Annotated in this window: 48 protein-coding genes and 1 pseudogene (1 of these 49 cut by a window edge); 26 read left to right on the top strand and 23 right to left on the bottom strand. The window is 72.4% G+C overall.

All coding sequences use genetic code 11. The features are described from left to right. Positions 1-501: 501 nt before the first annotated feature. Positions 502-1,374, bottom strand: coding sequence for an ABC transporter substrate-binding protein (locus ACFV1J_RS28625; RefSeq protein ID WP_385862804.1), 873 nt, complete (start codon positions 1,372-1,374; stop codon positions 502-504). Positions 1,375-1,675: 301 nt separating this feature from the next. Between ACFV1J_RS28625 and hydA the strand changes: the two genes are divergently transcribed. Then, a complete protein-coding gene (hydA, locus tag ACFV1J_RS28630; protein WP_385862805.1) occupies positions 1,676-3,085 on the top strand; it encodes a dihydropyrimidinase in 1,410 nt (469 codons plus the stop codon). An 11-nt stretch (positions 3,086-3,096) separates the two neighbouring features. Next, positions 3,097-4,104 (top strand): TIGR03842 family LLM class F420-dependent oxidoreductase, encoded by a 1,008-nt coding sequence (locus ACFV1J_RS28635; RefSeq protein WP_385862807.1) that lies wholly within the window; start codon positions 3,097-3,099, stop codon positions 4,102-4,104. A 35-nt stretch (positions 4,105-4,139) separates the two neighbouring features. On the opposite strand, the gene ACFV1J_RS28640 is transcribed toward ACFV1J_RS28635, so the two are convergent. Continuing rightward, the gene (locus ACFV1J_RS28640) at positions 4,140-4,907 is read right to left on the bottom strand and encodes an NAD-dependent deacetylase (RefSeq protein WP_385862809.1); all 768 of its coding nucleotides are present in this window, start codon (positions 4,905-4,907) and stop codon (positions 4,140-4,142) included. 184 nt (positions 4,908-5,091) lie between these two features. On the opposite strand from ACFV1J_RS28640, the gene ACFV1J_RS28645 reads away from it, so the two are divergent. The 8 genes from ACFV1J_RS28645 (at position 5,092) to ACFV1J_RS28680 (ending at position 14,564) form a co-directional block, all read left to right on the top strand. After that, positions 5,092-6,951: a gamma-glutamyltransferase family protein gene (locus ACFV1J_RS28645; RefSeq protein WP_385862810.1), complete on the top strand. Its 1,860-nt coding sequence runs from the start codon at positions 5,092-5,094 to the stop codon at positions 6,949-6,951. Positions 6,952-7,197: 246 nt separating this feature from the next. Next, the gene (locus ACFV1J_RS28650) at positions 7,198-8,031 is read left to right on the top strand and encodes an inositol monophosphatase family protein (protein WP_385862924.1); all 834 of its coding nucleotides are present in this window, start codon (positions 7,198-7,200) and stop codon (positions 8,029-8,031) included. Between the two features lie 40 nt (positions 8,032-8,071). Then, positions 8,072-9,493, top strand: coding sequence for a phytoene desaturase family protein (locus ACFV1J_RS28655; protein ID WP_385862811.1), 1,422 nt, complete (start codon positions 8,072-8,074; stop codon positions 9,491-9,493). A gap of 31 nt (positions 9,494-9,524) precedes the next feature. Beyond that, complete coding sequence (locus tag ACFV1J_RS28660; RefSeq protein ID WP_385862813.1) at positions 9,525-10,061, top strand: O-acetyl-ADP-ribose deacetylase; 537 nt, start codon at positions 9,525-9,527, stop codon at positions 10,059-10,061. 380 nt (positions 10,062-10,441) lie between these two features. Further along, a complete protein-coding gene (locus ACFV1J_RS28665) occupies positions 10,442-10,960 on the top strand; it encodes a hypothetical protein (RefSeq protein WP_385862815.1) in 519 nt (172 codons plus the stop codon). A gap of 289 nt (positions 10,961-11,249) precedes the next feature. Next, positions 11,250-12,254 carry a prolyl aminopeptidase gene (gene pip, locus ACFV1J_RS28670; RefSeq protein ID WP_385862816.1) on the top strand — a complete coding sequence of 335 codons (1,005 nt, stop codon included), beginning with the start codon at positions 11,250-11,252 and terminating at the stop codon, positions 12,252-12,254. A 176-nt stretch (positions 12,255-12,430) separates the two neighbouring features. Next, positions 12,431-13,903, top strand: a complete 1,473-nt coding sequence (locus ACFV1J_RS28675; RefSeq protein WP_385862818.1) for an AlkA N-terminal domain-containing protein — start codon at positions 12,431-12,433, stop codon at positions 13,901-13,903. A gap of 10 nt (positions 13,904-13,913) precedes the next feature. Further along, a complete protein-coding gene (locus ACFV1J_RS28680; protein ID WP_385862819.1) occupies positions 13,914-14,564 on the top strand; it encodes a methylated-DNA--[protein]-cysteine S-methyltransferase in 651 nt (216 codons plus the stop codon). Between the two features lie 381 nt (positions 14,565-14,945). Here the strand turns inward: ACFV1J_RS28680 and ACFV1J_RS28685 are convergent, their stop codons facing one another. Beyond that, the gene (locus ACFV1J_RS28685; RefSeq protein ID WP_385862821.1) at positions 14,946-15,605 is read right to left on the bottom strand and encodes a TetR/AcrR family transcriptional regulator; all 660 of its coding nucleotides are present in this window, start codon (positions 15,603-15,605) and stop codon (positions 14,946-14,948) included. A gap of 126 nt (positions 15,606-15,731) precedes the next feature. Between ACFV1J_RS28685 and ACFV1J_RS28690 the strand changes: the two genes are divergently transcribed. Further along, positions 15,732-16,367, top strand: coding sequence for an NAD(P)-dependent oxidoreductase (locus tag ACFV1J_RS28690; RefSeq protein ID WP_385862822.1), 636 nt, complete (start codon positions 15,732-15,734; stop codon positions 16,365-16,367). 251 nt (positions 16,368-16,618) lie between these two features. Here ACFV1J_RS28690 and ACFV1J_RS28695 read toward each other — a convergent pair whose 3' ends face one another. Then, entirely contained in the window at positions 16,619-17,449 is an 831-nt protein-coding gene (locus tag ACFV1J_RS28695) for a nucleotidyltransferase domain-containing protein (RefSeq protein ID WP_385862824.1), read from the bottom strand. Between the two features lie 38 nt (positions 17,450-17,487). After that, complete coding sequence (locus ACFV1J_RS28700; protein WP_385862826.1) at positions 17,488-18,000, bottom strand: NUDIX domain-containing protein; 513 nt, start codon at positions 17,998-18,000, stop codon at positions 17,488-17,490. Positions 18,001-18,184: 184 nt separating this feature from the next. Between ACFV1J_RS28700 and ACFV1J_RS28705 the strand changes: the two genes are divergently transcribed. Further along, complete coding sequence (locus ACFV1J_RS28705) at positions 18,185-19,309, top strand: glycerate kinase (RefSeq protein ID WP_385862827.1); 1,125 nt, start codon at positions 18,185-18,187, stop codon at positions 19,307-19,309. An 82-nt stretch (positions 19,310-19,391) separates the two neighbouring features. Here ACFV1J_RS28705 and pssA read toward each other — a convergent pair whose 3' ends face one another. The 10 genes from pssA to ACFV1J_RS28755 form a co-directional block, all read right to left on the bottom strand. Further along, positions 19,392-20,252 carry a CDP-diacylglycerol--serine O-phosphatidyltransferase gene (gene pssA, locus ACFV1J_RS28710; RefSeq protein ID WP_030412971.1) on the bottom strand — a complete coding sequence of 287 codons (861 nt, stop codon included), beginning with the start codon at positions 20,250-20,252 and terminating at the stop codon, positions 19,392-19,394. Further along, positions 20,239-20,886: a phosphatidylserine decarboxylase gene (locus ACFV1J_RS28715; RefSeq protein WP_030807016.1), complete on the bottom strand. Its 648-nt coding sequence runs from the start codon at positions 20,884-20,886 to the stop codon at positions 20,239-20,241. The genes pssA and ACFV1J_RS28715 overlap by 14 nt, the downstream gene beginning before the upstream one ends. A gap of 169 nt (positions 20,887-21,055) precedes the next feature. Next, positions 21,056-22,261, bottom strand: a complete 1,206-nt coding sequence (locus tag ACFV1J_RS28720) for an acyl-CoA dehydrogenase family protein (RefSeq protein WP_030412969.1) — start codon at positions 22,259-22,261, stop codon at positions 21,056-21,058. A gap of 5 nt (positions 22,262-22,266) precedes the next feature. Further along, entirely contained in the window at positions 22,267-22,791 is a 525-nt protein-coding gene (locus ACFV1J_RS28725) for a MaoC family dehydratase (RefSeq protein ID WP_201805227.1), read from the bottom strand. A gap of 5 nt (positions 22,792-22,796) precedes the next feature. Next, positions 22,797-23,759 (bottom strand): HpcH/HpaI aldolase/citrate lyase family protein, encoded by a 963-nt coding sequence (locus ACFV1J_RS28730; RefSeq protein ID WP_385862828.1) that lies wholly within the window; start codon positions 23,757-23,759, stop codon positions 22,797-22,799. Then, the gene (locus ACFV1J_RS28735) at positions 23,756-25,792 is read right to left on the bottom strand and encodes a protein meaA (protein WP_385862830.1); all 2,037 of its coding nucleotides are present in this window, start codon (positions 25,790-25,792) and stop codon (positions 23,756-23,758) included. The genes ACFV1J_RS28730 and ACFV1J_RS28735 overlap by 4 nt, the downstream gene beginning before the upstream one ends. 15 nt (positions 25,793-25,807) lie before the next feature. Further along, entirely contained in the window at positions 25,808-27,145 is a 1,338-nt protein-coding gene (ccrA, locus tag ACFV1J_RS28740; RefSeq protein WP_385862832.1) for a crotonyl-CoA carboxylase/reductase, read from the bottom strand. Positions 27,146-27,599: 454 nt separating this feature from the next. Further along, positions 27,600-30,122, bottom strand: coding sequence for an AAA family ATPase (locus ACFV1J_RS28745; protein ID WP_385862834.1), 2,523 nt, complete (start codon positions 30,120-30,122; stop codon positions 27,600-27,602). A gap of 49 nt (positions 30,123-30,171) precedes the next feature. Next, positions 30,172-30,975: a TetR family transcriptional regulator gene (locus ACFV1J_RS28750; RefSeq protein ID WP_385862836.1), complete on the bottom strand. Its 804-nt coding sequence runs from the start codon at positions 30,973-30,975 to the stop codon at positions 30,172-30,174. Positions 30,976-31,111: 136 nt separating this feature from the next. Continuing rightward, positions 31,112-32,932, bottom strand: a complete 1,821-nt coding sequence (locus ACFV1J_RS28755; RefSeq protein ID WP_385862838.1) for a 3-hydroxyacyl-CoA dehydrogenase family protein — start codon at positions 32,930-32,932, stop codon at positions 31,112-31,114. A 395-nt stretch (positions 32,933-33,327) separates the two neighbouring features. Here ACFV1J_RS28755 and ACFV1J_RS28760 point away from each other — a divergent pair, with 395 nt between their 5' ends. Beyond that, entirely contained in the window at positions 33,328-34,017 is a 690-nt protein-coding gene (locus ACFV1J_RS28760) for a HEAT repeat domain-containing protein (protein ID WP_385862840.1), read from the top strand. 237 nt (positions 34,018-34,254) lie between these two features. Here ACFV1J_RS28760 and ACFV1J_RS28765 read toward each other — a convergent pair whose 3' ends face one another. Continuing rightward, positions 34,255-34,857: a GNAT family N-acetyltransferase gene (locus ACFV1J_RS28765; RefSeq protein ID WP_385862841.1), complete on the bottom strand. Its 603-nt coding sequence runs from the start codon at positions 34,855-34,857 to the stop codon at positions 34,255-34,257. A gap of 372 nt (positions 34,858-35,229) precedes the next feature. Here ACFV1J_RS28765 and ACFV1J_RS28770 point away from each other — a divergent pair, with 372 nt between their 5' ends. Both ACFV1J_RS28770 and ACFV1J_RS28775 read left to right on the top strand, forming a co-directional pair. Further along, positions 35,230-36,006 (top strand): SDR family NAD(P)-dependent oxidoreductase, encoded by a 777-nt coding sequence (locus ACFV1J_RS28770; protein ID WP_385862927.1) that lies wholly within the window; start codon positions 35,230-35,232, stop codon positions 36,004-36,006. Positions 36,007-36,995: 989 nt separating this feature from the next. Beyond that, complete coding sequence (locus ACFV1J_RS28775; RefSeq protein WP_385862843.1) at positions 36,996-37,355, top strand: MerR family transcriptional regulator; 360 nt, start codon at positions 36,996-36,998, stop codon at positions 37,353-37,355. Between the two features lie 294 nt (positions 37,356-37,649). Here ACFV1J_RS28775 and ACFV1J_RS28780 read toward each other — a convergent pair whose 3' ends face one another. Next, entirely contained in the window at positions 37,650-38,759 is a 1,110-nt protein-coding gene (locus ACFV1J_RS28780) for an Rv2578c family radical SAM protein (RefSeq protein WP_385862845.1), read from the bottom strand. Between the two features lie 173 nt (positions 38,760-38,932). Between ACFV1J_RS28780 and ACFV1J_RS28785 the strand changes: the two genes are divergently transcribed. The 3 genes from ACFV1J_RS28785 to ACFV1J_RS28795 all read left to right on the top strand — a co-directional run bounded on the left by ACFV1J_RS28785 (position 38,933) and on the right by ACFV1J_RS28795 (position 43,558). Continuing rightward, complete coding sequence (locus ACFV1J_RS28785; protein WP_385862847.1) at positions 38,933-39,376, top strand: SRPBCC family protein; 444 nt, start codon at positions 38,933-38,935, stop codon at positions 39,374-39,376. Between the two features lie 543 nt (positions 39,377-39,919). After that, entirely contained in the window at positions 39,920-42,490 is a 2,571-nt protein-coding gene (locus ACFV1J_RS28790) for a DHA2 family efflux MFS transporter permease subunit (RefSeq protein ID WP_385862849.1), read from the top strand. A gap of 177 nt (positions 42,491-42,667) precedes the next feature. Beyond that, a complete protein-coding gene (locus tag ACFV1J_RS28795) occupies positions 42,668-43,558 on the top strand; it encodes a hypothetical protein (RefSeq protein WP_385862850.1) in 891 nt (296 codons plus the stop codon). A 66-nt stretch (positions 43,559-43,624) separates the two neighbouring features. Here ACFV1J_RS28795 and ACFV1J_RS28800 read toward each other — a convergent pair whose 3' ends face one another. Both ACFV1J_RS28800 and ACFV1J_RS28805 read right to left on the bottom strand, forming a co-directional pair. Next, entirely contained in the window at positions 43,625-44,515 is an 891-nt protein-coding gene (locus ACFV1J_RS28800; protein WP_385862853.1) for a serine hydrolase, read from the bottom strand. A gap of 389 nt (positions 44,516-44,904) precedes the next feature. Further along, positions 44,905-45,786, bottom strand: coding sequence for a helix-turn-helix domain-containing protein (locus tag ACFV1J_RS28805; protein ID WP_385862855.1), 882 nt, complete (start codon positions 45,784-45,786; stop codon positions 44,905-44,907). A gap of 349 nt (positions 45,787-46,135) precedes the next feature. Between ACFV1J_RS28805 and ACFV1J_RS28810 the strand changes: the two genes are divergently transcribed. The 4 genes from ACFV1J_RS28810 (at position 46,136) to ACFV1J_RS28825 (ending at position 52,391) form a co-directional block, all read left to right on the top strand. Next, the gene (locus ACFV1J_RS28810) at positions 46,136-46,969 is read left to right on the top strand and encodes a M55 family metallopeptidase (protein WP_385862928.1); all 834 of its coding nucleotides are present in this window, start codon (positions 46,136-46,138) and stop codon (positions 46,967-46,969) included. Then, positions 46,962-48,323, top strand: a complete 1,362-nt coding sequence (locus ACFV1J_RS28815; protein WP_385862858.1) for a M20/M25/M40 family metallo-hydrolase — start codon at positions 46,962-46,964, stop codon at positions 48,321-48,323. Before ACFV1J_RS28810 ends, ACFV1J_RS28815 begins: the two co-directional genes overlap by 8 nt. Before the next feature lie 44 nt (positions 48,324-48,367). Continuing rightward, on the top strand, positions 48,368-50,398 hold the full coding sequence (locus ACFV1J_RS28820; protein ID WP_385862859.1) for a S9 family peptidase: 2,031 nt from the start codon (positions 48,368-48,370) through the stop codon (positions 50,396-50,398). Between the two features lie 118 nt (positions 50,399-50,516). Continuing rightward, positions 50,517-52,391: a CocE/NonD family hydrolase gene (locus ACFV1J_RS28825; RefSeq protein ID WP_385862861.1), complete on the top strand. Its 1,875-nt coding sequence runs from the start codon at positions 50,517-50,519 to the stop codon at positions 52,389-52,391. Between the two features lie 119 nt (positions 52,392-52,510). Here the strand turns inward: ACFV1J_RS28825 and ACFV1J_RS28830 are convergent, their stop codons facing one another. The 3 genes from ACFV1J_RS28830 to ACFV1J_RS28840 form a co-directional block, all read right to left on the bottom strand. Next, complete coding sequence (locus tag ACFV1J_RS28830) at positions 52,511-52,705, bottom strand: ferredoxin (protein ID WP_385862863.1); 195 nt, start codon at positions 52,703-52,705, stop codon at positions 52,511-52,513. A gap of 35 nt (positions 52,706-52,740) precedes the next feature. Continuing rightward, positions 52,741-53,928, bottom strand: a complete 1,188-nt coding sequence (locus tag ACFV1J_RS28835; RefSeq protein ID WP_385862865.1) for a cytochrome P450 — start codon at positions 53,926-53,928, stop codon at positions 52,741-52,743. A 196-nt stretch (positions 53,929-54,124) separates the two neighbouring features. After that, positions 54,125-54,724: a TetR/AcrR family transcriptional regulator gene (locus tag ACFV1J_RS28840; RefSeq protein WP_385862867.1), complete on the bottom strand. Its 600-nt coding sequence runs from the start codon at positions 54,722-54,724 to the stop codon at positions 54,125-54,127. Between the two features lie 51 nt (positions 54,725-54,775). Between ACFV1J_RS28840 and ACFV1J_RS28845 the strand changes: the two genes are divergently transcribed. Beyond that, complete coding sequence (locus ACFV1J_RS28845) at positions 54,776-55,669, top strand: DUF2867 domain-containing protein (protein ID WP_385862868.1); 894 nt, start codon at positions 54,776-54,778, stop codon at positions 55,667-55,669. Positions 55,670-55,678: 9 nt separating this feature from the next. Here the strand turns inward: ACFV1J_RS28845 and ACFV1J_RS28850 are convergent, their stop codons facing one another. Further along, positions 55,679-55,816 (bottom strand): hypothetical protein, encoded by a 138-nt coding sequence (locus ACFV1J_RS28850; RefSeq protein ID WP_385862870.1) that lies wholly within the window; start codon positions 55,814-55,816, stop codon positions 55,679-55,681. Positions 55,817-55,945: 129 nt separating this feature from the next. On the opposite strand from ACFV1J_RS28850, the gene ACFV1J_RS28855 reads away from it, so the two are divergent. From ACFV1J_RS28855 to ACFV1J_RS28865, 3 genes and pseudogenes are all read left to right on the top strand, one after another. Further along, the gene (locus ACFV1J_RS28855; RefSeq protein WP_385862872.1) at positions 55,946-56,515 is read left to right on the top strand and encodes an RNA polymerase sigma factor; all 570 of its coding nucleotides are present in this window, start codon (positions 55,946-55,948) and stop codon (positions 56,513-56,515) included. A 158-nt stretch (positions 56,516-56,673) separates the two neighbouring features. Next, positions 56,674-56,913 (top strand): hypothetical protein, encoded by a 240-nt coding sequence (locus tag ACFV1J_RS28860; protein ID WP_385862874.1) that lies wholly within the window; start codon positions 56,674-56,676, stop codon positions 56,911-56,913. Positions 56,914-57,158: 245 nt separating this feature from the next. Continuing rightward, positions 57,159-57,403, top strand: a pseudogene (locus ACFV1J_RS28865) (GNAT family N-acetyltransferase) (its annotated part continues 286 nt past the right edge of the window); the annotation flags it as partial.

Genomic DNA, 57,403 nt, shown 5'->3' on the forward strand with positions numbered 1-57,403 from the left:
GTAGGGCTGTCACCGCACCCAAAAACACCACGCCCGCCGCCAGGCGCAACGGCGAACAACCCCGACGGCGGGAAGGACGGGTACGTGCGGGGGCGCCGCAAAGCGCATCGGCGAGCAAGCCCCGCGGCGGGACGGACAGGTACGTGGGAGGCGCCGAAAAGCGGCAACGGCGAACAAGTCCCGCGGCGGGAAAGACAGGTACGTACGCGGCGCCGCAAAGCGCAACGGCGAGCAAGCCCCGCGGCGGGACGGACAGGTACGTGGGAGGCGCCGAAAAGCGGCAACGGCGAACAAGTCCCGCGGCGGGAAAGACAGGTACGTACGCGGCGCCGCAAAGCGCAACGGCGAGCGAGCCCCGCGGCGGGACGGACAGGTACGTGGGAGGCGCCGAAAAGCGGCAACGGCGAGCGAGGCCCGCGGCGCCGCAGACAGGTACGTGCGGGGCGACGCAAAGCGGCAAGCGGTAAGCCCCGCGGCGCAGCAGACAGGTACGTGGGAGGGTCAAACGGCCCGGAGGGCCTCCGTCAGGTGGGAGAAGAAGCGCGTGTGCGCGAGTCGGCTGCAGGGTGCCTCCGGGTTCCACGGGAGGAGCCGTACGCGCGCCTCCAGCGCGCGCCAGTGCGCATCGACGCGCAGCGCCTCCGCGCGAGCGGCGTTCGCACGGACGTCGATGAGGATGACATCGGGAGCCAGTCCGGCTGCCTCCGCCCAGCCGACCGTGGACCAGTTGATGCCCGCACCGGCGGCCGGTTCCACCAGGTTCACGCCGTGTTCGGCGAGCGCCCGCAGGTCCGGCCAGGAGCTGGGCCGGGCCAGATGGACCCGCTCGGGGCCCGCGGGGGACAGGGCCAGGACCCGAGGGCGGGCCGGGCCGCCGGCCGCCTGCCGCAGGGCGTCCTCCGCGGCGTCCAACTCCCGTGCCAGGCCCTGCGGTTCACTCCGCCCGAGCGAGCCGGCCAGCGCCGCGAACCGCTCGCGGACCTCGGCCAGGCTCCGGCCCGGGCCCACCGCGACGGTGGCGACCGGTACGTGCGCCTCGAGTTCCAGTGCGGTCTTCTGCTCCAGGCCGTAGAGCTGCTCACCGTCGTAGGTCACCGCCACCACGAGGTCCGGCTCGGCCTCCAGCAGCGTGTCGGGGTGCAGCGCGGCACCCGCGCCCAGGTAGGGGATCTCCGCCAGCGGCAGTTCGCCGCCCTTGGCGGGATCGGGGGCGGCGCCGTCGTGCTGCGATCCGAACAGGCCCACCGGGCGTATGCCGTGGTCCCACAGGGTCGCCCCGGCCTGTATGTACGTCACGAGCCGTTCCGGCCGCTGTCCGGCCACCACCAGGCGCCCCCGGTCGTCGGAGAACTCCCACGGTGTGCGCTGCTCCATGACCTGCCGCCTTTCTGCGTCGTCCGCCATGACGTCGTGCCGCTCGCGAGGATTGCCCGCCGGCGTCGGCGGATATCTGCCCATCGCGCCACTCCCGCACCCCTCCGGCCCGCCCCGGCCCGTGGTGCACCACCCGGCTGATCGCCGCGCAACACGAATCCGGTGAGCTGATCGTGCGTCACGGTATTGCCACGGATGGTGACATGCTTCTACGGTGTCTCCTCCTCGAGCGGAATCTACGGGTGTAGACCAGTCATGACATGGCGTCAGTCAGGCACAGGTGGACAGGCAGGGAGCTGACATGGTGAGCCGTACGGTCGTCCGGGGCGGACTGGTGATCACCGCCGCCGATGAGATCCATGCCGATGTCCTGGTGGAGGACGGGCGGATCGCCGCCCTCGTGGCCCACGGCAGCCCGACCGCCGACAGTTGGGCGGCCGCCGCCGACCGCACCCTGGACGCCACCGGCAAATACGTCATCCCGGGCGGTGTCGACGCCCACACCCACCTGGACTTCCCGTTCGGCGGGACGGCCTCCTCCGACACCTTCGAGACCGGCACCCGCGCGGCCGCCTGGGGCGGCACCACCACCCTCGTCGACTTCGCCGTCCAGTCCCGCGGCGCCTCGCTCCGCGCCGGCCTGGACACCTGGCACGCCAAGTCCGACGCCCAGTGCGCGATCGACTACGCGTTCCACATGATCCTCTCGGACGTCAACGAGCACACCCTCAAGGAGATGGACCTCCTGGTGGGCGAGGGCGTCACCTCGTTCAAGCTCTTCACCGCCTACCCGGGCGTCTTCTACAGCGACGACGGGCAGATCCTGCGCGCCATGCAGCGCTGTGCCGACAACGGCGGGCTGGTGATGATGCACGCCGAGAACGGCATCGCCATCGACGTGCTGGCTGAACAGGCGCTGGCCGCCGGCCGGACCGACCCGCGCTACCACGGCGAGGTCCGGCACGTCCTGCTGGAGGCCGAGGCCACCCACCGCACCATCCAGCTCGCCCGGGTCGCCGGCGCCCCGCTCTACGTCGTCCACGTCTCCGCCGAGGAGGCCGTCGCCGAGATCGCCCAGGCCCGCGACAAGGGGCTGAACGTCTTCGGCGAGACCTGTCCGCAGTACCTCTTCCTGTCCACCGACAACCTCGCCGAGCCGGACTTCGAGGGCGCCAAATACGTCTGCTCCACGCCGCTGCGGCCGCGTGAGCACCAGGCGGCGCTCTGGCGGGGCTTGCGCACCAACGACCTCCAGGTGGTCTCCACCGACCACTGCCCGTTCTGCTTCAAGGGCCAGAAGGAGCTCGGCCGCGGCGACTTCACCAAGATCCCCAATGGAATGCCGGGCATCGAGAACCGGATGGACCTCCTCCACCAGGGCGTCGTCGAGGGCCGGATCAGCCGCCGCCGCTGGATCGAGATCGCCTGCGCCACCCCGGCCCGGATGTTCGGCCTCTACCCGAAGAAGGGCACCATCGCCCCCGGCGCCGACGCCGACCTCGTCATCTACGACCCCGCGGCCGAGCAGACGGTCTCCGCCCGGACCCACCACATGAACGTCGACTACTCGGCCTACGAGGGCAAACAGCTCACCGGACGGGTCGAGACGGTCCTCTCGCGCGGTGAACTCGTCATCGACCGCCGGGAGTTCACCGGACGCGCGGGGCACGGCCAGTACATCCCGCGTGGCACATGCCAGTACCTCATCTAAGGAGCCCCGCCGTGGACTTCGGAGTTGTCCTACAGGCCGACCCGCCCTCCTCCGCCGTCGTCTCCCTGATGCGGCGCGCCGAGCGCAACGGCTTCCGCTACGGCTGGACCTTCGACTCGGTCGTCCTGTGGCAGGAGCCGTTCGTCCTCTACAGCCGCATCCTGGAACACACCGACCGGCTGATCGTCGGCCCGATGGTCACCAACCCCTCGACCCGCGCCCCCGAGGTCACCGCCTCCACCTTCGCCACCCTCAACGAGATGTACGGCAACCGCACCGTCTGCGGCATCGGCCGCGGCGACTCCGCGATGAGGGTCGCCGGCCGGCGGCCCAACACGCTGGCCCGGCTGGGCGAATCGATCGGCATCATCCGCGACCTGGCCGAGGGCCGCGAGGCCGACCTGGGCGGCGGCCACCGCGTCCGCATCCCGTGGATCAAGGGCGGCCGCCTCCCGGTGTGGATGGCCGCGTACGGCCCGAAGGCCCTGGCCATGGCGGGCCGGCTGGCCGACGGCTTCATCCTCCAGCTCGCCGACCCCTTCCTCACCGAATGGATGATCAAGGCGGTGCGGCAGGCCGCGGTGGACGCCGGCCGGGACCCGGCCGCCGTGACGATCTGCGTGGCCGCCCCCGCCTACGTGGGCGAGGACCTCGACCACGCCCGCGAACAGTGCCGCTGGTTCGGCGGCATGGTCGGCAACCACGTCGCCGACCTCGTCGCCCGTTACGGCGAGCACTCCGGCATGGTCCCCGACGAGCTGACCGACTACATCAAGGCCCGCACCGGCTACGACTACGCCCACCACGGCCGCGCCGACAACCCCGACACCGCCTTCGTCCCCGACACCATCGTCGACCGCTTCTGCCTGCTCGGCCCGCCCGCCGCCCACCGCGACAAGCTCCGGGCGCTCCAGGCCCTGGGCGTCGACCAGTTCGCCGTCTACGCCATGCACGACGCCAAGGAAGCCACCCTGGACGCCTACGGGACCGACATCATCCCGGCGTTCACCGAGTCGTAGCGGGGCACCGCACGGCACCCGCGCCCGCCGCCGCGCTACTCAGCCGGCTCCGCCAGCCCCGCCAGCAACCTGGGCAGCGCCGTCCCGATCGGCTCCCGTACGACCTCGTCCGCGAGCGGGTCGTACGGCGTCGGCTCGGCGTTGACGATGATCAGCCGCGCCCCGTGCTCCGCCGCGACCCCGGCGAGCGAGGCCGCCGGCTGGACCTGGAGCGACGTCCCGACGGCGAGGAACACCTCGGCGGCCTTGGCCACGCCCAGCGCGGTCCCCAGCACCTGCGGATCCAGCCGTTCGCCGAACATCACCGTGGCCGACTTCAGGATCCCGCCGCACACCACACAGTCCGGATCGGGCTCACCGGCCGCCACCCGCGCCAGCGCGTCCGCCATCGAGGACCGCGCATGACACCGCGTACACGTCACCGCCCGCACCGTTCCGTGCAGTTCCAGCACCTTGCGTTCGGGCATCCCCGCGAGCTGGTGCAGTCCGTCCACGTTCTGGGTGATCACCCGTACCGGCGTCCCGGACCGCTCCAAGCGGGCCACCGCCTCGTGCGCCGCATTCGGCTTCGCCCGGAACGCCGGGCTCTCCCGCCGCATCTGCCACGACCGCCGCCGGATCTCCGGATCGCTCATGTACGCGTCATACGTCACGAGCTTCTCGGCCTCCGGATCCCGCCGCCAGAGCCCGTTCGGCCCCCGATAATCCGGAATCCCCGAGTCCGTGGAAATCCCCGCCCCACTCAGGATCCCCACCAACACCCGCCGGCCCCGGCCCCCGCCCCCTGCACCGCTGCTGCTCATGGGGCCGAGGGTACGCAGGAGGACCGGCCGTCGCGAGGGAATTGGGTGTGGGGCGGGGGTGTGCGGGCGCCGCATGAGGGGAGAGTGGGCGGGTACGGATCGGCGGCGTCGGTGCGGGTGGGCTCCGGCCGGGCAGCGGCGGAGCGGGTCCGCGGGACGTGGAGAGACGAGGAGTCGCGGCGACGTGTTCAGCACCCGGCCCACCCTTCAGGGCACCTTCGGGATGGTCTCCAGTACGCACTGGCTGGCGTCGCAGTCGGCGATGGCGGTGCTGGAGGACGGCGGGAACGCCTTCGACGCGGCGGTGGCGGCCGGGTTCGTGCTGCATGTCGTCGAACCGCATCTGAACGGGCCCGCGGGCGAGGTGCCGATCCTGCTGGCGCCCGCGGGCGGGCCGGTGCGGGTGCTGTGCGGGCAGGGACCGGCGCCGGCCGGGGCGAGCGTGGCGCACTACACCTCGCTGGGGCTGGCGCTCGTACCGGGCACCGGGCCGCTCGCCGCCGCCGTCCCCGGGGCCTTCGACGCCTGGATGCTGCTGCTCCGCGACCACGGCACCAAGCCGCTCGCCGAGGTGCTGCGGTACGCCATCGGCTACGCCGAGCACGGGCACCCCGCCGTCGAGCGGATCGGTCTGACCGTCGAGACCGTCCGGGAACTCTTCGAGACGGAGTGGACCTCCTCCGCCGAGCTCTACCTGCCGGACGGGAAGGCGCCCGCCCCGGGCGGTCTGCTCAGGAACCGGCCGCTGGCGGCCACCTGGCGGCGGCTCATCGCGGAGGCCGAGGCCGCCTCGGCCGGACGTGAGGCGCAGATCGACGCGGCCCGCCGTATCTGGCGCGAGGGCTTCATCGGCGCGGCACTCGCCGACTTCGCGGCCCGCCCCGCCATGGACACCTCCGGCGAACGGCACGCCGGCACCCTCACCGGCGACGACCTGGCCGCCTTCTCCGCCACGTACGAGGCGCCGGTCACCCATGACTGGAACGGCTGGACCGTGGCCAAAGCGGGCGGCTGGTCGCAGGGCCCCGCCTTCCTGCAACAACTCGCCCTGCTCCCGGCCGAGTTGCCCGCGTACGGCAGCCCCGAGTACGTCCATCTGCTCATCGAGGGCTGCAAACTGGCGATGGCGGACCGGGAGGCCTGGTACGGCGACGCGGACGAGGTGCCGCTCGGCACCCTGCTCGACGACGGGTACAACGCCGCCCGCCGGGCACTCATCGGCGCGCACGCCTCGTACGAGCTGCGGCCCGGCAGCCCGGACGGCCGCAGCCCGCGGCTCAGCAAGCACGCGACGGCGGTGGCGGCCGGTGCGGACGGCTACGGCGGGCCGGCGGCTCCCGGGACCGTGAGCGGCCTCTCCGTCAGCGGGGCGGGCGAGCCGACCGTAGGGGGCCGGGTGCCCGCGGACGTCGCGCCGGAGGTGGACCGCAGGGGCGCCACCCGGGGCGACACCTGCCATCTCGACATCGCCGACCGCTGGGGCAACCTCGTCTCCGCCACCCCCTCGGGCGGCTGGCTGCAGTCCAACCCCGTCGTCCCGGCCCTCGGCTTCCCGCTCGGCACCCGGTTGCAGATGGCCTGGCTGGAGGAGGGCCTGCCGAACTCGCTCACCGCCGGGCGCCGCCCCCGCACCACCCTCAGCCCCTCTCTGGCGCTGCGTGACGGCGTCCCGGTGATGGCCTTCGGCACACCGGGCGGCGATCAGCAGGACCAGTGGCAGCTGCACTTCTTCCTGGCGGTGGCGCTCCGCCCGGCGGTCCGCGGCGGCCTCGACCTGCAGGGCGCCATCGACGCCCCGAACTGGCACAACGACTCCTTCCCCGGGTCCTTCTTCCCGCGCGGGATGCGGCCGGGAAGCGTCACGGTGGAATCCCGGATCGGCACGGCGACGGTCGAGGCGCTGCGGCGGCGTGGCCATCTGGTCACGGTGGGCGACGCATGGTCCGAGGGGCGGCTGTGCGCGGTGGCGCGGGACCCGGAGACCGGGGTGCTGTCCGCGGCGGCGAACCCGCGCGGGATGCAGGGGTACGCGGTCGGGCGGTGAGCCGGGCGGGGCCGCTACGGCCCGGCCCGGTGGCCGTCCCGCCGCGCCCCGTGGCGCCGGCACCTGGTCGTACACCCCGCGGCACCCGGAGTTCATCTGGCAGCAGGCTGCTGTGTCAGTGGCTCATGGTTCGATGGACACATGATCGAAGCACTTCGTACCCAAGAACCGGGAGACACCACGAACATCACCGATGCCGCCGCCGTCACGAACGTCACCGATGTCGCCGAGGCGGCCGGCGCCCCCATGACGCTCTCACCGGACCTGTCCGGGCTGGACCTGGCGGCCGTCGACGCCGCCATCCGCCGTGCCGCGGCCGACGAGATCATGCCCCGCTTCCGGCAGCTCGCCGTCGAGGACATCGTCGAGAAGAACGGTCCGCACGACCTCGTCACCATTGCCGACCGGCGCGCCGAGGAGCATCTGACCGTCTCCCTGACCGCCCTGCTGCCCGGCTCCCGGGTGGTCGGCGAGGAGGCGGTGCACGCCGACCCGGGCGTACTCGACGCCCTGCACGGCGACGCCCCCGTCTGGATCGTCGACCCGGTCGACGGCACCCGCCAGTTCGTGCACGGCGACCCCGGCTTCGCCACCCTCGTCGCGCTCGCCCACCGTGGGGAACTGCTCGCCTCCTGGACGTACGCCCCCGCGCTCGGCCTGATGGCCGTCGCCCGCCGCGGCGCCGGCGCCGAGCTGAACGGCGTCCCGCTGCGCACCGGCAGCCCCGCACCGGACGCGATCCTGGACGTGGCGACGTCCCACTACGACTTCACCGACAACGACCAGAAGCGGGTGCTGGCCGCCCTCGACACCGGCGGGATCGCCCCCCGGCCCTGCGGTTCGGCCGGCCTGGAGTATCTCTACATAGCCCGCGGGGACCTCGACGCCACGGCCTTCAGCTGGGAGAACGCCTGGGACCACGCCGCCGGGCTGCTGCTGGTCCATGAGGCGGGCGGTGCCAGCGGTACGGTCACCGGCCAGCCGTTCCGGATCACCGGCGGCAACGCCCTGCCCTTCACCGCGGCCCGTGACGCCGAAACCGCGCGGCGTATCCTCGGACTGCTGGCAGCCGCCAACTGATCCTCACCGACGAGGGTCGGACGTGAGGGGAGTGGCGCAGGTGCCGAGGATGCTCGATGCCGTGGTGATCGGGGCAGGACCCAACGGCCTGACGGCGGCCGTCGAACTGGCCCGGCGGGGAATGTCCGTCGAGGTCTTCGAGGCCCGCGACACCATCGGCGGCGGCGCCCGTACGGAGGAGCTGACGCTCCCCGGTTTCCGCCACGACCCCTGCTCGGCGGTGCACCCGACCGGCGCCGGCTCGCCGGCCTTCACGAAGATGCCGCTGGACCGCTACGGCCTGGAGTGGGTGCACCCCGAGCTGCCGATGGCGCACCCGTTCCCGGACGGCACGGCCGCGGTGCTCGCGCACTCCGTCGGCGAGACCGCGATGTCGTTCGGTCCGCGCGACGCCGGTGCGTACCGCCGGCTGGTGGCGCCGTTCATCGGCAGGTGGGACGCCATGGCCCAGGACTTCCTGCGGACCCAGTGGCTCGGGGTCCCCTCCGACCCGCTGACCTACGCCCGCTTCGGCCTGGTCGCCGCGCAGCCGGTCACCCTCCTCAACCGCCGCTTCCAGGGCGAGAAGGCCCGCGCCCTGATGGCCGGTCTCGCGGCGCACGCCATCTCGCCGCTCGGCGGACTGGGGACCTCCGGCATCGCCCTGATGTTCGCGCTCGCCGCACACGCCAACGGCTGGCCGGTCGCCCGCGGCGGCTCGCAGGCCATCTCCGACGCGCTGGCCGGACTGCTGCGGGCGCACGGCGGCGAGGTGCACACCGACTTCGAGGTCAAGCGGCTGGACGACCTGCCGCCGGCCCGCGCGTACGTCTTCGACACCTCACCGACCGCGCTGGCCCGGATCGCCGGCCTGGGCAACGCCTACCGCGACGTCACCTACGGCCCCAGCGTCTTCAAGATCGACTACGCCATGGCGGAGCCCGTGCCGTGGACCGCCCCGGCCGCCCGCCGGGCCGGCACCGTCCACATCGGCCCCACCAGCACCGAGATCGGTGCCGCGCTGAGCGCCGCCGTCCACGGCCAGGACCCGTCCGTCCCGTTCCTGATCACCGCGCAGCCCAGCCTGTTCGACGACACCCGCGCCCCCGAGGGCAAGCACGTCTTCTGGGCGTACGGCCACGTCCCCAACGGCTGGGATGGCGACGCCACGGACCTCGTCGAGCGGCAGATCGAACGGTTCGCCCCCGGCTTCCGCGACCTCGTACTGGCCCGCGCGGTCGCCGGCCCGCCGCAGATCGCCGCCCGCAACGCCAATTACGTCGGCGGCGACACGGCCACCGGCTCCGCGGCCGGTCTGCGCCTGCTCATCCGCCCCAAGCTCGCCCGCGTCCCGTACGAGACCGCCCACCCCGCGGTCTTCCTGTGCTCCCAGGCCACCCCGCCCGGCCCCGGCGTCCACGGCATGTCGGGCCACTACGCCGCCAAGGCGGTCTGGCGCCGGCTGCGCGCGAACCGTCGCTGACCCGGGCGGCTCCGCGTCCTACGCTCGCCCCATGAGTTCCGACCACGCCGCAGCCCGCGCTCCCCGCCTCACCCTGGTCCAGGGCGACATCACCGAACAGGCCGTCGACGCCGTGGTGAACGCCGCCAACTCCTCGCTGCTCGGCGGCGGGGGAGTGGACGGCGCCATCCACCGGCGCGGCGGCCCGGACATCCTCGCCGAGTGCCGGGCCCTGCGCGCCTCCCACTACGGCCGCGGCCTGCCCACCGGCCAGGCCGTCGCCACCACCGCCGGCCGACTGCCCGCGCGCTGGGTCATCCACACCGTCGGCCCGGTCCACTCCGCCTCCGAGGACCGCAGCGACCTGCTGGCCTCCTGCCACCGCGCATCGCTCCGGGTCGCCGACGAACTGGGCGCCCGCACGGTCGCCTTCCCGGCCATCTCCACCGGCGTCTACGGATGGCCGGTCGAAGACGCCGCCCGGATCGCGGTCGAGACGGTGCGGAGCACCGAGACCGCGGTGGAGGAGGTGCGGTTCGTGCTCTTCGACGAGCGTGCGTACGCGGCGTTCGCGACGCAGGTGCACTGACCGGGTACGGGCACCGGGAGCAAGCGCAACTCCGGGAAAACGAGGGGGAGTTGCGCTTGCGGGCGCGGGGGTTTGTGCTTGCGCACACAGGGCGTCGTGCTTGGGCACGCAGGGCGTCGTGCTTGTGCACGTGTGTCGTTGTGCTTGCGTACGCCGCTGCTTCCCGCACCTCCCTCCCTCCGGTGATGTTGCATATTGCGCGCATTGTCCGTGTTGCACGTTTGTGACCTTCTGGGGTGGCGTCGCCCCGCGCCACGGTCGTAGCGTGGCGAAGGAAGAGCACGACCGCCCCGCGGGAACGCCGGCCCCGGACCGAGACCGGAACCGGGCCCCGCGTCGCAGCCGGTGCAGACGCATACGAAGCGGTGTGAGGAGCGGGTATGCGAGCTCAGCGCGCGAAATCAGCATTTCTGGTCTGTGCCGGGGCGGCACTCGCGGTGGCCGGCATATCGGCGCCGGTCTCCGTCTCGTCAGCAACACAGGCACAGACGCAGATACAGAAACAGACACAGGCCCAGACACAGGTGCAGACGCGGACACAGCCGCAGGCGCAGACGCGGACCGGTGCGGCAGTCGTCGACTGCACCGAGCATCCGCGGGTCCGGCCGGGCACCTTCATGCTCGCCTGCGCCGACGGCAACAACGTCCTCACGTCGCTGCGCTGGTCGCGATGGCAGCCGCAGTCCGCGGAGGCCGAGGGGCGGGACATGGTCAACGACTGCCGGCCCTACTGCGCGGCGGGCCACTTCCACAGTTACCGCGTCCATGTACGCCTCGACGAACCGCAGCGCCGCCCGGGCCACCCCGGCCAGTGGCACTACACCCGGATCACCCTGACCTACCCCGCCGACCGGCCGGCGGACACACCCCGCGTCGTCACCACCCGCCTCTGGAACTGACGGTACGCGAACTGGCGGTACGCGAACTGCCGGTACGCGAACCGACGCCGCGTGCTTCCTCTGACGACGCTTCCCCTGACGGTACGTCATCTTCCGCTGTGCGACGGGCTTCCCGGCCGCCTTGTGTGCACAGCCCGCCCACACGCCAGGGCCGCAACTGCCCGTGCCGCGCCTGCCCGTGCCGCAACTGCCCGTGCCGCCCGGGTCCACGACGAGCCGCCCGAACTCCGCACCGGACCACGGCGACACCGAGAACTGGACGCCGCTGTGGGCCCGCTAGCGTGACGCCATGAGCTTAACGAGCGACCCCTATCCGCCCATCGAGCCGTACGACGCCGGGATGCTCGACGTCGGCGACGGCAACCTCGTGTACTGGGAGGCCTGCGGCAACCCGCGGGGCAAACCCGCACTGGTCGTGCACGGCGGGCCGGGTTCCGGGTGTACCGCCCGGGCGCGCCGGCACTTCGACCCGGACCGCTATCGGGTGGTGCTCTTCGACCAGCGCGGATGCGGGCGTTCCACCCCGCATGCCGGCGACCCGGCGACGGACCTGCGGCACAACACCACCCCCCATCTGCTCGCCGACATGGAGCGGCTCCGCCGGCACCTGGGCATCGAGCGCTGGCTGCTGTTCGGCGGGTCGTGGGGTTCCACGCTGATCCTGGCGTACGCGGAACAACACCCGGAGCGGGTCTCGGAGATCGTCATCCCGGGCGTCACCACGACCCGGCGTTCGGAGACCGACTGGCTGTACCGGGGCGTCGGCCGGTTCTTCCCCGAGGCATGGGAACGCTTCCGGCAGGGGGCGGCGCAGGGGACGCGGCGGATGGACGGGACGGGTGTGGCGCATGCGGGAACCCGGGGCGGGGACCTGGCCGCGGCGTATGCGCGGCTGATGGACGATCCCGATCCGGCCGTACGGGAGCGGGCCGCCGCGGACTGGTGTGCCTGGGAGGACGCGGTGCTCTCCATGGAGCCGCACGGCTCCGCCAACCCTTACGGGGACCGGCCGTCGAAGGCGCGGCTGGCGCTGGTCCGGATCTGCGCGCACTACTTCTCGCACGGTGCGTGGCTGGAGGAGGGCGTCCTGCTGCGCGAGGCGGGGCGGCTCACGGGCATCCCCGGGGTGCTCATCCATGGCCGCCTGGACCTGAGCAGTCCACTGGACACCGCCTGGGAGCTGTCCCGGTCCTGGGCAGATGCCCGGCTGATCGTGATCGACGACGCCGGGCACAAGGGGAGCGCGCGGACCCGCGCCGAGGCGATCGGGGCGCTCGATCACTTCGCGCGGTGAGTCACCGGTGCGTTCCGTGAGGAGGCTCGATCACTTCGCGCGGTGAGCCGGACGCTGCTGCGTGCCGGCTTCCAGGAACACGCCGATGCCCCGTAATCCGCAGCCGTCCTGGTAGGTCGACGTTGATGTCGGATTTCCGCCAGCCACACCGCCCCTCACTGCGGAATCCTGAAGGCATGCACACCGACACCGAGCGCTGTGTGCGCGCCGTGCAGTCCAAGGACGCCCGCTTCGACGGATGGTTCTACACGGCCGTGCTCACCACCCGCATCTACTGCCGGCCCAGCTGCCCGGTGGTCCCGCCCAAGCCCCGGAACATGCGCTTCTACCCGAGCGCGGCCGCGGCGCAGCAGGCCGGTTTCCGAGCCTGCAAGCGGTGCCGGCCGGACGCCAGCCCGGGGTCACCGCAGTGGGACGAGCGGGCCGACCTCGTCGCCCGCGCCATGCGGCTGATCGCCGACGGCATCGTCGACCGCGAGGGCGTCCCCGGCCTCGCGTCCCGGCTCGGGTACAGCACCCGGCAGATCGAGCGCCAACTGCTCGCCGAGCTCGGTGCCGGGCCGCTCGCCCTGGCCCGGGCCCAGCGGGCGCAGACCGCCCGGCTGCTGGTGGAGACGACGCAGCTGCCGATGGCCGACATCGCCTTCGCCGCCGGATTCGCCAGCATCCGCAGCTTCAACGAGACGGTCCGCGAGGTCTTCGCGCTCGCACCGACCGAACTGCGGCAACGTGCCCGGCCGGACCGCCGGGCGGTCGTCCCGGGCACACTCACGCTGCGGCTGCCGTACCGCCGGCCGCTCAACCCCGACAACCTCTTCGGGCACCTCGCCGCCACCGCCGTACCGGGGGTCGAGGAATGGCGCGACGGTGCCTACCGCCGCACCCTGCGCCTCCCCTACGGGCACGGCATCGTCGCCCTCGCGCCCCGCCCCGACCACATCGAGTGCCGGCTCGCACTCACCGATCTGCGGGACCTGGCCGGGGCCATCGCCCGCTGCCGCCGGCTGCTCGACCTCGACGCGGACCCGGAGGCCGTTGACGGGCTGTTGCGGGAGGATCCGGGCCTCGCACCGCTGGTCGACAAGGCGCCCGGCCGCCGGGTCCCGCGGACCGTCGACGCCGATGAGTTCGCCGTCCGCGCGGTCCTCGGCCAGCAGGTCTCCACCGCGGCCGCCCGTACGCACGCCGGCCGGCTGGTCCGCGCGCACGGCACCCCGGTCGAGGACCCGGGCGGCGGGCTGACGCACCTCTTCCCGCCCGCCACCGCGCTCGCCGGACTGGACCCGGAGTCGCTGGCCATGCCGCGGACCCGCCGGGCCACCCTCATCGGCGTCATCGACGCGCTCGCCTCCGGGGAGCTGCAACTCGACGTCGGCAGCGACCGCGAGGAGGCCCGCGCCCGGCTCGCCGCGCTGCCCGGCGTTGGCCCTTGGACCGTCGAGTGCATCGCCATGCGCGCACTCGGCGACCCGGATGCCTTCACCCCCACCGACCTCGGCCTGCGCCGCGCGGCCGCCGGCCTGGGCCTGCCGCACACCCCGGCCGCCCTCATCCGGCACTCCGCGATCTGGCGGCCCTGGCGCGCCTACGCCGTCCAGTACCTCTGGGCGACCGACGACCACCCCATCAACCACCTCCCGACGGACTGAGCCCATAGCCATGACCGTGCACACCCCCGCGCCCGACGCGCCCCTCACCCACACCGTCCTCACCGACACCGTCGTCACCCACTGCGTCCTCGACGACACCCCGGTGGGCCCGCTCACCCTCGTCGCCGCCGGCGACGCCCTCACCGGCCTCTACATGACCGACCAGCGCCACCGACCGCCCGAGGAGACCTTCGGTACGCCGGCGGACCCGGACGACCCGCCGTTCGCCGCGGCCGCCACCCAGCTCCGCGCGTACTTCCGTGGGGAGTTGACCACCTTCGACCTGCCGCTGGCGCTCCGCGGCACGCCCTTCCAACGGCGCGTCTGGGCGGCGCTGTGCACGATCCCGTACGGGGAGACCCGGACATACGGGCAGCTCGCCGCGCTGCTCGGCACGCCCGGTGCGGCCCGCGCGGTGGGTCTCGCCAACGGGCGCAACCCGGTCGGCATCATCGTCCCCTGCCACCGGGTGGTCGGCGCCGACGGCAGCCTGACCGGCTACGGCGGCGGCCTGGACCGCAAACGACGCCTGCTGGCCTTCGAACGCACGGTGGAGGGCCTCTTCCCCACGGAGGCGCCCGCGGAGTCGCAGGACACGCTGTTCCCGGCGGAGTCGCAGGACACGCTCTTCCTGGCGGAGGCGTGCGGCGAGACGGGCTGAGTCGGCGAGTCCGGCTCAGGCGGCTTGAGCCGGGGCCTGAGGCGGTAGTTGGGGGGCTGAGGCGGCTTGAGGCGTGCCTGAGGCGGGAGTTGAGGGCTGAGGCGGCTTGAGAGGCCGACTGAGGCGGGAGTTGGGGGCTTTGAGGGGGCCGGGGGGCTGAGGGGACCTCGGCGGGGGCTGGCGCGCGGCCCTGCGGGGTCGCTGACGCGGGGCCTTAGGGGATGGCCGAACAGATCCCGTAGGGGACGCAGGCACCCCCTGCGGGGCCACAACGTCGTGGGCCCGCGGCGAATTCCCGTATCCCGCGTCCCGTATCCCGCGTCCCGTATCCCGTATCCCGTATCCCGTGTCCGCGTCTCGTGGTGCAGACGCCGGCGGTCCCTACGGGGCACCCGGTGGCCGGAGGCCGTTGAGGAGCGCGCGTACCGTCTCGGCCGCGAACTCGCGCTCGTCTTCGGGGAGTAGTGCGCCGGCGGGGGCCTTGGCGTCGAAGAAGAGGTCGAGGAAGGCGCGGTGGAAGCAGGCGCCGATGAGCAGCGTGGCGGCCGCGTGCGGGTCGATGCCGGAGGCGATCCGGCCCAGCTTCTGCTCGGCCATCAGGTAGGCGGCCAGGTGCTGGACGGCGTTCTGCGGCCCGTCGGTGCCCAGTTCGTCCAGCTTGCGCCGGTGGGTGTCCAGCAGCTCGGGGCTGGCGAAGAGCGACGCGGCGATCGGGAACGAGCGGCGGTAGAAGCGCAGGGCGGTCAGCGTCACCTCCTCCAGGTGCCGGGCCGGGCCGCGATCGTCGCCGACGGCGTCCGGCAGCCGCCGCAGCGCGTCCGAGAACCGCGGTGCGCGCTCGTGCAGCACCCGGACGAAGATCTCTTCCTTGCTGCGGAAGTGCTTGTAGAGCGCCGCCTCGGAGCAGCCGGCCTCCCGGGCGATCTGCTTCGTCGTCGTACGGGTCAGGCCCACGGTCGTCATCAGCGTCGCGGCGGCGTCGAGGATGCGGGAGCGCGTCAGCGCGCCTCCGGTCAGCGGAGCGGCGGCGTCGGAGGTCATGACCCGAGCCTACCTTGACAGGTGGGTGAGCACTCACTCACTCTGGTTGGTGAGTGCTCACTCACCACGTCGATGTGGGCCTCCACCTACCCGTTCCGCAGCCTTCACCTCGTCCCGGGAGGGACCATGAAACTCACCGTCCTCGGTGCCTCCGGCGGCGTCGGCCGGCAGCTCGTCACCCACGCCCTCGCCGACGGCCACGAGGTGACCGCCGCGCTGCGCAGCCCGGAGAAGCTGACCGAACGCCACGAGCGGCTGACGGTCGTCCGCACCGACCCGCTGGACCCCGTCTCCCTCAAAACCGTGATCGACGGCGCCGACGCGGTGCTCTCCGGCATCGGCCAGGCCGGCCGGCACGATCCGCTGCGTCCGGCGTCCACCTCCGCCCGGGCCGCGGTCGAGGCGATGACCGCCACCGGTGTACGGCGGCTCCTGATGGTCAGCGCGGGTCCGCTCAACCGCACCGGCGCCGGCCAACCGTTCCTCAGCCACCGGGTCTTCGGGCCCCTGCTGTGGGCGGTCCTCAAGGAGCTCTACACCGACCTGGCGCGGATGGAGACGGTGCTGCGCGACAGCGGCCTCGACTGGACCGCGGTCCGCCCGCCCCGGCTGCTCGACACCCCCGGCGAGGGCCGCTACCGCCATGCCGTCGAGGCCGGACCGGCCGGGTCCGTCATCGCCCGCGCCGACGTGGCCCGGGCCATGCTCGATTTCGTCACCGACCCGCGCACCTACGGCCACGCGGTCGGCATCAGCCGCTGACCGCACGCCCGTTACGGCGGACCGCTCACCTACGGCGGACCGCTCATCTACGGCAGACGGCCCCCTACGGCGACGGCGGGCCGCTCACCTACGACGTACCGCTCACCCACTGCGGACCGCTCATCTACGGCAGACGGCCCCCTACGGCGACGGCGGATCGCTCACCTACGACGTACCGCTCACCCACTGCGGACCGCTCATCTACGGCGGACCGCTCAACTACGACGGACGGCTCCCCTACCGCGGACCGCTCACCCGCCTCCCCGAGACCCCGCCGCGACGACCACGTCCCGCACCTCGTCCACCAGCCGCTCCGCCTCCTCCAGCGAGCCGCGCAGCTCCGCTTCCGTACGGCCGAGCCGGGCGAGCAGTTCGGTGGCGCGGGCCGCGAAATCGGGTGGGGTGTCCGGCAGGGCCGCGGCGGCCGCGAGGGCGCCCTTCTCGTTGAGGCACCAGGTGCCGTGGTGTGCGTACAGGGCCTGGACGAGCTGGCCGACCGCGCGGGACAGACACAGTGCCGCGTGCAGCACGTCCTCGGCCGCGTACGACTTGCCCGCCATCGCCACCGAGAATCCGGCGTCCCAGACCGCCGCGCCGGTCAGCGACGCACGCAGCGCGGGAGGGTAGCTGCGGGTCTCCTCCTTGAGGGCGGTCAGTTCCCCGTCGGTGTCGGCGAGCACCCGGCCCAGGGCCACCTCGCCGGGGTACGCGGGCGACCAGAAGCCGAGCGGATGACCGGGCTGCATCCCGGTCTCGAAGCGGCCCGCCCGGCAGTCCGCCCAGACCCGCCGCACCCGGTCGAGGTCGCGCAGGATCCAGTCCACATGGCTGCCGTCGGGCAGGACGAGCCAGGCCCCGCCGTTCACCCACGGCCCCCAGGCCCCCGGCCCGTACACCTCGACCGGCCCGCCGGTCACCTCGGCGGCCAGCGCCTCCAGCGCCGCCAGATCGGGCTCGCCCCGGTAGTACACCCCCAGGTCCCAGTCGGAGTCCGCCCGGTGCGTCCCGCGCGCCCGGCTCCCCCCGAGCATCACCCCGACGACTCCCGGCACCCGCGCGACCTTCGCGGCGATCTCTTCCATGCCGGCCACCCTAGGCAGAGCGGTGGTCGGCGGTCACGTCATTTCCGGGCGCCGGCCGCTCCCACGGGCGGGACGCCGTCCTCCAGCTCGGCCGGGCCACAGCCGTCCGCGAGGGCCTTGAGGGCGGCGCCGATGCGCAGCGCCATCTCCTGGTTGACCAGCGTCCTGGCCTCCTCCCAGTCGACCAGGCGCCAGGACAGCAGCTCCTCCTCCTGGAGCCGGATCGCGGCGAACTGGTCCGCCTCCAGCACCCCGCCGTCGAAGAGGTACGACACCAGCGGCGGCCGCCCCTGCCCGCGGACCCAGTCGACCGCGAGCAGCGGACCCAGCTCGACGTCCAGGCCGATCTCCTCGGCGGTCTCGCGGCGGGCGGCCTGGCGCGGCGACTCGCCGGAGTCCGACTCGACGGTGCCGCCCGGCAGGATCCAGGTGTCGCGGTAGTTGGGCTCCACGAGCAGGATGCGGCCCTGCGCGTCACGGAAGAGGGCGCCGGCGCCCGCGAGCACACGGGGCAGGCCGGCGATGTAACTGGCGTAATCCAAGGTCGTCACGGGCGCGAGCCTAGAGCCTGCCCGGGGGATCTTCGAGGCGCATTCCGGGGCGCTCGAAGCGTCCGCGGATCGGAGTGCCCTGTTCGCGACGCCGCGCGCCGGATAAGGTCACAGCGGCGCGACTGCCAGTTCGAAAGCAAGGGGAAACACGGTGGCGGACGCAGCAAGGACAAACTCAGCACGGGTGCTGATCGCCGCGGACAAGTTCAAGGGTTCGCTCACGGCCGTCGAGGTCGCCGAGCACGTCACGGCCGGTCTGCGGCGCGTGGTCCCCGATCTGGACGTGGCGGCCGTGCCGGTCGCGGACGGCGGTGACGGGACCGTCGCCGCGGCACTCGCGGCCGGCTTCACCCGTCACGAGGCGCGGGTCACCGGCCCCACCGGCACCCCGGTGACGGCCACCTTCGCGCTGCGCGAGGACGGCACCGCGGTCGTCGAGATGGCGGAGGCGTCCGGCCTCCAGCACCTCCCGGCGGGCGTCTTCGCACCCCTGACGGCGACCACGTACGGCACCGGCGAGCTGCTGCTCGCGGCCCTGGACGCGGGCGCGACCACGATCGTCTTCGGCGTCGGCGGCAGCGCCACGACCGACGGCGGCGCGGGCATGCTCGCGGCGCTGGGCGCCCGGTTCCTGGACGCGGACGGCAAGCCGGTCGCCCCCGGCGGCGGGCCGCTGCGCGAGCTGGCCACCGCCGACCTGTCGGGGCTGGACCCCCGGCTGGCCGGGACGGAGGTCGTGCTCGCCAGCGACGTGGACAATCCGCTGACCGGCCCCAAGGGCGCCCCGGCGGTCTACGGCCCGCAGAAGGGCGCCGGCGAGCAGGACGTCGCCACGCTGGACGCGGCGCTCGCGCACTACGCCGAGGTGCTGGAGCGGGCGGTCGGTCCGAAGGCCGCCGAGTATGCGCTGGCGCCCGGGGCGGGCGCGGCCGGCGGGATCGGCTACGGCGCGCTGGTGGGCCTGGACGCGACGTTCCGGGCCGGTATCGACGTGATGCTGGAGGTGCTCGGTTTTGCGCCGGCGCTGGCCCGCGCCACGTTCGTGATCACCGGCGAGGGCTCGCTGGACGAGCAGACGCTGCACGGCAAGGCACCGGCCGGTGTCGCGGCCGCGGCCCGGGCGGCGGGCCTGGACGTGGTCGCGGTCTGCGGCCGGCTCCAGCTGCCGCGGGAGGCCCTCACCCGGGCCGGAATCCAGCGTGCGTACGCGCTGACCGACCTGGAGTCCGACCCGGCCCGCTGCATGGCCGAGGCAGGCCCGCTGCTGGAGCGGGCGGCGGAGAACCTCGCCCGCGACTTCCTGGTCTGACCGGACGGACGGCACCAACGCCGGAGCCCCGGGCGCGGTGTGCGCCCGGGGCTCCGGCGTTTCGTGAGAAGTGCGGCCCCCGCTAGGGGAGCTGCGCGGCCCGCGACTCGGCGCGGGACTCACGGCGGTTGTCGCGGAAGGTGTTGACCCGGCGCGCCGTGGCGAAGACCGGGATCATGGCGCCCAGGACGATCTGCAGCGAGCAGCCGGTCTGCAGCAGCAGCTGGCCACCAGGGGCGTCCAGCGCCCAGGCCGCGAGCATGCCCATGCTGAGCACGATCCAGCTGAGCATCGCCACCGCGAGCCGGCCCCGCGGCTTGGGGTACTCGACCCGGCTCACCATCAGCCAGGCCACCCCGATGATCGCCAGCAGCGTCGGCAGGAACGGCAGCTCCAGCAGCACGATGGCGACGACGGTCAGTGCGCCGAACGGGCTCGGCATGCCCTGGAAGATGCCGTCACGCAGGGTGACGCAGGAGAACCGGGCGAGTCGCAGCACCACCGCCAGCAGCACCACCACCGCCGCGACCACCGACACCCGCTGGTGTGCGTCCTGGGCGACCATGCCCCAGGTCACGACGAAGTACGCGGGCGCCAGCCCGAAGCTGATCAGGTCGGAGAGGTTGTCGAGCTCGGCCCCCATCGCCGAGGCCCGCAGCTTGCGCGCCACCAGCCCGTCGAAGAGGTCGAAGACCGACGCGAACAGCATCAGGATCACGGCCATGGCCGCGCTGTGCCGCGCCATACCGCCGTCCTCGGTCCCCGTGAGGTGCGGGATGAGCACACCGGTGGTGGTGAAGTACACCGCCATGAAGCCGCAGATCGCGTTGCCGAGGGTGAGGGTGTCCGCTATTGACAGCCGCGTCGACAGCGGCATGTCGTCCTCGTCCTCGTCCGTCTCGGGCGCCCAGCCGGCCTGTGTCTCGGGATCAATCACGGTCAAGACGTGTCACCCCCGCGGTGGTGGCCTGGCCGACCTCGACCGCGACCTCGACGCCCTCCGGGAGGTAGACGTCGACCCGCGAGCCGAAGCGGATCAGCCCGATCCGCTCGCCCTGCTCCACCTTGGTGCCCTGCGGCACGTAAGGGACGATGCGGCGGGCCACCGCGCCGGCGATCTGCACCATCTCGATGTCGCCGAGCTCGGTGTCGAAGTGCCAGACGACCCGCTCGTTGTTCTCGCTCTCCTTGTTGAACGCCGGAACGAATCCGCCGGGGATGTGCTCCACGGACGTCACCGTGCCGGCCAGCGGCGCGCGGTTGACGTGGACGTTCAGCGGGCTCATGAAGATCGCGACGCGGGTGCGTCCGTCCTTCCACGGCATGATGCTCTGCACCACGCCGTCGGCCGGAGAGATGACGCGGCCCTGGGCGATCTCCCGCTCCGGGTCGCGGAAGAACCACAGCATGCCCGCCGCCAGTGCGGTGGTGGGCACGGCAACAGCGGCCCAGCGGCCCGACCGGCGGGACCGGGCGAGGCTGACCGCCGCCGTGGCAACGGTCGGCAGGAGCCACGGCGACGCTCCGCGCGCGAGGCGGACGCGACCGCGTTGTGCAGAGGATTGGCTGTGGGGCATGGATGACCTTCGTAGCGGAGGATGCCGCGTAGGGATACGGGGGACGGCGGCTTTCCCGGATGCTATCGGTTGCGAGCGGCAACTGGCCAAGAGCCAGAGCCAATCCGTGGCCGAAGAACAATGACGGGGTGTGATCTTCGTCTAGGCCAAAGCGGCCCAAACAGGACGTTCACGCCTGGATTCGGTACTCCTCCAGTAGCCGGCGACCAATGATCATTTTCTGGATCTCGGCGGTACCTTCACCGATCAGGAGCATCGGGGCCTCCCGGTAGAGGCGCTCGATCTCGTATTCCTTGGAGAAGCCGTACCCGCCATGGATGCGGAACGCGTCCTCCACGACCTCCTTGCAGTACTCGGAGGCGAGGTACTTCGCCATGCCCGCCTCCAGGTCGTTTCGCTGACCGGAGTCCTTTTTGCGAGCAGCGTTAACCATCATTGCATGGGCCGCTTCGACCTTTGTCGCCATTTCGGCCAGTTTGAACTGGATCGCCTGGTGCTGAGCGATCGGCTTCCCGAAGGTGTGCCGCTGCTGCGCGTACGAAACGCCCAGCTCGAAGGCGCGCTGGGCGACGCCGCAGCCCCGCGCGGCGACGTTCACCCGGCCGACCTCGACGCCGTCCATCATGTGATAGAAGCCACGTCCGGACTGGCCGCCGAGCACCCGATCGGCCGGGATGCGCAGCCCGTCCATGATCAGCTCGGTGGTGTCGACGCCCTTGTAGCCCATCTTGTCGATCTTGCCGGGAATGGTCAGGCCGGGCCGCACCTCACCGAAGCCGGCCTCCTTCTCGACGAGGAAGGTCGTCATCGACTTGTGCGGAGCGGTGCCCTCCGGGTGCCCCTCGTCCGTCCGGCACAGCACCGCCACCAGCGTGGACGAACCGCCGTTGGTGAGCCACATCTTCTGGCCGGTCAGGACGTAATCGTCGCCGTCCCGCACACCCTTGGAGGAAATGGCCGAGACGTCCGACCCCAGCGCCGGCTCCGACATCGAGAAGGCGCCGCGGATTTCGCCGGCCGCCATCTTCGGCAGGAAATAGTCCTTCTGCTCCTGCGTGCCGTGCTGCTTGAGCATGTACGCCACGATGAAGTGGGTGTTGATGATGCCCGAGACGCTCATCCAGCCGCGGGCGATCTCCTCGACGGTGAGGGCGTACGTGAGCAGGGACTCACCCAGCCCGCCGTACTCCTCGGGAATCATCAGGCCGAACACGCCGAGTTCCTTCAGGCCCTCGACGATCTGCGTCGGATATTCGTCGCGGTGTTCCAGCTCGGTGGCGACCGGCAGGATCTCCTTGTCCACGAAGTCGCGGACGGTGGAGAGGATTTCCCGCTGGATGTCGGTCAGGCCCTCGGTCTGCGCAAGTCGGGTCATGGCGGTCACTTCTCCTTCTTGGCCGCGGGGGCCGCCAGCTCGGGGCGGCCGGGCTGCTCGCCGCCGCGCTCCTTGATGTACGTGGCCGTGGGGACCATGACCTTGCGGCGGAAGACGCACACCAGGGTGCCGTCCTGCTTGTAGCCCTTGGTCTCCACGTACACGATCCCGCGGTCCGACTTCGACTTCGACGGCGTCTTGTCGAGCACCGTGGTCTCGCCGTAGATCGTGTCGCCGTGGAAGGTCGGCGCGACGTGCTTCAGCGACTCGATCTCGAGATTGGCGATGGCCTTTCCGGAGACGTCCGGCACCGACATGCCCAGCAGCAGCGAATAGATGTAATTGCCGACCACGACGTTCTTGCCGAAGTCGGTGGTCTGCTCCGCGTAGTTGCTGTCCATGTGCAGCGGGTGATGATTCATCGTGAGCAGACAGAAGAGGTGGTCGTCGTATTCGGTGACCGTTTTCCCGGGCCAGTGCTTGTACACGTCGCCGACGGTGAACTCTTCATAGGTGCGGCCGAACTGCATCGCGCTCATGCCTCCGGGGCTTCGAACTTGGATGTACGGATCATGCCGGCGGCCCGGCCCTTGCCGGCGATGACCAGTGCCATCTTCCGGCTCGCCTCGTCGATCATCTCGTCGCCGAGCATCGCAGATCCCTTCTTGCCGCCCGCCTCCGAGGTGTGCCACTCGTAGGCGTCCAGGATCAGCTCGGCGTGGTCGTAGTCCTCCTGGGACGGTGAGAACACCTCGTTGGCGGCCTCGACCTGGCCCGGGTGCAGCACCCACTTGCCGTCGAAGCCGAGTGCGGCGGCGCGACCGGCGACCTCCCGGTAGCCCTCCACGTTCTTGATCTGAAGGTAGGGGCCGTCGATGGCCTGCAAATCGTAGGTCCGTGCGGCCATCAGAATGCGCATCAGAATGTAGTGATACGCGTCCGCGCCATAGCCGGGCGGCTGCTCGCCGACCACCAGGGACTTCATGTTGATCGACGCCATGAAGTCGGCCGGGCCGAAGATGATGGTCTCCAGCCGCGGCGAGGCGCCGGCGATCGCATCGACGTTGACCAGGCCCTTGGCGTTCTCGATCTGCGCCTCGATGCCGATCCGGCCGACCTCGAGGCCCATGGTCTTCTCGATCTGCGTCAGCAGCAGGTCCAGCGCCACGATCTGCTGGGCGTCCTGGACCTTCGGCAGCATGATGCAGTCGAGGTTCGGGCCCGCGCCCTCGACGACCGTGATGACGTCCCGGTACGTCCACTGGGTCGTCCAGTCGTTGACCCGCACGACCCGGGTCTTGCCCGTCCAGTCGCCCTCGTTCAGGGCCTCGACGATCGTGTGCCGGGCGCCCTCCTTGGCGAGCGGCGCGCAGGCGTCCTCCAGGTCCAGGAACACCTGGTCCGCCGGCAGGCCCTGGGCCTTCTCCAGGAAGCGCGGATTGCTGCCGGGCACCGCGAGGCAGGAGCGCCTCGGCCGCGGCCGGTTCGCCGCCGTCATGCGGGGACCTCCAAGGGGTCGAGCTGGTTCGCCGTCCGGATCTCGTCGACGATCCGGCCGATGATCTCCGTAATACCGAAGTCCTTCGGCGTGAAGACGGCCGCCACTCCGGCCTCCTTGAGCGCGGTCGCGTCCGCGGAGGGAATGATGCCGCCGACGATGACCGGGATGTCGTCGACACCGGCCCGCCGCAGCCGGGCCAGTACGTCCGGCACCAGCTCCGTGTGCGAGCCGGACAGGATCGACAGGCCCACGCAGTGCACGTCCTCGGCGACCGCCGCCGAGACGATCTGCTCCGGCGTCAGCCGGATGCCCTGGTAGATCACCTCGAAGCCGGCGTCCCGGGCGCGTACCGCGATCTGCTCGGCGCCGTTGCTGTGCCCGTCCAGGCCGGGCTTGCCGACCAGCAGCCGCAGCTTGCCGCTGCCGAGCTCGGCCGCCGTCTTGGCGACCTTCTCGCGCACCGCGGCCAGCGGGCTGCCCTCCTCGGCCGGGACCGCCAGCGGGGCGCTGGAGACGCCCGTGGGCGCCCGGAACTCGCCGAAGACGTCCCGCAGGGCCCAGGCCCACTCGCCGGTCGTCACACCGGCGCGGGCGCACTCCAGGGTCGCCGCGAAGAGGTTGGTGTCGCCGGCCGCCGCCTTCTTCAGGGCCGACAGCGCCTCCTGGGCGCGGCCCTCCTCGCGGTTGTCCCGCCAGTCGTGCAGGCTCCGCACCACCCGTGCCTCGTTGGCCGGGTCGACGGTCATGATGGCGGTGTCGAGGTCCGCGGTGAGCGGATTGGGCTCGGTGGACTCGAAGCAGTTCACGCCGACGATCTTCTCCTCGCCGGCCTCGATCCGGCCGCGCCGCTCGGCGTGCGCGGACACCAGCTGCGACTTGAGGTAGCCGGACTCCACCGCGGCCATCGCGCCGCCCATCTCCTGGATCCGCTCGATCTCGGCCAGGCAGTCGGTGACCAGCGCGTCCACCTTGGCCTCGATGACGTGCGAGCCGGCGAAGATGTCCTCGTACTCCAGCAGGTCGCTCTCGTGCGCGAGGACCTGCTGGATGCGCAGCGACCACTGCTGGTCCCAGGGCCGGGGGAGGCCCAACGCCTCGTTCCAGGCCGGGAGTTGGACGGCCCGGGCGCGGGCGTCCTTGGACAGCGTCACGGCCAGCATCTCCAGCACGATCCGCTGGACGTTGTTCTCCGGCTGGGCCTCGGTCAGCCCGAGCGAGTTGACCTGCACGCCGTAGCGGAAGCGCCGCTGCTTGGGGTTCTCGATGCCGTACCGCTCGCGGGTGATGTGGTCCCAGATACGGCCGAAGGCGCGCATCTTGCACATCTCCTCGATGAACCGGACGCCGGCGTTCACGAAGAAGGAGATGCGGGCGACCACATCGCCGAACTTCTCCGGCGGCACCTGCCCGGAGTCCCGCACGGCGTCGAGGACGGCGATCGCCGTGCTCATCGCGTACGCGATCTCCTGGACCGGGGTCGCCCCGGCCTCCTGGAGGTGGTACGAGCAGATGTTGATGGGGTTCCACTTGGGGATGTGGGCCACCGTGTACGTGATCATGTCGGTGGTGAGCCGCAGGCTCGGCCCCGGCGGGAAGACGTGCGTCCCGCGCGACAGGTACTCCTTGACGATGTCGTTCTGGGTCGTCCCCTGGAGCTTGGTGATGTCCGCGCCCTGCTCCTCCGCGACGACCTGGTAGAGCGCCAGCAGCCACATGGCGGTGGCGTTGATGGTCATCGAGGTGTTCATCTGGTCCAGGGGGATGTCCTGGAACAGCCGCCGCATGTCACCGAGGTGGGAGACCGGGACCCCGACCCGGCCGACCTCGCCGCGGGCGAGGACGTGGTCGGGGTCGTAGCCGGTCTGCGTCGGCAGGTCGAACGCCACCGACAGACCGGTCTGGCCCTTGGCGAGATTGCGCCGGTACAGCTCGTTCGACGCCTCCGCCGTGGAGTGACCGGCGTACGTGCGCATCAGCCACGGCCGGTCCCGTTCCCTTCGCCCCTGGGACTGAGGGTGACGTTCTGTCATCGGTGCCTCCCGGCCTCAGACGTTCCGGAAGCGGTTGATGGCGTCGAGGTGCTTGGCGCGCATTTCCTCGTTGCGCACGCCCATGCCCTCCTCGGGCGCCAGCGCCAGCACGCCGACCTTGCCCTGGTGCAGGTTGCGGTGCACGTCGTACGCCGCCTGCCCGGTCTCCTCCAGGGTGTAGGTCTTCGACAGGGTCGGGTGGATCTTGCCCTTGGCGATCAGGCGGTTGGCCTCCCACGCCTCGCGGTAGTTGGCGAAGTGCGAGCCGATGATGCGCTTCAGCGACATCCACAGGTAGCGGTTGTCGTACTCGTGCATGTAGCCCGAGGTGGACGCGCAGGTGGTGATGGTGCCGCCCTTGCGGGTGACGAAGACGCTGGCGCCGAAGGTCTCGCGGCCCGGGTGCTCGAAGACGATGTCGATGTCCTCGCCGCCGGTGAACTCGCGGATGCGCTTGCCGAAGCGCTTCCACTCCTTCGGGTCCTGGGTGCGCTCGTCCTTCCAGAACTTGTAGTCCTCGGCGTTGCGGTCGATGATCGCCTCGGCGCCCATCTTCCGGCAGATCTCCGCCTTCTGCTCGCTGCTGACGACGCAGATCGGGTTGGCGCCGCCGGCCAGCGCGAACTGCGTGGCGTAGCTGCCGAGGCCGCCGCTGGCGCCCCAGATCAGGACGTTGTCGCCCTGCTTCATCCCGGCGCCGTTGCGGGACACCAGCTGGCGGTACGCGGTCGAGTTGACCAGGCCCGGGGCCGCCGCCTCCTCCCAGCTGAGGTGGTCGGGCTTGGGCATCAGCTGGTTGGACTTGACCAGCGCGATCTCGGCCAGACCGCCGAAGTTGGTCTCGAAGCCCCAGATGCGCTGCTCGGGGTCGAGCATGGTGTCGTTGTGGCCGTCGGAGGACTCCAGCTCGACGGACAGGCAGTGCGCCACGACCTCGTCGCCGGGCTTCCAGGAGTTGACGCCCGGGCCGGTGCGCAGCACGACGCCGGCCAGGTCGGAGCCGATGACGTGGTACGGCAGGTCGTGCCGCTTGGTCAGCTCGGAGAGCTTGCCGTAGCGCTCCAGGAACCCGAAGGTCGACAGCGGCTCGAAGATCGAGGTCCAGACGGAGTTGTAGTTCACCGAGGAGGCCATCACGGCCACCAGCGCCTCGCCGGGGCCCAGCTCGGGGACCGGGACCTCATCGATGTGCAGCGACTTGCGCGGGTCCTTCTCCTTGGTGGACAGGCCGGCGAACATCTCGGTCTCGTCCTTGTGCACGGTCACCGCGCGGTAGGACTCGGGGATGGGCAGCGCGGCGAAGTCGGCGCTGGTGGTGTCAGGCGCAAGGATCGCGTCCAGGATCTCGTTCACGGTGTGCCTCCGGCGGTGGAGCCTCCCCTGCTCGAGCGGAGCCGAGAGCGCGGGGATTCGGGGGAAACGGCTTGAGGGAACGTCGGGGGTGGTGCGGGAGGTGGTGCCGTCGGTTCGGCCGGGGTGGCGCCGCCGCCGCCGTCTCCGCCGGTGTCGCGGAGGCGTCGGCCGTGGTGCCTGGCAGCGCCTTGGTGAGCGCGGAGCCCGGCGGATGCCGGGCGGGGTGCCTGTGACGCAGGCGTCCGGGCGGCAGCCGGGGAGGGCTGCTGGGACAGCCGGCGCACGAGGATCGCCTCGTCCGCCGGTCGCCCGGACACTCTCAACGTATGACACCGCGTGCCAGTCGACAAGACACTGAGTGCCAAGAATTTCTCTCAGATGTCATTTGCTCGGCACGTATGAGCGGCAGAAGGGCCGATGGGGGGCGTGGTCGTAACGGACTGAATTCCCGGTGTTACGGCAGGTGAACGGTGATGCGGTTAGGCCGTTCGGGTGGGACGTGTCCCGGTCGGGCCCGGGACCGCAGCCGCGCACGGGCCGCCGGCCACAGCTGCGCGGCGGTGTGCAGCACCAGCAGCCCGGCGGCCACGGCACTGCCGCCCGGCGCCCCCGCCCGGACCCCCGCAGCGAGCAGCCCGGCCGCGCCCACCGCGTGGAAGCGGTGCAGGCCGACCGCGGCCAGATCGCCGAGCCGGCTGCCGCGGCTGCGCTGCCAGACCCGCCGGGCCGCCCACGCCGTGCTCCCGGCCAGCGCCAGCTGCGCCGGCCACAGGACCGTCGGACCGTCCTCCACCAGCGCCGCCACCAGGCAGCCCAGCGCCCAGAGCACCCCACAGCACGGCAGGGCCAGCAGTCGCAGCAGCACCGGCCGCACATGGCGGGCCGCCTGCTCCACGGGCGGGCCCGGCACGGCGGGCGGCGGCTCCTGCGGGCCGCGGTCCGTCCCCGCCTGGGGCGCGACGGTGTCCTCCGGTCCCGCCGGCAGCTTCAGCCACGGCGGCTTGATCTCCCTCAGGCGCTCTCCCAGCAGCGGCAGGTTGTGCGCCCCGGCCTCACTGTGCGCCTCCCGCAGCAGCTGCTCGGCCGCCCCCGGCCGCCCCGCCTCGGTCTCCGCCTCGGACAGCAGCGCCAGCGCCTCCACCGTCACCCGTACGTCCCCCGACCTGCGCGCCACCTCCAGGCCGCGGCGCAGCAGCTCCAGGACCTGCCGGGGGTCGTGCCGGTGCGCGGCGCACCCGGCCAGCCTCAGCCAGGCGTGCGCCACGACCGTGAGGTCACCGTCGTGCGCCGTCGCCACCGCCCGGCGGTACGACAGCGCCGCCTCCCGGGCCCGCCCCAGCCGCTCCTCCGCATCACCCCGCGCCATCAGCGAGGTCGCCAGCCGGTGCCGGTCACCGCGCAGCGCCCAGCCGCGTACCGCCCGCCCGTAGTGGTGCGCCGCGGCGCCGTGATCACCGCGCTCGGCCGCCTGCTCGCCGAGGTCGTCGTCCAGCTCCGGCGACCGCACCCCGGCCCGGATGCGCGCCAGGTGGCCCGCCTCCGCGCAGGACCGGGCCTCCGGCCAGCGCTCCAGCGCGCGGTAGTGGCGCCGCATCATCCGCAGCAGCTCCGCCTCCCGGAGGTGGTCGGCGCGGTGCCGGGCCGCGAGCACGCCCTGCCGCAGCACGAACAGCGCGTCCACGGTCCGGCTGCGCCGCAGCAGATACGCCGCCAGGCGGTCCACCACCGGCGCGACCCGCTCGTACCGGCCCTGGTCCACCGCCTCCGCCAGGGCCGCCGCCAGTGCCCCGCGCTCCCGGTCGAACCATGCGTCGTCGGCGGTGGCGGCCCGCTCGCCGTAGTGGGCCAGCAGCCGCTCCCGCGCCGCGCCGCGCGCCGACTCCGGCTCCTGCGAGGCCAGTTCACCGACGTACAGCCGCAGCAGGTCGTGGAAGCGGACCCGGCCCTCGGTGCCGGTGGGGCGCAGCAGCTGGGCCCTGACCAGGCGGCGCAACGCGCGGTCGGCCTCCGCCGGCGAGACCCCGCCCAGCGCGGCGGCCGACTCGGCGTCGATCTCGGTGCCCGGGTGCAGCCCCAGCCGGCGCAGCATCCGCGCGTCCGGATCGCCGAGCGCCTGGTACGAGGCCTCGAACGCCTGCCGTACCGGGTCGAGTTCGGCCAGTCGCTCACCGGGCGGGCGTAACGCGGACAGGATGCGCTGCGCGCTGTCGTCGCCGTCCCGCAGCCGGCCCGCCACCACGTCCAGCGCCAGCGGCAGATGTCCGCAGAGCGCGGCGATCTCGTCCAGCTGCGACGGCGGGACCGGCTTGCCGGCCGCGGCCTCCAGCAGCGCCAGGGAATCCTTCGGACTGAGCGTGTCCAGCCGCAGCACGGCGATCCGCGCGTCCTCCGGGGCGGTCCGGACGGTGACCAGGAGGCGGTGGCGGCTGTCGGGGGGTATCAGCGGCACGAGGTGCTCGTCCGGCGCGGCGTCGTCGAGCAGGATCAGCAGCGCCTCGTCGGCCTCCCGCAGCCGGCTGCGGAACTGGCCGAGCAGCCCGGCCCGGTGCGGCTGGAGCTGGTCGCCGGGGATGCCGAACGCCCGCAGCCAGGTGCCCAGCAGCTCCTCCAGGCTCATCCGGCCGCCGCCGTGCGCCCGGGCGTCCTCGTAGAGCACCCCACCGGGGAACCACTTGTGCGCCTCGTGTGCGGCGGCCGCCATCAGCGCCGACTTGCCCACCCCGCCCTCACCGGTGACCGCTATCGCGGTGGGTGCCCCGGCGCGGCCGCCGGGCGCCAGCAGGGCCAGCAGCGCGGCGAGCGGGCCGGCGCGGCCGAGCAGGGCGGCCGGACGGGGCGGCAGCGCGTTCAGGGAGCGGACCGGGGCGGGCGCCGGGTAGATCTGGACCACGCCACCTTGGATGACGTCGCGGGCCTGCCCGCCACTGATGGTGTTGTGGGTGGCCGGAGCCGGCCCCGCCTCGCTCGCGTCCGCCACGCCGTAGTGGATAGCACGAGCGAGCCGGGCCCGTCAGGCCGTTACGGGATCATTTCCGGTCCTTGATCGCCTTGCGGATCGTCCGCATGACCTCCTCCAGCGGGGCGTCCGTACGGGCCACCGCGACCAGCACCTCGCCCTCCCGGGAGACGGACGCCGAGGGCTGCTCGCCCGTGGTGCCGCGGCCCGCGCCGATCCCGGCGCCGAAGGTCTCCCGGACGATCTCGAAGGCGTGGTCCAGCTGGGCCTCCACATCGCCCTCCGCGCCGGCCCGCAGCCAGCGGCGCAGGACGTGGTTGTGCGCGGTGACCACCGCGGACGCGGCGACCTCCGCCAGCAGCGGGTCGTCATCGCCCTCGCGGTGCGCGCCCTCGTCGAAATGGCCCAGCAGATAGCGGGTGAACAGCCGCTCGTAACGGGCCACCGAGGCGATCTCGGCCTCGCGGAGGGTGGGGACCTCGCGGGTCAGGCGGTAGCGGGCCACCGACACGGCCGGCGAGGCCGCGTACATCCGCATGACCTCCTTGATGCCGCGGCAGACCGTGTCGAGCGGGTTCTCGTGCGGCGGAGCGGCGTCCAGGACCGCCTCGGCCCGTACCAGGGTGTCGTCGTGGTCGGGGAAGATCGCCTCTTCCTTGGAGCGGAAGTGGCGGAAGAACGTACGCCGGGCGACGCCCGCGGCCGCCGCGATCTCATCGACCGTCGTCGCCTCGTAGCCCTTGGTCGCGAACAACTCCATGGCCGCCGCCGACAATTCGCGGCGCATCTTGAGCCGTTGCGCGGCCGCGCGGCGGGTGCCGGGGCTGCTGCTTTCGGGGGCGTCGGAGGGCTGCGTACGAGCGGGCTGGGACATGTGGGGACGGTACTGCATATTTACCCGGCCTGCGGCATGAGGTCCCACCTCCGCCCTCGTGAGCGGGGGTGGACCGCCGTCCGGCTCCAGCAGTCCACCCCAACCGGCCCCGTCCGGGCGGGGGCGCCCCCACGGCTCAGCGCCGGGCGTACTCACGGAAGCCGCGGCCCGTCTTGCGTCCGAGGCACCCGGCCGCGACGAGGTGCTCCAGCAGCGGCGCCGGGGCCAGCCCCGGGTCGCGGAATTCGGCGTGCAGGACCTTCTCGATGGCCAGCGAGACGTCCAGGCCGACCACGTCGAGGAGCTCGAACGGGCCCATCGGGTAGCCGCCGCCCAGCTTCATCGCCGCGTCGATGTCGTCCAGCGACGCGTAGTGCTCCTGGACCATCTTGATCGCGTTGTTCAGGTACGGGAACAGCAGCGCGTTCACGATGAAGCCGGCCCGGTCACCGCAGTCCACCGGGTGCTTGCGGACCTTGGCGCACACCGCCCGCACGGTCGCGTGCACCTCGTCGGAGGTCAGGACCGTCCGCACCACCTCGACCAGCTTCATCGCCGGCGCGGGGTTGAAGAAGTGCATCCCGATGACGTCCTGCGGGCGCGAGGTGGCCCGGGCGCAGGCCACGACCGGCAGCGACGAGGTCGTGGTGGCCAGGACCGCGCCCGGCTTGCAGACCTTGTCCAGGGTCTGGAACAGCTCCTGCTTGACGGCGAGGTCCTCGGCCACCGCCTCGACGGCCAGGTCCACGTCCGCGAACGCGTCCAGCGTCCCGGCCGGGGTGATCGCCGCCAGCGCCGCGTCCCGGGCCTCGGCGGTCAGCCGGCCCTTGTCCACGGACCGGCCCAGCGACTTGGCGATCCGGGCCTTCGCCTTCTCCGCCTTCTCCGCGCTGCGGGCGGCCAGCACGACCTGGTACCCCGCCTTGGCGAAGACCTCGGCGATCCCGCTGGCCATCGTCCCGGAACCGGCCACGCCGACCCGGGTGACCGTACGCCCGGCCGCGGCCTCACCGGTGGCCGCCGGGCTCTCCGCGTCCGGCACGACCGTGGCCGAGCCCGGCTCCTCGTAGGTGTAGAAGCCGCGGCCCGCCTTGCGGCCGGTCAGCCCCGCCTCGGCCAGCTGGCCCAGGATCGGCGCCGGGGCGTGCAGCCGGTCCTGGGACTCGGCGTACATCGCCTCCAGGACGGTCCGGGCGGTGTCCACGCCGATCAGGTCCAGCAGCGCCAGCGGGCCCATGGGAAGGCCGCAGCCGAGCCGCATCGCGGCGTCGATGTCCTCACGGGTGGCGTACCGCGACTCGTACATCGCGGCGGCCTGGTTCAGATAGCCGAACAGCAGGCCGTCGGCGACGAAACCGGGCCGGTCACCCACCGCGATCGGGTCCTTGCCCAGGTCGCGGGCGAGCTCGGTGACCGCGGCGACCGCGGTCGGCGCGGTGAGGACGGAGGAGACCACCTCGACCAGCTTCATGGCCGGTGCGGGGTTGAAGAAGTGCAGCCCGAGCACCCGCTCGGGACGCTGCGAATCGGCGGCGAGCCGGGTCACCGACAGGGCGTTGGTGCCGGTGGCCAGGATGGCGTCCGGCCGCACCACGGCGTCGAGTTCGGTGAACACCTGCCGCTTGAGTTCGTAGTCCTCGGGAACCACCTCGATGACGAGATCGGCGTCCGCGGCGGCCTGCAGATCGGTGAAGGTGCGGAAGCGGGCCAGGACGTCCTGCCGCTCGCGCTCGGTGATCCGCTCGCGGCGCACCGCGCGGGCCGTGGCGGCCTCCAGCGCGGCGACGGCATGCCGGGCCGCGGCCTCGTCGGTGTCGATGCCGATGACCTCGCGGCCGGCCCGGGCGAGGACCTCGGCGATGCCGGTGCCCATGGTGCCCAGGCCGACGACGGCCACGGTGGAGAGGGACAGTGGGGAAACGTCGGGGGCGAGATCAGGGGTGGACGAAGGGCCCATCGCGAACTCCTGAGGGTGTTCCCCTGAAGAGCAGGGGAGAAGTGACGACTGAGGGGTGGCCGCGCGGACGAGGGGGCAGCGGATACGCGACGACCCTGGGCGCGGCGGGGCCGCGGAGGGCCGCAGCGCTGCTGGCAGCGCCGGCGGTGCGGGAGCTGCGGCGGAGGCCCTGTCCCGGGGCCGTGCCGTACTCCGTACTGATGTCGTGCTGTTGCGGTGCCGAACCGACTTCACTCTGTGGCGGCTGCGTCACCAGGCCGCCCGAGCAGGGGTGCTGCTCGTTCCAGCAGGTTAACCCGTGGGTAACCGCAGCGCCAGGGGTAATGCGGGTCATTAGTCTGTGGTGCAGGCCACGTCTCGGCAACCGGGGCGCCCCGGCGGGAGGGAAGCGGCAAATGGAAGACGAATTCCACGAGTTGACGGACCGGGTGCGGGCCGAACTCCGCTCCCCACAGGATCTGGTCGCCTACGAACGCCTGCTGGGGCTCGCCCGCAAGAACACCCCCGCCGGACGGGAAGAACTCGCCCGGATGCTGGTCGCCGTCGAACGCCCCCTGTGGGCCCGGGAGATCGCCGCCTTCATCCTCGGCTGCGCCGGCGACAAACGCGCCTTCGAGACGCTCGTCCTGCTGCTGAACTACCGCGATCCGGTGCGCTGCGCCACCGCGGCACACGCCCTGAGCCGGCTCGGCGACCCGCGCACCGCCCGCGCCGCGGCCGCCCTCGCCACGAACCCGCTGCGCACCGCGTACGCCCTGCACCCGGTCCGGCTCCTCGCCGAGCTGCGCGCACCGCAGTCCGTACCTGCGCTGATCGCGACCCTGGAGCGACTGCTGACCCCGCACAACCCGTACTGGCGGGTGGCGCTCGCCTGCGTCGAGGGCCTGGGCGCCCTCGGCGACCGCCGCGCCGTACCCGCCCTCACCGCCGCCACCGCCCACCCCCGCCTGGCCGCCGCCGCAGCGGCCTCACTGGCCCGCCTGGGCGTCCATGAGCTGCCGGGGGAGGAGGGGCGGGGCGCCGGGGGCGGAGATGGAGACGGGGCCAGGGCTGGGGCCGAGGTGAAGGAAGAGCCGGGTGCGTGAGGCGGGTGCCTGGAGCGGGTGTCGGAAGCGGGCGCCTGTAGTGGGTGCCTGTAGCAGGTGTCGGATGCAGGGGGCAGGCGGACGGGAATCGGGCGGACGAGCGATCAGGTGGGTGAGCGGTCGGTGGATGAGGGATCAGGTGGTGAGCGACCAGGCGGATGAGCGGTCAGGTGGTGAGCGATCAGGTGGTGAGCGATCAGGTGGAGGAAGGGGTCGGAGGAAGGGGTCGGCGAGAAGTCATCGGGCGCCCCGCGTACATGGGACGTCCCACGTCGGATCCTGGGGAGGCGGGGACTCCGGGGAATCCGGACACGGGTACAGCGGACGCCAGTAGCGCAGCTCGGGAACGTTGCTGCCGCCCACCTTGTACGTCTCCTCCGCCCCGTCCGGTACGAATCCGGCGCGCTCGTAGAACCGCTCGGCACGGGTGTTGCCGCGTACCACCCACAAATACAGCGCCCGGTATCCGCTCTGCCGTGCCAGGTCCGTGACCGCGTCCATCAGGGCCCGCCCGACGCCGGTGCCGATCCGCTCGGGCGCGACGTACAGCGCGAACAGCTCGCCCGCGGTCGGGCGCGGGGCGGGCAACTCCTCGGCGCCCGGGGCCACATCGGGATCCCGGGCCGGGCCGACCGAGGCCCAGCCGACCACCTCGCCGGCCGACTCCGCGACCAGGTCGACCACCTCCGGCGACCGCCGCCCGAACCACGTCCGCCGCCGCTCGGCGTCCGCCGCCACGCTCATCCCGTCCAGATGGGCCTGCGGCATCAGCCCGCGGTACGCCGTCTGCCAGCCGCGCACCCGGACCGCCGAGACCGCCTCGATATCGGCCTCGCCCATCTCCCGTATCCGCAGCGTTCCGCCAGGCCTCCTGCCCCTGTCCCTACCCCTAACCGTGTCCATGACGGAGAGGGTAGGGGCCCGGTCAAGGGCGCTTCTGCCGCCGTGCGCTTGACCTTGCCCCTGGGGTCAGGGTTCAAGACTCCCCGCATGGCACACAGCACCCACACCACAGACACCACGCACACCAGCCACGCCACAGAAGCCACGCACACTAGCCACGCCACAGAGGCCACAAACGCCAGGCACACCACAGACACCAGGCGAACCGCAGACGTCACCGGCACCGGGCATACCCCGAAGGCGCAGCAGCCCGGGACGAACACCTCCGGAACCGACCCGCACCGCGCGGACACCCCACCCCCCAGGGTGGTGGTCATCACCGGCGCCGGTACGGGGATCGGGCGGGCCGCCGCCCGGGCCTTCGCGGCGGAGGGGGCGCGGGTGCTGGCGGTGGGGCGCCGGGCCGAGCCGCTGGCGGAGACGGCGGCGGGCGCCGAGGGGCACGGCGACGGGCATGGGGACAGGGACGGGCACGGGGACGCGGACGGGGAGATCGTCCCGTACGTCGCCGACATCACCGCGGACGACGCCCCCGCGGCCATCGTCCGCCATGCGGTCGAGACGTACGGCCGGCTGGACGTACTGGTCAACAACGCCGCCATAGTGGGCAGCGGGGCGCTCGGCAGCTTCACCAAGGAGCGGATGGGCCCACAGCTGGCGACGAACCTCATCGCGCCCGTACTGCTGACACAGGAAGCGGTGCCCCATCTGGAGCGGACCGGTGGGGTGGTGGTCAACATCAGCACGTCGGTCGGCCAGCGCGGCTGGCCCGGCAACGCGGTCTACGCCGCGACCAAGACGGGGCTCGAACTGCTCACCCGCAGCTGGGCGGTGGAGCTCGCACCACGCGGGGTGCGGGTGGTGGCGGTCGCCCCCGGCGCGATCGAGACGCCGATCGCGCTCCACCAGGGCCTGTCCGAGGAGCAGCGGGCGGCGCACCGTGCGTGGCAGATCGCCCACACCCCGATGGGCCGGATCGGCCGCCCCGAGGAGGTGGCCTGGGCCATCACCCACCTGGCCGCCCCGTCCGCCTCCTTCGTCACGGGCGTGATCCTCCCGGTCGACGGCGGAGCAGTGATCGGCTGACCTCCCACCTTGTCCCCTCCTTGCGCTGGACCCCGCCTCTACGGGCCCGGCCCCTACCTCCTGGCGTCGGGCCCCGCCTCCTGGGGTCGGGCTGTCGCCCCTTCTGCGGGCCCAGTCGCTGTCTTTACGGGGCCGGCTGCTGTCTCCCGGGGCCCGGCTGCCGCCACTGCGCCTGATGGGGCCTGAGGGCGTCTGGCTACGCGTGATTGCGTCTGGCCGTGCCTCTGCCGCTGGCTGCGCGTGCCCGGCCCCTCTCAGTCCCTGGTTGCGAGGGCCCGGGCCCTGTACCTGATGGTGCCTGCCCGTGCCTGTGTTTCTGGCTGCGCCCACCTGCCTGTGCTTCTGTACCTGGCTGGGCCTCCTTCGTTCACCTCACCGGCGAAGGGCGCCCGCTTCGACCCCGTCCCTGAAGACGTCGGCCGGGCTGGGGCGTTCCCTCGAAGCCATCACTCCCGCCCTTCCTCGCGTCACCCCCACACCCGCCCCGAAGACCAAACCTCGTCGCATGCGTCCCGTAGCCCCGAGCCTCGTTCGTCCGCCCCACGTAGCCTGAGCCTCGTCACCCGTTCCGCGAGGCCTCGAGCCTCGTCACCCGCCCACGCAGCCCCGAACCTCGTCACTACACCCGCCCACCCCCCGAAGGGGGGTGGGCGGCGGGGAAAAAAGAGGTGCGCGGCAAAATGCGAGTCGCCAGACCAGCACCAGCATGCGAGTCGCCAGAGCAGCACCAGCATGCGAGTCGCCAGAGCGGCACCAACGCCGACGGCGGAACCCGCGAGCCTCACTGAGGGAGTTGCCACCGGCACCAGGGTGGAGCCTCCACCAGCACCAACGAGGGCGGGGCCACCAGCACCATTGGCGGAGCCTCCGTAAGCACCGAGGATGGAGCCGCCAGCAGTGCCGACGGCGGGAGTTCCGGTGTCAAGTGTCGGGGCGGGAATCGCACGCGGGGCCGGGCGCGGGGCGGTAGTAGAGGGAGGGAACAGCGCGTGCGGATCGGGGAGTTGGCTGAGGTGACGGGGGCGACGCCGCGGGCGTTGCGGAACTACGAGCGGGAGGGATTGATCAGCTCCGTCCGGGAGGCGAACAGCTATCGGGTCTATGACGCCCGCGCGGTCGTACGGGTGCGCAATATCCGCCACTTGCTCGCGGCCGGGCTCACCCTCGCCGACGTCCGCTGCTTCACCTCCTGCCTGGACGGCGATATGGCCACCGCCCCTCCGTCCGCCGAGGGGCTGCGGATCGCCCGTGAGCGGCTCGCCGTCATCGACGAGCGGATCGCCGCCCAGACCGAGGCCCGCAACCGCCTGGCGCGGGCCCTGGAGGCCGTCCCGGCCACCCCGGCGTGAGTGGCCGTCCGGCCGGTGCACGAAGAACGGCAGACCGACTGACCCGACCCGACCCGCGGGAGGCGGCACACCGACTGGTCCGACCGACCCACGGGAGGCCGCAGACCGACTGGTCCGACCCGACCCGCGGGAGGCCGCAGACCGACTGGTTCGCCCCGACCCACGGGAGGCGGCACACCGGCGGCTGGTTCGGCGCACGGGAGGCCGCCAGCCGTTGGTCCAGAAGTCGTTGGTCCAGATGTCGTTGCTTCGGTTGCCGTTGCTTCAGGTGCCGTTGGTTCAGAGCCCGCTGGTTCAGATGAGGGTCAGCTGGGTCGGCCCCGGGGGCGGGGGTGTGGGCGTGGCAGCAGGCGTAGGCATTGGCGTAGGCGAAGGCATATGCGTAGGCGTGGCGGTGGGGTCGGCTGTGGGGGTGGGGTTCTCGGCGGGGTCGCCGGACGGGGGACGGATGCGGCGGGCCTCGCCCGAGCGGGCGGGGCCGATGCCGTATTCGGCGGCGAGTTCGTGGACCTGGCGGGTGATACGGCGCTGGTACCACGTGGGGGCGTAGGCGCCGTCCGCGTACATCGTCGCGTAGCGCCGTACGAGATGCGGGTGGTGGTGGCCCAGCCAGGACAGGAACCACTCGCGGGCGCCGGGGCGCAGGTGCAGCACCAGCGGTGTGACGGAGCCCGCGCCGGCCTCCGCGATGGCGCGGACCGTGGCGCGCAGTTGCTCCGGCGCGTCGCCGAGGAACGGGATGACCGGTGCCATGAGCACGCCGCACGGAATGCCGTGCGCGGTGAGGGTGCGCACCACGTCCAGCCGGCGTTCGGGGGCGGGCGTACCGGGCTCGACCGTGCGCCACAGCTCGTGGTCCAGGAAGCCGACGGAGACCGAGATGCCGACGTCGGTGATCTCGGCGGCCTGCCGCAGCAGTTCCAGGTCGCGCAGGATGAGCGTGCCCTTGGTGAGGATCGAGAACGGGTTGGCGTGATCACGCAGGGCCGTGAGGATGCCGGGCATGAGGCGGTAGCGGCCCTCCGCGCGCTGGTAGCAGTCGACGTTGGTGCCCATCGCGATGTGGTCCCCGCGCCAGCGGCGCCCGGCCAGTTCGCGGCGCAGTAGTTCCGGGGCGTTGACCTTCACCACGATCTGGGTGTCGAAGCCGAGGCCGGTGTCCAGGTCCAGATAGCTGTGGGTCTTGCGGGCGAAGCAGTAGACGCAGGCGTGGCTGCAACCTCGGTAGGGGTTGACCGTCCATTCGAACGGCATCCGGGAGGCGCCCGGGACGCGGTTGACGAGGGAACGGGCGCGCACCTCGTGGAACGTGATCCCGCGGAATTCGGGGGTGTCGAACGTCCGGCTGACCACGTCCGCACCGAACAGTGCGGCCGGGCCGTCGCCCAGGTTGTCCCAGCGCATCGGGCCTCCTTCTGCATGCTGCATGCCGTCGAGCCCCCGGGACCATAATAGAACACGTGTTCCCTTCTTGTCTGTCGCGGCGGGCCCGGGCGGATTTTGGGCGCGCCCCCCAGTGGTGGTTGGCTTTGCGGCGCATCGCAGGACCGGCAGCCGACTACTGGAGGAAGACACACATGGGTCAGGTCGAGGCCATCACGCAGCGCGAGATCGCGGCGGACCCGGAGGACGTGTTCGACGCGCTCGCCGACTACAGCGGCACGCGCCAGCAGCTGCTGCCCGAGCACTTCACGGAGTACGAGGTCCGCGAGGGCGGCGACGGCAAGGGCACCCTCGTCCACTGGAAGCTCCAGGCCACGAGCAAGCGGGTGCGCGACTGCCTGCTGGAGATCGACGAGCCCACCGACGGCCAGCTCGTCGAGAAGGACCGCAACTCCTCCATGGTCACCACCTGGGTCGTCACGCCGGCCGGCGAGAAGCGCACCAGGGTCGTCGTCACGACCACCTGGCAGGGCGCGAGCGGTATCGGCGGCTTCTTCGAGCGGACCTTCGCCCCCAAGGGCCTCGGCCGGATCTACGACGCCATCCTCGCCAACCTCGCGGCGCGCATGGAGAAGTGACCGTACGTCGGACGTAGGACGTCCCCTGTGGACATCCCCCTGCGGACGTCCCCTTGCGTCCCCTCGTACGTCCCTGTGCGCCAGCACGCCTTGTGCATCGTGCATGCATTCTGAGTCGTGCATGCCTTCTGCGTTGTGCGCTTTATGCCGCGTCATGCGCGTCGCGAAGGTCATGCACGGCATGCACGGCATGCACGGCATGTGTTCCCCGTGCTTCAGGTGCTTCAGGTGCTTCAGGTGCTTCAGGTGTTCCATGTGCTCCGTGCGTTCCATGTGCTTCACGCGCTGAGTGTGGGCGTCACATGCGTCACCCTGAGTGCGTTCCGTCACGCTCACCGGTTCGGGTGGTTTCCGCCGTGCGGAGGTGTCCGGTCCGCCGGACCGGTTCCGTGCGGAAAGCCCTGATGGGGGCCCAAGGAGCCTGATCGGCAAGGTACTTGGCGTCCGTTCGGGCCCCGCTCGACCCCTTTCGTCGCGCTTGAACGCTGTTGTCGCCCAATGCGAGAAATTGGGCGACAACAGGCGTGACGAGGGGAGCAGCACGTGGGCGGGACCACCCTGAGCGACCCGGCCGGGCGTACCGGCCCACCGGCACCCGGCGCGGCCACCGCCCCGGCCGGCGGGGACCGGCCCGGCGTACCGTATGGGACCGCACCGGTGCCGTTCGGTCCCCGCCGGGTCCGTCTGGTCTTGGCCGGACTGCTGCTGGCCCTGTTCCTTGCGGCCCTCGACCAGACCGTCGTCGCCACCGCACTCCCGAGGATCGCCGGCGAGTTGCACGGGCTGGGCGCGATGTCCTGGGTAGTGACGTCCTACCTCCTCGCCTCCGCCATCGGCCTGCCCGTGTACGGCACACTCGGCGACCTCTTCGGCCGCAAACCGGTCATTCTCTTCGCGGTCCTGGTCTTCACCGCGGGCTCGGCACTGGCCGGCTGGTCGCACACCATGGACGAACTGGTCGCCTTCCGGGCCCTCCAGGGTTTCGGCGGCGGCGGTGTGATGATCGGCGTCCAGGCCGTCATCACCGACGTCCTACCACCCCGGGGCCGCGGCCGCTCGACGGGACTGATCGGCGCCGCCTACGGACTCGCCTCCGCGGCCGGACCGCTGATCGGCGGCTTCTGCACCGATCACGCCTCCTGGCGCTGGTGCTTCTCCCTCAACGTCCCTCTCGGTGCGCTGATCCTGCTCATCCTCGCCTTCGCACTGAAGCTGCCCCGGCCGCCCGCCCGGCCCAGGCTCGACCACGCCGGCGCCCTGCTGCTCGTCGCGTTCTCCAGCTGCCTGGTTCTGCTGACCAGTTGGGGCGGTACGGAATACGCCTGGAACTCGCGGGTCATCCTTGCTCTGGGCGCCGGGGCACTCGGCAGCGGGTTGCTCTTCCTCGCCGTCGAGCACTTCGCCGCCGCACCGCTCGTCCCGCTGCGGCTGTTCCGCGAGGCGATCTTCAGCCTCACCGGCCTGGTCGGGGCCGTCGTCGGCATCGCCCTCTTCGGCGCCGCCAGCTATCTGCCGACCTTCCTGCAGAGGGTCGACGGCGCCTCGGCCACCGCGTCCGGACTGCTGATGCTGCCGCTGACGGGCGGCGTCGCGCTCGCCTTCGCCGTCTCCGGCCGGCTCATCGGCCGCACCGGCCACTACCGGGTTTTCCCCGTCCTGGGCTGTGCGGTGGCCGCCGGGGGGATGTGGCTGCTGTCGCGGACGGTGCCGGGCACCACCCGGGAGAGCTACAGCCTCTGGACGGGCCTCCTGGGCCTGGGCATCGGCCTCGTGCTGCCGGTGCTGCTGCTCGCGGTACGGAACTCCGTACGCGCCCGTGACCTCTCCACCGCGCCCCGCGTCACCCACCCCCTCCGGCAGCTCGGCGGCAGCGTCGGCGTGGCCCTCTGCGGTGCCCTCTTCGCCGACCGGCTGGCCCGCCAGTTAGGAGACCGACTGCCGGGACGGCCTTCCGCCCCGGAGGCGATCACCCCGCAGCTGGTCCGCGTGCTGCCCGCCTCCCTGCGCGGCGGCCACGTCGCCGCTTTCCTCCACACCATGCCGAGGGTCTTCTTCTTCCTCGTGCCGGTGCTCGCCCTGGGCTTTCTGCTCGCCTTCTTCCTGAAAGAGAAACCACTGGTGTCCCACGCCTCTCACGCCCCGCAGACCTCCCCGACCCCGGACCGGCCCACCGCGTACGGCGAGCCGACCGAACCGGCGGGACCCGCCGGATCTTCCGGACCTGCCGAGCCGACCGGAGCGGCCGGACCGGCCGCGGTGCCGCAGGCCCGTTCCGCCGTCGACCCGGAAGCCCTCAACCCGACTGTCCCGATGCCCGGTTACCGGCGTGGCCACGGTTTCTCCGGGGGCGGGCACCCCGGCATCCCGGTGTGCGGGGCGGTACGGCACCACGACGGCTCGATCGTGCCGCGCGCCGCACTCACCCTCATCGACATCACCGGGCGGCAGATCGGCCGCGGCGCCTCCGGCGAGGACGGGCGGTACGCGCTGAGCACCCCCGGCGCCGGCTCCTACGTGCTGATCGCGGCCGCCGGCGGCCACCAGCCGCAGGCCGTGACCGTGACCGTCGGCGAACGGCCGGTCGAGCTGGACGTGGTCCTCGGTGGTGCCGGACGGCTGGCCGGCACCGTCACCACCGCCGACGGCACCCCCGTACGCGACGCCATGGTCACCCTCACCGACGTGCGCGGCGAGGTCGTCGCGACCACCCGCAGCGGACGTGAAGGCGCTTACGTCATCGGGGAGTTGGTGGCCGGCGAGTACACCCTCGCCTCCAGCGCGCCGGCGTACCGGCCGGCCGCGCTGCCGGTCACCGTCCAGGCGTCGCGCGAGACCCGCCAGGACATCGAACTCGCCGGCGGTGCGGTGCTGCGCGGGACCGTACGGGCCGGTGGCGGACGGCCGGTCGAGGACGCCCGGGTCACCCTGCTGGACGTCGCGGGCAATGTCGTCGACACCGCCGTCACCGGGCCCGACGGGCTGTTCCGCTTCGTGGACCTCGCGGCCGGCGAGTACACCGTGGTCGCCGCCGGATACCCGCCGGTTGCCACCGTCCTCCAGGTGGCCGGCGGCGGCCGTACCGAACGCGACCTCCAGCTCGGCCACGAGGACTGACCACGCGGTCAAGGGCCGGCCGGTGTCAAGCACCGGCGTCAAGGACCGGTGTCCGAGCGCCCGTTGTGCGGCTATACCACCCGTTCGGCCTCTTCGCCAATGCTGCCCACCGCATCATCCCGCGGCCGTACCGTGGTGGCGGTGGTGCACGATCGTGGTACGAAGGAGCAACCGCCCATGGAGCCTGGCCCGTCGGACGGCAGCGGCAGGTCCGGTACGGCAGCCCGGGTGGCCGAGCCACCCCACGCGCTGCCGGAACGGATTCCGCTTGCGGTCGTGGTGGTGGCCGCGGACGGCCGGATCTCCCACTGGAGCAGCGGTGCCCACCGGCTCTTCGGGCCCGGCCCTGCGGAGGCGGTGGGCGCCCCCGCGCTCGACCTGATGCCGGTGACCGGCGCGCTCGGCGACAGCGGTGCGGAGGGGTGCGACGGGCGGGACGGCCTGCACGCCTCGTGGGGAGGTCGGACGTCCTACCCCATCACGGGCCGGGCCCGGATGGCGACCGGCGGGGCGAGACCCGTGGACCTGCTGTGGTGGGCGTATCCGCTCGCCGAGAGCGGTCCCGACTCCGGTCCCGGCTCGGGTCCTGAATCCGAGCCCGGCTCTGGTCCCGGCTCGGACTCCGGTCCCGGCTCCGCCCCCGACTCCGGTCCTGGCTCCGGCCCTGACTCCGCTCCCGGCCCTGGTGGCACTCTCGTCCTCGCCGCGGATGCCGCCCTGTTGCCCGACGGTCCGTACGGGCCGGGCTCCGCAGGTGAACCCTGGGTGCCCCGCTTCGCCCGGCAGACCGACGTCGACTTCGCCGATGCCGACCTCCCTGACGCCGAGGCCTCCGACACCACCGAGGCCTCCGACACCACTGAAGCCCCCGGCACCACCGAAGCCTGCGGCACCGAAGCCTGCGGCACCGAAGCCCCCGGCGCCGACGAACTGGCCGGCCGGCTCCGTGAGTTCCTGCCGGACCTGAGTCCCGGCCTGAGCGCCCGGATCGTCGCGCAGGTCCTGGAGCTGGGCTGTCCGGTGCTGGAGATCAGCCGCCGGGAAGGCTCGCCCGTCGACCTCGCCTAGGCACTCACAGGGGTGGACGCATGGGCAGACGCATGGGCAGACGCCGTAGTACGCGCCGGTGGCGGCTCAGCGCTGCAGGTCGCGGTGGATGACGCGGGCGGCGCCCTCGACCGTGTGGACTCCGTAGTCCATGGTCGCGTTGCCGGTGGAGAGGACGGCCATGCCGTAGTCGTGGCCGTGGCCGGTGAACGTGCCGACGCTGTTGATCCGCCAGCCGCCGGTGTCCCGCGGCAGCCAGCCGTTCTTGACGTGGACGGTCGCGGTGGCCGGGGCGCCGGCCGGTACGCCCCAGCGCTGGTCGGGTGCGACCCGGTGCATCAGGTCGAGTGCGTAGCCGCGGGAGGCCGGGCCGAGCACCGCCCCGTCCGTGGTGAGCAGCTGCATCAGGGTGAGCTGGTCGGCGGCGGTGACCTGGGTGAGGCCCCAGGTCGCGCCATGGCCCGGCACGGTGTCCCGCATCCCGGCCAGGTCCAGGAAGCGCTGGACGCCGGCCGGGCCGATCTGGCGCCACAGGGCGTTGGTCGCCTTGTTGTCCGACTTGGTGATCATGGCGGTGGTCAGCTTGACCTCGTGCGGGGTCAGCTTCCGGTGTGCCTCCTCGGCCTGCCGGAGCAGAGCCCCGAGGACGGTGACCTTCACCACACTCGCCGAGTCGAAGTGGGTGCCGGCCTTCAAGGTGCAGCGGGTGCCGGTGCGGCGGTCGTAGACGGCCAGCGCCGAGGCGCTCTGCCGGCCGTGCAGGGCGGCGGCGATGTCGTGGGAGAGGGCCGGGGCCAGGCCCGGCTTCTTGGAGGTGCAGACGACCTTGGCGCCGGCCACCGGGGTGCTGGCGGTGCCGGCCGCGGCCGGGGTCGCCGAGGTGAGCACCGTGAGCAGTGATCCGGCGGCCACGAGCGCGGCCAGCCCGCGGCGCGTGCCGGTGGCGAGGCGTCGTGCGTGGGGGCGTGATCCGTGCATGGGGTGGTTCCTGTCCCGCTGTATCGGGGCCCCGCCGGTGGCGGTCGGTCTCGGGTGACCGGGGGGCGTCGGGCCGGCGCGGCCGCGCGCGGCGGCCTGCGTGCCCTTCATGGGTCACGGTGACGATACGGGGCAGGTCAGAGGGCACCCCGACGGTTTGGGGTGATATGTCCAAATGTGAAGAGCGTGACTCGGGTGTGAGATTCGCCAAATAGGGACGGACGGGGCGGACTGGACGAGGGGAGGCGTGCGACGAGCGGGGCGTCCAGGCACTGCGCCCAGCAGGAAGAAGCCTCAGCGGAGTGCCCCTACGGAATGCCCTTACGGAATGCCCCTACGGGGGTGCCCCTGCGGGAGTGCCCCTACAGGAGTGCTCCTACGGAGCCCCCCTAGGGCCGCGGTACCGGTCGCCGGAGCCGGCTGGGGTGTGGGCGGCGGGACGCGGCGGCCCGCCGCCGGTGGGTGCCCGCCATCAGCCGGCGGCCGCGCAGGGCCAGCTCGATCTCGAAGCGGGCCCGCGGGTCGCGCAGCCGGGCGCCGAAGAGCTTCTCCAGCTGGCGCATCCGGTACCGCACGGTCTGCGGATGGATGCTGAGGGCCTTGGCCACCTCCGGCGCGCCCATCCCGCCCAGCCAGGCCAGCAGCGTCGCCTCCAGGCGCGCGCACCGCTCCGGTGACAGGCCCACGAGCGGCCTGAGCCGGCGGGCGATGAGGGTGCGGGTGAGCGATTCGTCCTGGAGGAGCAGCAGGCTGGAGAGGTGGTCGTCGACGAACGCCACGCCCGCGGCGGGGCCGTCGCACCGGGCGGCCAGCTCCAGCAGGCGGGAGGCGGCGCGCACCGAGGCGGCGGCGTCCTGCGGCGGCACCGCATGGCCGACCGCGGCGGCGCGGTGGCGCAGGACGCCCTTCAGCCGGGCCCGTCCCTCCTCGCCCTCGGCGAGCGCGCCGGGGATGAGCAGGCCCGGCTCCTCGTCCGGAAGGCTGACCAGACAGTCGCCGAGCGCCGCGGCGACGAGGTGCAGGTCGGTGCCGGTCGCCAGCCGGACCGCCCGCACGGTGGCCGGCAGCGGCCGGGCGGCCCGCAGGACGTCCGCGATCAGCCGGGTGACCTGCGCCCGGTCGTTCCGCTCCAGGAATTCCTCGAAGCCTGGATTGCGCTCGCAAAGGGATCGGATGGCCAGTTCGGCGAGGGTGGCCAGCTGCTCGTCGCCCTCGTAGGCCTGCGGGTCGCCGAGCTGCGCTAACGGGGTGGTATTGGGTGCTGTGCTCATGATTCTGCCTCTGTCTCCTCATGTGGGAGGCCGGTTCGGGACGTTCTATCCCACCGGGCAGGGGGTGTCGGCGGCTGACAGAAGTCCGTCGGAACTCCATCGGAATTCTGGCGGATGCCCTTCCGCTTTGCGACAGAAACTGTGTGGAATACGGTGCCACACGAGCGTCCCCGCGTCACTCGCGCTTTCTCCCGCAGCAAGAGGGTGTTGCGGCCAACTCGGCGGTCCAGGAGGGTGCCGGACGAGGCGTCATGCGCCACCGGGCGCGTTCGAGGCCTCGAAACCGTTGTGAACGAGTGATGTCCAAAATCCTGCATACCGCCCGCTGCCTGCGATAGGACTGGTGACCGTGAAGATCCTGATCTCCGCCGACATGGAGGGCGCCACCGGTGTGACCTGGCCGGCCGATGTGCTGCCGGGCAAGCCGCAGTGGGAACGCTGCCGCCACCTGTTCACCTCCGACGTCAACGCGGCGATCGCCGGATTCTTCGACGGCGGCGCCGACGAGGTGCTCGTCAACGAGGCCCACTGGTCGATGCGCAACCTCCTGCTGGAGAAGCTGGACGAACGGGCCCAGATGCTCACCGGCCGGCACAAGTCGCTCAGCATGGTCGAGGGCGTGCAGCACGGCGACGTCGACGGCATCGCCTTCGTCGGCTACCACACCGGCGCGGGCACCGAGGGCGTCCTCGCCCACACCTACCTCGCCAACACCCTCACCGGCGTCTGGGTCGACGGCACCCGCGCCAGCGAGGGCTACCTCAACTCCCTCGTCGTCGCCGAGTACGGCGTGCCCGTCGTCCTGGTCACCGGCGACGACCGGACCTGCCAGGACGCCCGGGGATACGCCCCGCAGGCGCCCGCCGTGGCCGTCAAGGACTACGTCTCGCGCTATGCCGCGGTCTGCCGGCCACCGGCCCGTACGGCCGCCGACATCCGGGCCGCGGCCGCCAAGGCCGTGCCGCTGGCGGTCCGTCATGAACCCGCCTGCCGGGGGCCGTTCCACGTCGAGTTGGAGTTCGACGCGGAGCATCTGGTGGGTGCCGCGACCTGTGTGCCCGGCGTGGAGCGCAGCGCGGAGCGCCGGGTCGCCTATACCAGTCAGAACATGTACGAAGCCATCCGGTGCTTCAAGGCGGTCACCACCGTCGTGTCGTCCGCCGTGGAGGAAGAATATGGCTGAGAAAGTCGCACAAGAGGGCGCCGCGGGCCACCGCGCCGGGGTGGACCGGCAGGCGCTGGACGAGGTGGTGCGGTTCACCTCCGACCTGATCCGCATCGACACCTCCAACGCCGGCGACGGCACGTGCCGGGAGCGCCCCGCCGCCGAATACGTCGCCGAGCAACTGGCCGACGCCGGCATCGAACCCACAATGCTGGAGCGCACCCGGGGCCGCACCAACGTCGTCGCCCGCATCGAGGGCACCGACCCCGCGGCCGACGCGCTGCTGGTCCACGGCCATCTCGACGTGGTCCCCGCCGAACCCGCCGACTGGACCGTGCACCCGTTCTCCGGCGAGGTCATCGACGACGTGGTCTGGGGCCGCGGCGCCATCGACATGAAGAACATGGACGCGATGGTGCTCGCCGCCGTTCGGCACTGGGCGCGCACCGGCGTCCGGCCGCGCCGCGACATCGTGCTGGCCTTCACCGCCGACGAGGAGGCCAGCGCCGAGGACGGCTCGGGCTTCCTCGCCGACCGGCACGCCGGGCTGTTCGCCGGCTGCACCGAAGGCATCAGCGAATCCGGGGCGTTCACCTTCCACGCGGGCGGCGGGATGCAGCTGTACCCCATCGCGGCGGGGGAGCGGGGCACCGCCTGGCTCAGGCTGACCGCCCGGGGCCGGGCCGGGCACGGCTCGAAGGTCAACCACGACAACGCGGTCAGCCGGCTGGCCGCCGCGGTGGCCCGGATCGGCGAGCACGAATGGCCGGTCCGGCTCACCCCGACCGTACGGGCCGCACTGCGCGAACTGGTCGCCCTGCACGGCCTGGACATCGACGTCGACGCGCCGGACTGCGATGTCGACGCGCTCCTCGGCAAGCTCGGCCCGTCCGCCAAGCTCGTCGAACCGACCGTCCGCAACAGCGCCAACCCCACCATGCTGTCCGCCGGTTACAAGGTCAATGTGATCCCCGGCTCCGCCGTGGCCCATATCGACGGCCGGGTCGTCCCCGGTGGCGAGGCGGAATTCCGCACCACCATGGACGAGCTGACCGGCCCCGAGGTGGACTGGGAGTACCACCACCGCGAGGTCGCCCTGCAGGCCCCGGTGGACGCGCCGACGTACACCGCGATGCGGGCCGCCATCGAGCGCTTCGACCCGGACGGCCGGGTCGTCCCGTACTGCATGTCCGGTGGCACGGACGCCAAGCAGTTCTCCCGGCTGGGCATCACCGGTTACGGTTTCTCGCCGCTGAAGCTCCCCGAGGGCTTCGACTACCAGGCGCTCTTCCACGGCGTGGACGAGCGCGTTCCGGTCGGGGGACTGCACTTCGGTGTCCGGGTCCTCGACCACTTCCTGCGCGCGGCCTGACCGGCCCGCGCCCCGCCCGACCGGTGGAGGAGAGGATCCGCACCATGGTGACCACGGCCCCTTACGGCACCTGGACGTCCCCGGTGGACGCCCGGACGGTTGCCGCGCACGACGGCCGGCCGGCCTTCGTCGGCATGGTCGGCGACGAGGTGTGGTGGACCGCACCGCGCCCCGCCGAGGGCGGCCGCCGCGCGCTGGTGCGCCGGCGGCCGGACGGCACCGAGGAGTCGGTGCTGCCCGCGCCGTGGAACGTCCGCAGCCGGGTGCTGGAGTACGGCGGCCTGCCCTGGGCCGGTACGGTCACCGAGCGCGGACCGCTGATCGTCTTCTGCCACTTCGCCGACCAGCGGCTGTACGCCTACGAACCGGACAGCGGCCGGGAGCCCCGCCCGCTCACCCCGCTCTCCGGTGTCGGCGAGGGCCTGCGCTGGGTGGACCCGGTGCTGCGCCCGGAGCTGGGCGAGGTGTGGTGCGTCCTGGAGGAGTTCACCGGCGAGCGGCCGACGGACGTGCGACGGCTGATCGCGGCCGTTCCGCTCGACGGCTCGGCGGCCGGACAGCGGGAATCCGTACGGGAGTTGAGCGACGACCGGCACCGGTTCGTGACCGGCCCGCGGATCTCGCCGGACGGCAGCAGGGCGGCCTGGCTCGCCTGGGACCACCCCCAGATGCCCTGGGACGGCACGCTGGTGATGCTCGCCGAGGTCACCGGCAAGGGCGAGTTCACCGGCATCCGCCCGCTGGCCGGCGACCTCGGTCCGACCGCACCGGGCGGCGGCGCGACCGGCGAGTCGGTGGCGCAGGTCGAATGGGACGCCGACGGTTCGCTGCTGTGCGTCTCGGACAGCGGCGGCTGGTGGGAGCTGACGCGCATCGAGCCCGGCGGCGGCGAGGACGGCGCGGAGGTGGCGCGCCGCCGCCTGTGCCCCGGCCGGGAGGAGGAGTTCGGCGGCCCGCTCTGGAACGTCGGCGAGCGCTGGTTCCTGCCGCTGGAGAACGGCACCCTCGCGGTGCTGCACGGCCGCGGCGGCATGACGCTGGGCATCCTCGACCCGGTCGGCGGCGACCTCGTCGACGCCGCCGGCCCCTGGACGGAGTGGGCGCCCACGCTCGCCGCGCACGGCAGCCGGGTCGTCGGCATCGCGGCCGGCCCGGACCGCTCGTACGAGGTCGTGGAGCTGGACACCTGCACCGGACGCGCCCGGGCCATCGCCTGCCGGCACACCGACGTGGTGGACCCCGCCTGCTACCCGCGGCCGCGGCACCGCACCTTCACCGGCCCCGACGGACGGGACGTGCACGCCCACATCCACCCGCCGCACCACCCGGAACACACCGCCCCCGAGGGCGAGTTGCCGCCGTACGTGATCTGGGCGCACGGCGGCCCAACCAGTCGCGCGCCGATGGTGCTCGACCTGGAGATCGCCTACTTCACCTCACGGGGAATCGGCGTCGCCCAGGTCAACTACGGCGGCTCGACCGGCTACGGCCGCGCCTACCGCGAGCGGCTGCGCGGCCGGTGGGGCGTGGTGGACGTCGAGGACTGCGCGGCGGTCGCCCGGGCGCTGGCCGAGGAGGGCACCGCCGATCCCGCCCGGCTCGCCATCCGCGGCGGCAGTGCCGGCGGCTGGACCACCGCCGCCTCGCTGACCTCCACCGACCTCTACGCCTGCGGCAGCATCAGCTATCCCGTCCTGGACCTGACCGGCTGGGCCGACGGCGGGACCCATGACTTCGAGTCCCGGTACCTGGAGTCGCTGGTGGGCCCGCTCGCCGAGGTCCCCGAGCGCTACCACGAGCGCTCCCCGCTGCACCGCGCGGACCGGATCAGCGCGCCGTTCCTGCTGCTCCAGGGGCTGGACGACGTGATCTGCCCGCCGGCGCAGTGTGAGCGCTTCCTCGCCGCGGTGGCCGGCCGCGGCGTACCGCACGCCTACCTGGCCTTCCCCGGCGAGGGCCACGGCTTCCGCCGCGCGGAGACCCTGGTGCGCGCCCTGGAGGCCGAACTCGCCCTCTACGCCCGGACCTTCGGGTTCGCGCGCGGCGACGTCCCGCCGCTGGAGCTCCGCGACTGACCGGCGCCGACGTCCGTCGTACGCCCAACTCGGCGGCGTGCGGCGGACGGTGGTGAACTGACGTCCCTACCGGACAACCCTGTCAGAAGCGTTGACAGGCCATTACTCGCCGCACACCATGAACGCGCCATTACCGACTGGTTGGTACGTCGCGTCCCCGTGGGAGGTCCTGGTGCCCAGCGAGTCCCGAGTCGTCTCCCGCCCGCTGCTCCGCACGTCCCTCGCCCTGCTGGCCGGCACCGCCCTCGCCGCGCCCCTCGCCCTGACCGGCCCCGCCGCGGCGGCCGGTCCGTACACCGTCACCGCGCTGAAGGTCACCGTCCGGGCCGGTGACCGCAGCTGCACCCTCGACACCGACGTCTACCGCCCGTCCGGCGTGACCGCCGCCCACCCGGCGCCCGCCGTGCTGACCACCAACGGCTTCGGCGGCAGCAAGGCGGACGGTTCCACCGACGCCCTCGCCAAGGCGTTCGCCGCCCGCGGCTATGTGGCGCTGGCCTATTCCGGCCTCGGCTTCGGCCGGACCGGCTGCCCGATCTCGCTGGACGACCCCCGGATCGACGGCCGGGCGGCGAGCCAACTCGTCGACCTGCTGGCCGGATCGCGGACCGCCGACAACGGCACCCGCCTCGACTACGTCGCCAAGGACGGCCGGGGCGATCCCCGGGTCGGCATGATCGGCGGGTCGTACGGCGGCGCGATCCAGCTGGCGACGGCCGCGGTCGACCACCGCGTGGACGCCCTGGTCCCGCTGATCACCTGGCACGACCTGTCCTACTCCCTCGACCCCAACAACGCCGACCGCACACAGGGCGTCGGCGGACCGGTGCCCGGCGCCTACAAGTGGCAGTGGACCAACGGGTTCTTCCTGATCGGTGAGGCGCAGGGACTGCTGCACCCGAACATCGACCCGTCCCGGACCGGCGGCGCGGGCTGTCTGCACTTCGTCGCGCGGGCCTGCCGGACCAAGCGGCTGCTGGACTCCGGGAAGTACCCGGCCGCCCGCACCGAGGCCATGCTCCGCTATGCGCGCAGCGTCTCCCCGGTGTCGTACCTGACGTCCGTCACGGCACCCACGCTGCTGATCCAGGGCCAGGCCGACACCCTGTTCAACCTCAACGAGGCCGCCGCCACCTACCGGGCGCTCACCGCCCAGGGCACCCCGGCGAAGATGATCTGGCAGTACTGGGGCCACAGCGACGGCATCAAGAACCCGCCCGCGGGCGAACTCAGCCTGGCCAAGGGCAACTTGGGCACCAGCTACGTCGGGCGCCGGATCCTCGCCTGGTTCGACCGCTATCTCCGCCAGCGCACGCGGACCGGCACCGGGCCGGCCTTCGCGTACTACCGGGACTGGATGACCGGCCGGAACACCTACGCCACCGCCGCCACCTACCCGGCGGGCGGCAGCCGGCGGCTGTATCTGTCCGGTGACGGCACGCTCGTCGACCACCGGTCCGAGGTGGTGCGCGGCAGCCGCGCGTACCGCAATCTGCGGAGCGCCACCAGTCATTCGGAGAGTTCGCTGGCGGGGATGCTCGGGCTGCCCGACCCGGCGCCGTTCGACGCCCGCGGCACGCATCTGGACTGGACGTCCGCACCGGTCGCGGGCCGTCCGGTGGACGTGGTGGGCGCGCCCCGGGTGACCCTGAAGGTGAGCTCGCCCCGGACCGAGCAGGTGCAGAACTCCGCGGACGCGGCCGACAGGCTCGTGCTCTTCGCGAAGCTCTACGACGTGGCGCCGGACGGCAGGAAGACGTTGGTGCACCGGTTGGTGGCCCCGGCCCGGGTGCCCGATGCGACCCGGCGGTTCACCGTGGAACTGCCGGGCATCGTGCACCGTTACGAGCCGGGGCACCGACTGCGCTTCACCCTCGCCGCGAGCGACTCCGCCTATGCGGGCAATCGCGGGGTGAAGCCGGTGACGGTCAGCAGCGCGCCCGAGGACACCGGGGTCCTCGAACTGCCGGTCACCCAAGGGGAGTTGCGGTAGCGGATGAGGTGGATGCCGTCGGAAGCAAGAATCGGGCGGTACGGTGCGGGCGCGCCGCGGGTGCCGGAGGCCGTCCGGTCGCCGCGCGCGTCAGCCGCACCCTCCGCGAGGGTGTCGGTTCAGTCGTCCGTGATCGTGATGGCCTGTACGGGGCAGGCCCGGGCGGCCTCCCGCACCAGCGGGTCGCCGGCGCCGTCCTCGAGGCCGGAGCGCACCAGGCCGAAGCCCTCGTCGTCCTGGTCGAACACCGCGGGGGCGGTCAGGGCGCACTGGCCGGCGCCGATACAGACGTCTGAGTCGATGGTGATCCGCATGCCGGACCCCTTTCGTTCGTCCGCCGTCATGGCCGCTACCAGGCCAGCGGCAGTTCGATCATGCCTTGGAGAGTGTCTCCCGGTTTGAACGGAATCTCGGCAGCCGGTACGGCGAGTCGCAGATCCGGGATCCGGGTGAACAGCGAACGGAGCGCGATCTCCAGCTCCGCCCGGGCGAGGTTCTGGCCCAGGCACTGGTGGATGCCGAAGCCGAACGCGACGTGGTGCCGGGCGGACCGCCCGAAGTCCAGCCGGTCGGGCGAGGGGTAGGTCTCCTCGTCCCGGTTGATCAGGGACGTCGGGAACAGCACACCGTCGTCGGTGCGGATCAGCCGACCGCCGACCTCGATGTCCCCCTTCGCCACCCGCAGCATGCCGTCGGCGATGGACAGGAACCGCAGCAGCTCCTCCACCGCGGCCGGCATCAGGCCCTCCTCGGCCTTCAACCGCGCGAGCTGTTCCGGGTGTTCGAGCAGGGTGAAGACGCCGAGCGAGATCATGTTGGCGGTGGTCTCGTGGCCGGCCACCAGCAGGATCATGGCGAGCCCCACCAGCTCGTCGTGCTCCAGGTCGCCGGTCCGCAGCCGGTCCTCGATCAGCTCGTCGAGCAGTCCGTCGCCCGGGTGCTTCTCCTTGTCGGCGATCAGCCCGGTGAAGTACTCCTCCAGCTCGGTCCGGGCGTCCTCCGACTCCGCGGACGAGCGGCCGCGCAGGAGGCGGCGGGACTGCTCCTCGAAGAACTCGTGGTCGGTGTAGGGGACGCCGAGCAGCGAGCAGATCACCATCGAGGGGACCGGCAGCGCGAACGCGGAGACCAGCTCGGCGGGCGGGCCCTGTGCCAGTATCCGGTCGATCAGTTCGTCGACGATCCGTTGGATCTCCGGCCGCAGCGCGGCGGTCCGCTTGACGCTGAAGCTGGGGATCAGCATCCGGCGCTGGGTGTTGTGCTCCGGGTCGTCCACCCCGATCAGCGGGGCGCGGCTCCGGCGGATCGCCGCGAAGCGCTCGACGGGGATCGGGAAGGCCGGGTTCTGCCGGTCGGACGACAGCCGCGGGTCGCTCAGCAGTGCCCGTGCCTCGGCGTGGCCGGTCACCGCCCATACCTTGCGGCCGTCGTAGAAGGTCACCTGCGTCAGCGGGCCGGCCTCCCGGAGCGGTCGGTAGGCGCTGGGTGGATGGTACGGACAGGTGCGGTCCTGGAAGTAGGAAATGGCTTCGGACACGAAACGCCTCCCGTGACGAGCGGGGTTCGAGCGGACCCGAACCACTCGTGTGTGAGATGTCAACGCACAAGCGCGCCGTATTCGCCGCGCTGATCCCCACCTCATGCCGCGGGCACATGGCACGTCTACGCATAGTTCGGCCAACTTGGTTCAAGTTCGGTCGAATTCGGTCGCAGGCACCTCCTCTCGTCCGTCGTCACAGCGGACGCACGAGCATGTCGATCACGCCGTCCAGATAGCGCTCGCGCGCGGCCCCGTCCGGCAGGCTCCGCGGGACCGCGTGCGCCAGCTGGGTGTGGCCGAGGTAGGCGGTGTACGCCAGCAGTCCGCGCCGGTGCGCCTCCTCCTCGGGGAAGCCCAGCTCCGCGAAGAGCGCGGCGACGTAGCCGATCCGCCGTTCGGTGACCCGGGCCAGTGCGGCCGCCACCCGGGGCTGCGCGGCGGTCGCGAGCAGGGAGACCTCCAGGGGGTCCTCGGCGGCCCGGTGCGTGGCGTGCAGCAGCAGCCGGCGCAGCCGCTTGCCGGGGTCCGGCTCGGCCTCGACCTCGGTGATCACGGCCTCCGTGCCGAGCTGCTCCCAGCGTTCCAGGGCGGCCTCGATCAGTGCGTCCCGGTTGGTGAAGTGCCAGTAGAAGCTGCCCTTGGTCGTGCCGAGCCGGGCGGCCAGCGGCTCCACGGCCACCGCCGCGAGACCGCCCTCGCCGATGGCCGCGAGAGCCGCATCGGCCCAGTCCTGCGCGGTCAGCCGCTGCCGGGGGACGCCGCCGGATTCCTTCGTCCGCTGCTGTCGTGGCATGTCCATACGGTACCGTACGGAAAAACATACGCCACCGTATGGAGGTACTCCGTGCGTACCGTCCGCGACGTCCACAGCCGCACCGTCCAGGCCCCCGCCGAGACCGTCGGCGCCCTGCTCGACCGGCTCGGCAGCGACCACGACCCGCTCTTCCCGGCACCGGCCTGGCCGCCCATGCGCTTCGACCGCCCGCTGGGCGTCGGCGCGGACGGCGGCCACGGATTCGTCCGCTACCGGGTCGGCGCGTACGAGCCCGGCCGCCGCATCCGCTTCGACTTCACCGACGGCACCGGCCGGCACGAGGTCACCGTCCGCCCCGAAGGCCCCGACCGCTGCCGCGTACAACACCTCCTGGAGGCCCAACTGCCGCCCGTCCGGCGGGGGTTGTGGTTCCTCGCGATTCGCGCGATGCACCGCACCGTCGTCAAGGAGCTCTTCGACAACATCGAACGGGCCGCCGCCGGCCGGCAGATACCAGCGCCCCGCCGCTCCCCGTGGATCCGGCTGCTCCACGGTCTGGCATGGGACCGCGCGCGGGCCGTCGCACTGCCCGCCGCCGCCCGGCTCGCCCAACGGGCCTTCCCGCACACCGACTTCGAGGACGCCTGGCAGATGGACCTGCTGCCCGGCCTGCCGGACGCCCCGGAGGCGTGGCAGGGCGTACTGCGCGGGGCCGCCTTCCCGGTCGTCGGCCGGACGGACCAGGAGCTGCTGCTCGGCGAGGACGCCCGGCACCTCGACTTCCGCGCCTCGCTCCTCGTCGCGGACGGCACCGTCACCCTCGGCACGGTCGTCCGCCTCCACAACACCACCGGCCGGCTCTACTGGGCCGTGGTCCGCCGCGTCCACCCCTTCATGGCCCGCACGATGCTCCGCCGCATCCACCGCCGCCTGGCCCTCGCGGCACCGACCGCGGCCGAGCGGGAGGCGGCGGTGCGGACCTGACCGGCCGGGCTACTTCTCCAGGTACGTCAGCAGGAAGGTGACCACGACGACGCCGATGCCGAGGGCGGCGCCGAGCACCGGGTCGATGTAGGCGAGGTAGACGGCGAGGCCGCCGAGCACGAGGGCGAGTGCGGTGCGAGTGTCCATACCGTGAAGTCCCGCCGGGGCGGCCGGAATTTTCACCCCGGCCCGGTGAAAAACTTCCGGCCCCCACCACGTCCTTCCAGGGAGCCCGGGACCCCCGAGCGGTACCCGGTCAGCGGAGAGGGACGACACATGAGGCAGCTCTCAGGGGGCGGAAACGACTCCGCGGAGTCACCCCGCCGGCTGTCCAAGGAACGCGAGGCCGAGCTGATGGAGACGCTGCGTACGGTGGAGCCGCGGCTGATCGCCTCGGTCACGCGGATCACCCACGACTACCACCTGGCCCAGGACATCACCCAGGAGGTGTGCATCGCCATCTTCCAGGAGTTCCGCAAGGGCACCAGGTTCGAGAAGCCGGTCCTCGTCTTCGCGACCGTGGTGGCCCGCAACAAGCTCCGGGACCACTGGCGCAAGAGCTCCTCGGGCGAGCGGCCGTACGACGAACCGCCCGAGCGCGGACGGCGGTTCGGCCCGGACCCGACCGCCGGCCTCGAGTACCTGGAGCTGCTGGAGTCGGTGAAGGCGGCGATCGCCGACGAACGGCAGACGGCGGTCTGGGAGCTCACCCACGTCTGGGGCCTGAAGGGCACCGAGATCGCCGAGCTGCTGGAGATCTCCTCGGCGACGGTGAGCCGGCAGCTGGCCGCGGCCGAGACGAAGGCGAAGCTCTGGCGGGAGGGCGAGGACCTGGAACCGGCGTAGGCCCCGGGCTCCCGGCGGCCGCAGCCTCTGGCGGCCGCCGCCCGCCCACCGCCCCGGCTCACCCGCCGGGCTGGATCCCGCCCCGAGGCCGTGCGCGAACGCGGCTTCAGGGTGGGACCTATCCCGCCCCGTCCTTCACATCCGAATGGGGAGCATCCATGAGTGAACGTCAGGCCTCTCCGCACGAGAGGCTGCTGACCTACCTCCGAGAGGGGGACCGCCTCGTGCCACCGGACACCCGTACCGCGCACGACTGGGACCTGCGCTACGGGTCCCTCGCGGCGGCGGCCGACCTCCGCGGGACCACCGAACCACCGGAGCCCACCGACCCCTCACCGGCGTCCTGGTACGACGACGGACGCGCGGCGGACCTGGGCCGATCGGTGGTGAACCGGTGAAGGTCGGTCGCTTACGGAGGGACCTGAGTCCGCACGCGCACGTCACGGGGGGCGTGCGCGCGCGGAGTTGACGGCGGGGGCACCGGCCGGCGCGGCCACACGGGGGTGGGCGGCGCCGGCGGGGCCCGTACCGTCCTGCGAGGGATGCCGAGACCGCCGGGCCATGGCGCGGCCCCGCCCGTTCCGGGGCGATTCCCACCCGTAATCGCTGGCCCGTACCGCACGGCCGTCCGTACGATTTCCCGGTGACGATCAATGACCGCTACCTCGCACGCGGGCCGCGGGTGGGCATCCGGCCCTTCACCGCCGCCGACCGGGACGAGTTCACCGCCGCGGTGCGCGCCAGCGCCGGGCTGCACCATCCGTGGCTCTACCCGCCGGCCGACGCCGCCGCCTACGACGCCTATCTGCTCAGGCTGCAGGAACCCCTGCGCGAGGGCTTCCTGTTCTGCGAGCTCACCACCGGCCGGATCGCGGGTTACCTCACGAT

Origin of the sequence: Streptomyces sp. NPDC059649 (genome assembly GCF_042734445.1) — a bacterium.
Classification (GTDB): domain Bacteria; phylum Actinomycetota; class Actinomycetes; order Streptomycetales; family Streptomycetaceae; genus Streptomyces.

Excerpts from the sequence above, each read along its gene's own strand:
- ACFV1J_RS28805 (WP_385862855.1), bottom strand. The coding sequence starts at position 45,786 with ATGAGCACAGCACCCAATACCACCCCGTTAGCGCAGCTCGGCGACCCG.
- ACFV1J_RS28760 (WP_385862840.1), top strand. The coding sequence starts at position 33,328 with ATGGAAGACGAATTCCACGAGTTGACGGACCGGGTGCGGGCCGAACTC.
- ACFV1J_RS28755 (WP_385862838.1), bottom strand. The coding sequence starts at position 32,932 with ATGGGCCCTTCGTCCACCCCTGATCTCGCCCCCGACGTTTCCCCACTG.
- hydA (WP_385862805.1), top strand. The coding sequence starts at position 1,676 with ATGGTGAGCCGTACGGTCGTCCGGGGCGGACTGGTGATCACCGCCGCC.
- ACFV1J_RS28695 (WP_385862824.1), bottom strand. The coding sequence starts at position 17,449 with ATGGAAGAGATCGCCGCGAAGGTCGCGCGGGTGCCGGGAGTCGTCGGG.
- ACFV1J_RS28730 (WP_385862828.1), bottom strand. The coding sequence starts at position 23,759 with ATGACGGCGGCGAACCGGCCGCGGCCGAGGCGCTCCTGCCTCGCGGTG.
- ACFV1J_RS28820 (WP_385862859.1), top strand. The coding sequence starts at position 48,368 with ATGGTGACCACGGCCCCTTACGGCACCTGGACGTCCCCGGTGGACGCC.
- ACFV1J_RS28715 (WP_030807016.1), bottom strand. The coding sequence starts at position 20,886 with ATGCCCCACAGCCAATCCTCTGCACAACGCGGTCGCGTCCGCCTCGCG.
- ACFV1J_RS28765 (WP_385862841.1), bottom strand. The coding sequence starts at position 34,857 with ATGGGCGAGGCCGATATCGAGGCGGTCTCGGCGGTCCGGGTGCGCGGC.
- ACFV1J_RS28720 (WP_030412969.1), bottom strand. The coding sequence starts at position 22,261 with ATGACCCGACTTGCGCAGACCGAGGGCCTGACCGACATCCAGCGGGAA.
- ACFV1J_RS28860 (WP_385862874.1), top strand. The coding sequence starts at position 56,674 with ATGAGTGAACGTCAGGCCTCTCCGCACGAGAGGCTGCTGACCTACCTC.
- ACFV1J_RS28800 (WP_385862853.1), bottom strand. The coding sequence starts at position 44,515 with ATGCACGGATCACGCCCCCACGCACGACGCCTCGCCACCGGCACGCGC.
- ACFV1J_RS28795 (WP_385862850.1), top strand. The coding sequence starts at position 42,668 with ATGGAGCCTGGCCCGTCGGACGGCAGCGGCAGGTCCGGTACGGCAGCC.
- ACFV1J_RS28785 (WP_385862847.1), top strand. The coding sequence starts at position 38,933 with ATGGGTCAGGTCGAGGCCATCACGCAGCGCGAGATCGCGGCGGACCCG.
- ACFV1J_RS28685 (WP_385862821.1), bottom strand. The coding sequence starts at position 15,605 with ATGACCTCCGACGCCGCCGCTCCGCTGACCGGAGGCGCGCTGACGCGC.
- ACFV1J_RS28780 (WP_385862845.1), bottom strand. The coding sequence starts at position 38,759 with ATGCGCTGGGACAACCTGGGCGACGGCCCGGCCGCACTGTTCGGTGCG.
- ACFV1J_RS28640 (WP_385862809.1), bottom strand. The coding sequence starts at position 4,907 with ATGAGCAGCAGCGGTGCAGGGGGCGGGGGCCGGGGCCGGCGGGTGTTG.
- ACFV1J_RS28825 (WP_385862861.1), top strand. The coding sequence starts at position 50,517 with ATGAACGCGCCATTACCGACTGGTTGGTACGTCGCGTCCCCGTGGGAG.
- ACFV1J_RS28735 (WP_385862830.1), bottom strand. The coding sequence starts at position 25,792 with ATGACAGAACGTCACCCTCAGTCCCAGGGGCGAAGGGAACGGGACCGG.
- ACFV1J_RS28855 (WP_385862872.1), top strand. The coding sequence starts at position 55,946 with ATGAGGCAGCTCTCAGGGGGCGGAAACGACTCCGCGGAGTCACCCCGC.
- ACFV1J_RS28725 (WP_201805227.1), bottom strand. The coding sequence starts at position 22,791 with ATGCAGTTCGGCCGCACCTATGAAGAGTTCACCGTCGGCGACGTGTAC.
- ACFV1J_RS28840 (WP_385862867.1), bottom strand. The coding sequence starts at position 54,724 with ATGCCACGACAGCAGCGGACGAAGGAATCCGGCGGCGTCCCCCGGCAG.
- pip (WP_385862816.1), top strand. The coding sequence starts at position 11,250 with ATGAGCTTAACGAGCGACCCCTATCCGCCCATCGAGCCGTACGACGCC.
- ACFV1J_RS28625 (WP_385862804.1), bottom strand. The coding sequence starts at position 1,374 with ATGGAGCAGCGCACACCGTGGGAGTTCTCCGACGACCGGGGGCGCCTG.
- ACFV1J_RS28830 (WP_385862863.1), bottom strand. The coding sequence starts at position 52,705 with ATGCGGATCACCATCGACTCAGACGTCTGTATCGGCGCCGGCCAGTGC.
- ACFV1J_RS28665 (WP_385862815.1), top strand. The coding sequence starts at position 10,442 with ATGCGAGCTCAGCGCGCGAAATCAGCATTTCTGGTCTGTGCCGGGGCG.
- ACFV1J_RS28690 (WP_385862822.1), top strand. The coding sequence starts at position 15,732 with ATGAAACTCACCGTCCTCGGTGCCTCCGGCGGCGTCGGCCGGCAGCTC.
- ACFV1J_RS28815 (WP_385862858.1), top strand. The coding sequence starts at position 46,962 with ATGGCTGAGAAAGTCGCACAAGAGGGCGCCGCGGGCCACCGCGCCGGG.
- ACFV1J_RS28750 (WP_385862836.1), bottom strand. The coding sequence starts at position 30,975 with ATGTCCCAGCCCGCTCGTACGCAGCCCTCCGACGCCCCCGAAAGCAGC.
- ACFV1J_RS28850 (WP_385862870.1), bottom strand. The coding sequence starts at position 55,816 with ATGGACACTCGCACCGCACTCGCCCTCGTGCTCGGCGGCCTCGCCGTC.
- ACFV1J_RS28660 (WP_385862813.1), top strand. The coding sequence starts at position 9,525 with ATGAGTTCCGACCACGCCGCAGCCCGCGCTCCCCGCCTCACCCTGGTC.
- ACFV1J_RS28650 (WP_385862924.1), top strand. The coding sequence starts at position 7,198 with ATGACGCTCTCACCGGACCTGTCCGGGCTGGACCTGGCGGCCGTCGAC.
- ACFV1J_RS28675 (WP_385862818.1), top strand. The coding sequence starts at position 12,431 with ATGCACACCGACACCGAGCGCTGTGTGCGCGCCGTGCAGTCCAAGGAC.
- ACFV1J_RS28680 (WP_385862819.1), top strand. The coding sequence starts at position 13,914 with ATGACCGTGCACACCCCCGCGCCCGACGCGCCCCTCACCCACACCGTC.